Origin of the sequence: Brevibacillus sp. AY1 (assembly GCF_029870785.1) — a bacterium.
Classification (GTDB): Bacteria; Bacillota; Bacilli; order Brevibacillales; family Brevibacillaceae; genus Brevibacillus; species Brevibacillus invocatus.
Map to the genome: position 1 here is coordinate 1 of NZ_JAFLPN010000007.1, position 57,671 is coordinate 57,671.

Genomic DNA, 57,671 nt, shown 5'->3' on the forward strand with positions numbered 1-57,671 from the left:
AAAGATTAGCGGAAGATAGTATAAGTGCAACTAAGGCTCCGCCAAAAGCTTGGCGTAGCCAAGTTTTCTAATCGCTTGTATCCGGTCGAGTGTTAGTCCGTTCCGGTCAAGCGCTCCCACAATCCTGCTTTTGGGCGGATTTGCACAAGACGTATGGAAGAGAAGGGAACATAATCAATCGATCCGTCATTTTTCTCCAACAATACCCCATTGCTGCTGTAATCATACAGCTTGCCTTCCTCATAGGGGGATAAACCGGCACCGATCATGTCGGGGGCAAAATGTATGCGCACTTTACGATTCAGGTAATCCTCCAGCAGCGCATCATCCATCCAGATCACTCCTTTCGTCATTATCGTCTAGTATCGCCTGCTTTACGATTATTCAGACAAGGCGCTCAATAGTAGAGATAGATAAAGCCACTTTCTCATGAAGAAAAAGTGGCTTAGTCGAGTTTGCTGTTTATTCAATGGAATTACCCGATTGTTTGGAATGTAAGCTTTTTCTGGCGAATACGAGCATCAGAATGATCCCCAGCGCGATCAACAGCAAGCTGATCAATTGTGCTACGCGCAGTGTGTCCGCAATCAAGAGACTGTCTGTGCGCATTCCCTCGATGAAGAAGCGTCCAATGGAGTACAGGATCATATAGCTGAACAGGACTTGACCATTGAATTTCTTCCAGTAATAGAGGGTCAGCAGGAGAATGGCGAAAACAACCAGATTCCATAAGGATTCATACAAGAATGTAGGGTGATAATATTGTCCCTGAATGTACATCTGATCACGGATAAAAGCTGGGAAGTATTGCATGAACTGTTCGCTGGCTACATCTCCATGCGCCTCCCGGTTGATGAAGTTGCCCCAACGCCCTATCGCTTGACCAAGGATTACACTCGGTATCAAGACATCCCCAACAAGAAGGAAGGATAGTTTATGCTTGCGAACGTACCAAGCTCCTGCGAGAACGCCGCCGATCAGTCCGCCGTGAATGGCCAATCCGCCCTCCCAGACAGCAAAGATGCTGAGCAGATTGTCTTTGTACTGACTCCACTCAAAAATGACGTAATAAGCACGTGCACAAATAATAGCTGCGGGAATGATCAGTACCACCATATTCATAACATGGTCCGCATCAATCCCCGACTTTTTGGCGTTGTATCGTGCTAGATACGTACCTAGTAAAAAAGCAAGCCCCATTATAATCCCGTACCAGTGGATCTTGATGGGCCCGAGCGCAATAGCTACCGGATCGATCATGAAATTTCCTCCTTGACCTGTAAACGATCTCTGCACAGTATAGCACAGAATGAAGGCTGGATTCCAACAGATTGACCGGGCGGATTGACACTTTCACGACTGTAAAAAAGAGAGAATCGGGTCCAGGGACGCCTGTGTGCGAGGAGCGGATACAGAGGCGAATAGATCCCCGTTTTTCAAAAGGCGCGCTGGTACTGTATCGACTGTAAAGTCAGTCGGATGAATGCTGCTGACCTCTTCCCAGCGAAGAGGGGTAGAGACAGTTGCCTGTTCCCTAGCACGTGTAGAGTATGGAGCAGGCAAGGTCTTTCCTCGCCAATGCTGCAAGTAATCGATATACAGCTTGGTTCCCCGGTTTTTGACCAGGCGTTCGATTGTCACGAGTGTCGGATGCTTTTCTACCAGGTAATTGGCGATGAACTGTCCGACAACGCGCGTTTGTTCAAATGTGTAGCGGCGTTCAATGGGAATGTAAATCTGCAGTCCACTTGCCCCGGAGGTTTTGGGAATGGAGGGTAATCCTAATTCGTCCAGCAACTCTTTTAAGAGCAAGGCAGCCTCGATGACGACAGAAAAGTCAGGGGTTGAAGGGTCGAGATCAAACACGAGCTCTGTCGGGATCTCATCCGTAGCGAGATGAAATGAAACATGATACTCCAATGCCGCTTGATTGGCCATCCAGATCAAAGTGGCCTCATCGTCGCACAATGTGTAGCGGGTGTTTTCCCACTCGTGGGTATGGATCCAGTCAGGGGCGTAGTCAGGCGTATTTTTTTGATAAAAGCTTTTGTCCTCTACGCCATGGGGATAGCGGATGACAGTCAATAGGCGCCGCTTGCTATAGGCTAATAGGGCTGGTGCGACTTGCAGCAAATAGCGTATGTAATCCAGCTTGGTGACATGGGCTTTTGGCCAAAGCGGTTTGTCGGGATTGGTGATGGCTAAGGTATGGCCATTCAAAGTCAGCTCGTATTGCGGGATGACCAGGCTCATTTCCGCACCTGCTTTCCAAGTGACGCGTTTTTCCTACTTTGCCCCTCATGTCAAAAACCATATACGGATCCTGCAAAATGCATATTATCCCAGCCGAAGAACCATAATATCGGTAGATTTCTATTGGTTGGTGAAAAAATGGACTTTAAAAAGTTTCTGAATAAAGGACGGGAAGAAGAACAGAATGATCTGCACCTTGAAGCGTGCAGCCTGAGTGAGTTGGAAGGGGTCCCGATTTCGCCCGTGCTCGATGACAACATCGGGATATTGGAGCGCATGTTTTCCGACTGCTCGGATTTTGTCATCCGTAAATTTCAGCTCAAAAACAGCGTTCACGCCATTGCCGTTTTCGTAGACGGACTTATCAATACACAAGAGGTAAATGAGGCATTGAAAAGCCTGATGATCCTCGAAGACGGCAGTGCAGATGTCTCGTACATCGAAGAGCAATGGCTGCCAGTGTCCCAGATTGACAAGGTGAAGGATTACAAAGGATTATTGCAAGCCGTCTTGTCGGGTGATACAGGGATTCTTGTAGAAGGCAACGACGAGGGACTTGCATTGGGGATACGGGGAGCGGAAAAGCGATCTGTAAACGAGCCAGAGGGAGAATCCGTCGTTCGCGGGCCGAGAGAAGGATTTATCGAAAATATTCGGACCAACACCTCGATGCTGCGACGAAAGCTGAAGACGCCGCGCTTGAAAATGAAGTCTCTCGTTGTCGGCCGGGAGTCTAATACAAACGTGGTCGTCGCTTTTTTGGAAGGTATCGTAGATCCAAAGCTCGTCAATGAAGTGACCCATCGAATCAGTCGGATCGAGATAGATGCTATTCTGGAGAGCGGCTATCTGGAAGCACTGATTCAGGACAATGAGTACTCTCCGTTTCCACAGCTGATGTATTCGGAAAGACCGGATACGGTAGCGGCTGCCCTCCTGGAGGGGCGAGTCGCCATTTTTGTAGACGGAACGCCGATGGTGCTGCTTGCTCCGACAACTTTTTGGATGATGATGCAAGCGAGCGAGGACCATTATGAACGTTTTCAAATGTCTACGTTCCTGCGTTGGCTTCGATACCTCTTTCTGGCTATCTCGCTAGTAACCCCTGCTCTGTATGTAGCGGTCACGACCTACCATCAGCAGATGCTCCCGACCTCGCTATTGCTCAGTATTGCAGCAGCGCGTGAAGCTATCCCGTTTCCTGCGATCGTCGAGGTTTTTATTATGGAAATTGCCTTTGAAGCTCTGCGAGAAGCCGGTATCCGTTTACCCAAAACCGTAGGACAAGCGGTCAGTATTTTAGGTGCCTTGGTCGTCGGGCAAGGAGCAGTTCAGGCCGGGATTGTTTCTGCACCGATGGTCATCGTGGTTTCGATTACGGGAATTGCCTCGTTTACCATTCCTCATTTTAACGCGGCTATCGCCATACGACTGCTTCGCTTTCCGCTGATGGTTGCCGCTGCAGTACTAGGGATTTACGGGGTTCTTGTGGGGCTTCTGGTCATTGTGGGACACATGGCAAGTCTGCGATCCTTTGGTATCCCCTATCTTTCTCCCATTGCCCCAGTGTCTGTCGGTGATTTGAAAGATGTACTGGTACGCGCTCCTTGGTCAAAGCTGGTGTTTCGACCTGGATTTCTAGGCATCCAAAACGCCAGGAGGATAGGGGGAGATTTTATTGCAAAAGCACGTCGCTCAGAAGAAGATGCCGAAAAACGGGAGAGCAATGATGATTGAGCCAGGGGGGCATCAACCCTGCCCCCGCTCTATCGCGTTCTGTCTCTCCATCATGTTGTTTTGTAGTGTGCTGTTGACGGGTTGCTGGGACAGGCGAGAAGTAAACGATATTGGGTTTGTGATTGCGATGTCCATCGACAAAGAAGGGGACGGCAAATACCGACTGGCGGTACAGGTGCCACTCGTGAGCAGCTTGGGAGGTCCTTCTGGTGAAGGGGGCGGGACTAGCGGAGACAAAAGCTTTTATGTGGATTCAGCAGTTGGCAAAACGATCCGCGAAGCCTATGGAATCTTACAGTCGCGGATGTCGAGACTTCTCTACTTCGCGCATTATCGAGTCGTCATTTTGGGGGAAGAACTGGCTAGAAACGGCTTGAGCGATCCATTGGACATTGTCACCCGCTTCCCGGAGAATCGAATGACTTCTTTCGTGGTGATTACCCAAGGAAAGGGAATGGATTTATTGAGCGCACAGCCTCAATTTGAGCGTTTTTCAGGGGAGGCGCTGCGCGAATTGGTTAAGTCGGTGACCATTCCAGTCTCGATGAAGGACCTGGCGCAAATGGCAAATCATAAAGGCTTGGATCCGTTCTTGCCCGTGTTTGAACCCGTTCAATCCCATCCCAAGGGAAAGAGCAAAGAGGTTGAAGCAATGGGGGTAGCGGTGTTTCGCAAGGACAAGCTGATCAAAATACTCAGCCGTTCTGATTCCGTGGGTTTGCGTTGGTTTCAGCGCTATTTCAATCCTTTTTCCATGAATGTCAAACTCAATAGTAACGAGTGGATCAATACCGAAGTCCTGAGGGGAGAAACCAAGATACGACCTGTCATCAAGCAAGGACGCGTACACTACGATATTCATCTGAAGTCGTCGATTGTAATCACCGAAAACATGACGACACTGAATTTTGACAATGAGAACAGCATTGACCTGATGGAAAAAAGAGTATCTGAGGAGATTGAAAATAAAATCAAGATAATCCTGGAGCATTCAAAAGCAACGAAATCGGACCCGATCGGACTGGGCATGGTATTGGCCCGTCATCACCCGAAAACCTGGAAAACCACATATCGTGATAAATGGCGGGATGAGCTGCCTGATATAACCTACACGATTCATAGTAAAGTACAGGCGACCAATATTGGCCAAACGACGAACAATATTATGAAGGAAGATCCGCGTGAATAATATCTTTCAGTTCGTTTTTATTTGCTTGGTGATCATCATGCTCCTTCAATTCCTCAGGAAACGCAAATACATGACTTCAAGGCAGCGAGGAATTGTCGTCTTTCTCTATATTCTCGCCATCCTGGGTTTTGTTGCTTTGTACTTCCCAAACCTGCAGCTGATGCCAAGTCAATATTTAAAAGAATGGATATCACCATACGTGAAAAAGTGGGCGACATATAGATAAGAGGAGATGGTAGGCATGCTTCAAAAGCAAGTCGTAAGCCATCGGCAGGTAGCATGGTTGGTGGGCAGCGTTTTATTGACAGGAAGCATGATCACTTTTTATCAGTCACTGGTACAAGTCGCAAAGATGGACGCCTGGTTTTCCCAATTGCTTCCCATGATATACGCGATCTTTATCTGTTACGTCTTGATGGAATTAGTACACATATACCCAGGGAAGAACATTTTCGAAATCATGTTCCTGATCTGCGGGAAGTGGTTCGGTGGCTTCATCAATCTCATCCTGGTCCTGTACATCTTGACTATTTTAACGGTAGATGTAAAAGGATTATCATTTTTTATTCAAGCGAGCTTGCTGCCGCAAACGCCACTTGAGATCATCTTGCTTGTCTTTGTTCTCCTGCTGATGTCCTATCGCACCTTGGAAGTAGCAGCACGTGTGAATGAAATCTACTTTCCCACCCACATCATCGTAAACTTCCTGCTCTTTTTATTTCTAGCTAATGAGTTTAGTCCGGAGAGATTCGAACCGATGCTGAGCAGCGGAGTGAAACAAATACTCATAAGCAATTACATGTCTATGGGAGTGTACGGAGATATCATTCTGTTTGGAGCGTTCCTGCCGGTTTTTATCCAGCCACAGCTATTTTTTGCTGCATTCAAGCATGGCGTTATCATTGTCGGTTTCATGTCCAGCCTGATCCTTCTTGTTCTGCTGGGTGTACTGGGGTATACGATCGCCAGTCGGTTAAATTATCCGGTGCTTTCCCTCGTCCAACAGATCCATGTGACCGATTTTCTCGATCGGGTCGAAATATTTATGTTAAGCTTGTGGTTTCCTGCCTTTACGATCAAGGTGATTATTGCGTATCTCGCTTTGCTCACGGGCATCGGTACTTTTGGTGGCGAGAGTCAGCACAAGCCGTACAATTCACCTGTAGGCTTCCTGCTCGTGGTTACTTCGCTTCTCTCCTTTCAACATGTAGAAGAGATGGAGGTTTTTGTGGGCTATGCCTACTCGACGATGGTATTGATCATCCAGGTTCCATTGCTGCTGTTTCTCTTTTTTCGATCCAGAATCCAAGGATCAAAGCGTCCTCACGAGAAGACAGGAATTCCTCCGGATAACCGCTATTCCCGGTTTTACCGAGCGATGAGCTGGACGTCCAATCTATCCATTGTCGGCTGTCTCATAGCAGTATCTATCGGCAAGTGGTTTTTTGAGATGGATAAGTCGATTGGTCAAATTGTCGTGATTGTCATTATCTGTTTGTTGTTCATTGCCATGGTTGCGAGTTACTGTCAGATGCAAGTGGTTAACCATTATTTGCATCGAACCAGGACAACCATTGCATCTACTGGCAATAAGCATTGAGCTTTCAAAAGGCATCTGATGAAGAGCATCTTCCAAGGAGATGCTCTTTGTTGTGGGATGGCATGATTGGGGCACAATAGCGAAAAAGCAAGTGAGGGAGGTCATGTGGTGTTAAAGCCTATCATTCCCTTTGAGCCGATCACGGTGAACCATATCCCGACCGGTGAAAACTGGGTCGCTCAAATCAAGTGGGATGGCGTGAGAATATTATCGTACTGCGAGGGAGCAGAAGTGCGTCTCATCAACAGGAGGCAAAATGATCGAACCATGCAGTATCCTGAGCTGCAAGATGCCAAAGCTTACTGTTCGGCTTCGTCCTTTATTTTGGATGGGGAAATGATTGCTTTGGACAGCAGCAGGCCATCCTTTCATGAAATTATGAAAAGGGACAGTGTGCGAAGGGAGCAAAGTGTCCGGTTGGCAACCAAGCAAACGCCAGTCACCTACATGGTTTTTGATGTATTGTATGTCGATGGCGAATGGGTGCATGAAAGAACGCTTGCCCAAAGACAGCAGCTCCTGCGAGACATCATTATCCCGCAAGCGTATATACAGATTGTACAAAATTTTGCGGATGGACAGGCTCTGTTCGATGTCATGCTGAAGCATGAAATGGAAGGGATCGTTTGTAAAGATCTGAATAGTACATATGTAAGTGATGGAAAAGACAAGCGCTGGCAAAAAAAGAAGATCTTTCGAGACCTTTATGCCGTGATTGGTGGTGTTACCCTTCAAGACGGGGTAGCAAACGCACTGTTGCTTGGATTGTACAATGACACGGGTGCCTTGCTGTACATCGGACATGCAGGAACCGGTACATTCAGCCGCAAAGGTTGGGAGGAGCTGACAGAGCGCTTGAGGCCCTTGATCATCGAGCGTTCTCCCTTTAGCAACGAACCGAAGAGAAGTCGTGATGCCCTGTGGGTGAAGCCGGAGATTGTTGTGAAAGTCGAATATATGGAATGGACCCCAGGCCACACGATGAGACATCCCACCCTTCAAGGGATCGTCGAAATGTCCAAAGAGGAGTGCACGTTGATGCAGATCCAATAGACCAGATACTACGAAAAGAAAGGTCCGTTCTACACTTTTTCTTACTTTTTGGTTGATTATGTATAAATAGGGAGGGTATACTACAAGTAGAAAGTGTGATCTGCCAACATGTTTCCTTTTTGAACGGGCTATAGCAGGCTGAGTGAACGCTGACATTCGTGGTACGTCCACCACACCTTCGTATTGTCGGATATCATTCTCTGCTATAGCCCCTAGATCTGTTTTGCCCAAACGTTTTTGTTGATAGATAATATTTTTCATGCGTATAATGGCGGTAGTTGTCAAATCTCTATCATACGCTCGGGAAAGAAGGAATTGTCTTGCCTTTTATTCGATTTAAAGGGTTTGAATCTGATTTTTTGCATGCCATCTCGCCTGAGATTGTAGAGAGCTTTGCTCATCATGCCGAGGTTGCGCTAGAAAAAGTAAAGCTTGAGTCGCTGCAGGTCGAAGCGATTACCAATAGCCCGCTGTCCGTGGAAATCTTCATGTTTCCCAGAGCTCAGGAAAAGCATGATGCGATTGCTCAATCGATTCATCAGATTTTGGCAGAGCGCGGCTTTCCGCAGGTTCACATTTTTTTTGTTCTGTTATCCCCTTCTCTTTATTATAAAGAAGGACTTCCCATACAAAGTACAACCACATCCATAAGTCGATAATATTGGATCTCTCCTGCACGTTTGGAGGAATTCCTTTTTTTTGACCGAGCGTAATGTATACATAGGAATGTCAAAAAATCGCTTTAACAAGCGCGTTCGTGACGAAGATAAAAATGGAACGATCGAAGAAATGGAACGGTGAAGAGTCAGCAAAAAGGGGTATCCTAATCAGGTACCTAACAAGAAGTGATCCTCGTGCCAAAAGATTGCCACCGCGCAACACATTTTCCTGCTCCCTATACTCGTGAATCGGACTAAAACTGTTTCTGTAGACCCACATGAATGCTGTCTGATACGATGAAGTTCGCTACGAAAACTGCAGCGATGAGGGTGGACGCATGGAGCGTCCGAATCCCTTCCCAAAAGGTTGGAGTTCAGTTAGAGGTGATCGTGTGTGGATGTGTATTCGAATTTAAAGCAAGGGGAACGCGGGGCGTGGGTAAGCATTATCGCCTATATATTTTGTTCCGTATTAAAAATTGGCGTAGCGATCATAGCGGGCTCAGAGGCTTTGATGGCGGATGGCTTAAACAATACAACCGATGTCATCGCATCTGTAGCTGTGCTGATCGGATTGCGTATTTCAAGAAAGCCTCCTGATCAAGATCATCCATATGGACACTTTCGGGCTGAGACGATCGCAGCTCTCGTCGCATCGTTCATCATGCTCTTTGTGGGGATCGATGTCATTTCCGGTGCAATCCCGTCGATGTTTGCACCTAATCAGACTGCTCCCGGTATGATTGCCGGCTATACTGCACTCGTAACTTCGATTATTATGTTTGGCGTTTACCGCTATAATCGGGAGCTTGCCAAGAAAACCAACAGCCAAGCGTTGATGGCCGCAGCAGCGGATAATCGTTCGGATGCTCTTGTCAGTATTGGAACCTTTGTAGGGATTGCCGGAGCACAGTTCCAACTCCTCTGGCTCGATCCACTCGCGGCACTGGTAGTCGGTATTTTGATCATCAAGACAGGGTGGGGGATCTTCCGTGAGACCGTGCACCGTTTGACGGATGGTTTTGATCAAGCCAAGCTGGAAGACTTGCGCACCTCCATCGCGGACATTCCTGGAGTCGTAAGCATCAGTGACATCAAGGCACGCTATCATGGAAGCAGTGTGCTGGTGGATGTCGTCGTTCTTGTCGACCCGGACCTGAGTGTAGTCGAGAGTCACACGATTACGGAGGTGATCGAGGAACGGATGAGACTGGAGCATAAGATACACGATGTTCACATCCATATCGAGCCTTGTGAAGAAAAGCTATTGGAAAAAGCCCGGGATTAGCTCCGGGCTTTTTTGTACGATCGGAAAGTTTAAGTGCGCTAAAGCGCTAAAAAGATTAGCGGAAGATAGTATAAGTGCAACTAAGGCTCCGCCAAAAGCTTGGCCGTAGCCAAGTTTTCTAATAGATCGGTAAGTTACGTGCGCTAAAGCGCAAAAGCAAAAAAATCTTGGTGCAGCCAAGTTTTCTCAAGCAATCACAGCAGTCTCTTACGGCGTTGCCGATTCTTTTTTACGACGCAGCGTTTTGGTCGTTGTGGTCAAGGCTGCACCAGAGGCAGTAGCTTTTTTCGGTTTTTGTGACTCGTCAGCTGCGGTACCCATAGTGCGCTTCCGCTCCTTCTTTGGCTTGGCAGCTGGTTTTTCCGGCGTTGGTTCTGTCGCCATTTTCACAGGGACTTGCGCCTCGGCTCCTCCTGTCGCAGCCAGGCTTTCCTTCAGTGCTTGCATCAAATCAATGACATTGGCACGAGGTGCTGCCGGAGATGTAGCAATCTCCTTGCCCTCCAGCTTTTTCTCAATCATGGCTTGCAGTTGAGTACGGTACTCGTCTGTATATTTGGCAGGATCAAAAGGAGTGGTCATATTGCTGATCAGCTCGCTGGCCATTTTCAGTTCGTTTTCTGCCAGTTGCATGTCGGCTTCGGGCAAGGCGGGAACCTTTTGTACAGAACGAACCTCATCGGGATAGAAAATCGTCTCCAGCATGATGCAATGCTCGTACAAGCGGACGACCGCGAGGCTTTGCCGGTTGCGCATTGTCACCTGTGCTACAGCGATTTTGCCGGTTTGTTCCATCGCTGCACGCAGCAGGGCGTACGCTTTTTCTCCTGTATCCTGTGGCGCGAGAAAATAGCTTTTGTCAAAGTACACCGGATCGATTTCCTTCAGGTCCACGAAGTCAAGAATTTCGATGGCTCTGCGGGTATCAGGTGTGATTGCTTCCAGATCCGCATCATCGATAATCACGAAATGGCCCTTTTCGTATTCAAAGCCACGAACAATATCGCTAGCTTCCACTTCGCGATCGCAGTGCGGACACATCTTTGTGTATTTGATCGGCGTGTGACATTCCTTATGCAGCTGGCGAAATCGAATGTCACGTTCCTCTGTAGCTGTAAACATCCGGATCGGGATATTGACCAATCCGAAGCTGATGGAACCTTTCCAGACCGTGTGCATCTTATCCCTCCTGTTCGACCGTGCATAGGTCTAGTATCCACCAATGCGCTGCATTTTTCAGAAGGGAAATGAAGGTGGGAACAGGACCAGTCGAGAAGAGTATTGGTAGTAAATGGAAGGGCTCAGGAGGAGATCATATGGATGAAAGATATCCAATCGGAAAATTCCAGCACGAAGAGGAAATCACACAGGATGTGATTGCTGGCTGGATTCAGGACATAGCTAATTTGCCTGGAGAAGTACGAAAAGCGGTGTCAGAACTGCATGAAGACCAGCTGGAGACGCCGTATCGCTCGGGCGGATGGACTGCTCGTCAGGTTATGCATCATCTGGCAGATAGTCATCTAAATGCCTTTGTCCGCTTCAAGCTAGCGCTTACGGAAGATAAGCCTGTCATCAAACCCTATGACGAGGCGAGCTGGGCAGAGCTGGCTGATTACACCATGTCAGTCGAAATATCCCTCCAGCTGCTCGAAGCCTTGCATGCCCGCTGGGTGGTTCTATTGCGGAGCCTCAGTGATACAGAGCTGCAGCGGACATTTATCCATCCTGACTCAGGGGTCATTACCGTATGGCAAAACATCGGGGTATACGCCTGGCATGGACGCCACCATGTAGCTCATCTAAAAATGGTGCGTTAACAGTCGAAGGTGGATTGAAAAGCTCAGGAAGCCAGCCCTTTACGCTACGGGCTGGCTTCTTTCTTCATTTACAGTATTGGTGAGAGCAACACGTCCTGATACTGCAAGGATAACCTGCCTCTGAAACGCAATTCCACGATACAGGTTTTCTTATTGTCCGTGCTTCACAATATCTGATTGGTCAGCCTCTGATTGCATTTTTCTTGCTTGTTCCACGCCTTCGCCTGTTTGATCGGCAATGGATTGTGCTTTTGAGGCTTCGAGTTTTTGCTTGGACGGCTGTTTTTCTGCCATGAATGGAACCTCCTTTACGACAAAGGTGAAGGTAGTATGCCGTATCTGGACAAAAAAATACCTCATCGCCAAAAACGATGAGGTAGCCGTTCAACTTCTCCCAACACGGGAAGAGGTGGCACGGAATGCTCCTATCAGACACACCGTGCGCGCAAGTGAACAGCCTTTCAATTATGGGAGAGGAGAAACCGGAGGAAGAGCTTATGGGGAAACGTAAGTCTTCTCCGCGGTTGTCAGCGACAACAATGCGTCGCTATCCAACATCCTTTCCATTTCTTTCATCAGCTATACATTCGACGGCAAGGATTTATGTATATGAAAAATTTTACTGGCCTGGGACGGATGTGATAGTATGAAATCAATCTTTACTGGTCTTTTTGAAGACCCAATACATATGAGGTGACAGGTGGGAAATATGCGCGTTATCGCTGGCGAACACAGAGGACGAAGACTGACGGCTGTTCCAGGAAAAGGAACGCGCCCGACGACTGATAAGGTAAAAGAATCGATTTTCAACATGATTGGCCCCTATTTTGACGGTGGATGGGCATTGGATTTGTATGCCGGTACAGGTGGCCTTGGCATCGAAGCCTTGAGCAGGGGAGCAGAACGAGCTGTCTTTGTCGAGAGGGATGCCAGGGCGTTTTCCATTGTGCAACAAAACGTTTCTGCGTGTCGCTTGGACAACCAGGCGGAGCTGTACAAGAATGATGCGAGCCGAGCGCTCCGCGTGCTCGCTAAGCGAGGCATGGCGTTTGATCTGGTATTTTTGGACCCGCCGTATGCTCAGCAAAACATTACGGGTGAGATAGAGCTTATGCAGGAATTGAAGCTGCTCTCAGATGGAGCCTGGATCGTGGCCGAGCATGACGTAGATATTACGCTGCCGGAAGTCGTGGGCCATTGCATCCAGTATCGTGCAGCTATCTACGGAGATACAGCAGTAACCTTGTATTATTTTGAAGAAGAAAGAGATGAGCCTGCCGAAGAGGCGGCTACATAAGGGAGGATCGATTTGTCATGACCATCGCAGTATGTTCCGGAAGCTTTGACCCCGTTACCTATGGACATCTTGACATTATTTCCCGCAGTTCCAAGATCTTTGACAAGGTGATCGTGGCTGTCCTCGTCAATTCCAAGAAAAAATCCCTGTTTTCCGTCGAAGAGAGAGTAGAGCTTTTGCGTCAGGCGACAGCAGGCATGGACAATGTAGAAATCGACTCCTTTGAGGGCTTGCTGATCGATTACATGAAAAAACGGGGAGCACGAGTGATCATCCGTGGCTTGCGCGCTGTATCTGATTTTGAATATGAGATGCAGGTTGCATCTATTAATAAAAAGCTGGATGAAGAGGTGGAAACCTTTTTCATGATGACCAATAACCAGTATTCCTACCTCAGCTCCAGCATCGTGAAAGAAGTAGCCAGTTACAAGGCGAGCGTGAGCGATCTGGTTCCGCCAGTTGTTGAAAAAGCGTTGAAGGAAAAGCTGGGTGGCTGATCCGGAAGTCGTCAACGTATTTTATGGCTGTGCAAAAATCGAACAAGCATACTGCCCAGAAGCAGTAGAGAAGTACCAATAACGGCTATGACCCCGGAGTACAGAAAGGCATCCCACCAGTGAGAGACTGTCAACCCCGTGGTGCTTGGCAGAAAGACAGGAACGCTTTTTTCTTTCAGCCATGCCAAGGAAGTGAGCGGTCCCCAGAGGATGAACGTCAAAACGGCAGCCAGTAACGCATGGATGGAGCGGCCTATCAAATAAGGCATGACGCGGATATCCGTTGCGCTGAGAATGCTTGCCACTTGAGCGTGAACACTTAAGCCGCCCCAGGAGAGTACAGCGCTCGCAATTGCCGCTTTCCAAACGATGGGAACAGCTGCAGGTGCTTCGCTCGCTGCTTGTGCGCCAAGTGTGACCTCAAACAATCCGGAAACGATGGATTGCGATAGAGCGGGTGGAACGCCAAATGGACCAAGTACAAACGCGAGCACCTGGATGATGAACGCAGTGAGATGAATGGCTTGAAACAATTGGATGATGACCGAGAAGACGATGATGAATCCTCCGATCATAAACAGCGTGGTCAAGGCTGATTGTACCGCGTCCCCCATCAGCTTGCCGAAAGGGCGGCGATCAGCGAGTCTCGCACGGTGCATCGCTTGCAAGGCCCGTATTGGCAAGGCCATCTTAGTTTTTTCCAATGGCTTGCTGATTGTCGCGGACGGAGCGTGCAGCCTGAACAAAATGCCTAGCAGGACAGCCGAAAGGTAATGGGTTAGCGAGAGTATAATGCCCATCTGCTCACTGTGAAAAAAGCCAATGGCTACGGCGCCCATCACGAAAAGGGGATCGCCGGTGGTCGTAAACGCGACGAGACGCTCTCCTTCCGCTTTCGTAACATTTCCTTGCTCCCGCAGTCGGGTTGTCAGCTTTGCTGCGACGGGGTAACCGGATGAAAAGCCCATCGCAATGACAAAGCCACCCGTGCCCGGGACATTAAACAAGGGGCGCATCAAAGGCTCCAGCAGCACTCCGAAGAAATGAACTACACCAAGACCCATTAATACCTCGGAAAGCACGATAAACGGCAAAGTGGATGGGAAAACCACTTCCCACCAGATTTTCAGGCCGCGAACCGCAGCTTCAAATGAGATTTGTGAATGTGCCACCAACATAAAAACAAGGGCAATCGTCGAGACGGCGAGCAACATTGTGAGAATGGGAGAGTGACGTGACATGGGCTCCTCCTGTACAAGCAACAGTAGTACATGTCTACGTGATGGACAGGGAAACTATGCGCAGGCTTGCATCTTCTGACACGAAAGATCGGCGGTTCCCCACATATGTTTGCTTAGAGGGGGGATGGTGCGTGGCAACGAAACGAAAACCGCTGGTAGGCTTGGCATTGGGGTCGGGAGGCGCTCGTGGCTTTGCACATATTGGAGTGCTGAAGGTTCTCGAGGCGCACGGGATCAAAATTGACCTGCTCGCCGGCAGCAGCATGGGCAGCTTGATCGCGGCTGTTTACGCCAATGGAATAGACCCCTACATGATGGGCAAGCTGGCAATGAATCTGAGACGAAAGCATTTGGTCGATCTGACCGTTCCCAGTATGGGATTTGTTACAGGGGATAAAATCAAACAGCTGATTCAATTGTTGACGCACGGAAAGCGAATTGAAGAGCTGAAAATACCGCTTGCGATCGTGGCCACCGATATTGAAATAGGGGAGAGGGTCGTTTTTCGTGAAGGACCTGTCGATCAGGCCGTGCGAGCGAGTATCTCTATACCGGGTATCTTTGTACCGGAACGGGTGGATGGCAGACTGTTGGTTGACGGCGGTGTTATCGATCGGGTCCCTGTTACCGTTCTCCGTGATATGGGAGCGGATATTGTGATTGCCGTAGATGTCGCCCAGCTGGACACATCGATGAAAATCAGTTCTATTTTTGATGTGATCGTTCAGACGATAGACGTGATGGAGCGGGAAATCTTTCGCAGCCGAATCCTCACGGCTGATCTCGTAATCCGTCCTGATGTTGGACACTATAGTAGTATTGCTTATTCCGGTGTCGAGGAAATCATTGACCGGGGGGAAAGTGCTGCTACAGAGCATATCGAACGGATATTGGAAATGATCGCAAACTGGGAGGCAAACGATAATGAGTGAAGATCATCGAATCGCCCGCACATCCCATCCTAGAAAGGCCAGAGGCATACGATGGTTTTTCACGATAGTCGTGATTTTGCTAGGAATCTCGCTTTTTGTTCCAACCAATTACTACGTCACGAGACCTGGCTCCGCGATTGCGCTGGGTCCCATGATCGATGTCGAGGATGGAAAAAAAGATGAGACAGGATCTTTCATGCTGACTACTGTCCGCATGGGCGAAGCCAATCTGGGATGGTATGTGTACGCCAATATCTCCGATGAAGCGGATCTGATGCAGAAGCAGCTGGTCGTGAGCGAGGGCGAGAACAACGAGGATTTTGTGAAGAGAGAGCAAGCCGTCATGGATAATTCCCAAAAAATTGCTGAAGCTGTTGCATTTCGCTTGGCTGGGTACGATGTTCAGGTTGAAAATCAGGGTGTCTGGATCATGGGCACGATCGAAGGGTTTGCAGCCAAAGGAGTTTTGAAGATCGGAGATGTCATTACGGCCGTAGATGGAGTCCGGACACCCCAGGCGACAGATCTGTTGCAGCAGCTTTCAGGAAAAAAAGCCGGAGATCAGGTCGAAATCACTTACACCCGTGATGGACAAGAAGCCAAAACGATGTTAACCTTGAAACCACTACCCAACTCGCAGAATGTGGGCATAGGTGTACGGCCGGACAACAAGCAGAGCATCGTCATTCCAAAAAAGGTGACGATCGCCTCCCAAGGTATCGGGGGTCCATCTGCAGGCCTGATGATGGCTTTGGAGATCTACGATCAGTTGAATACGGATCTAGACTTAACCAAAGGGTATAAAATTGCCGGTACAGGTACGATTGCTTTAGATGGTGCGGTAGGGAAAATCGGAGGCATCAGCCACAAAATTATGGCAGCTGACAAGGCCGGTGCAGAGTTCTTTTTTGCACCTGAGGACGAGGCTGATCCCAACTCCAATTACAAGGAAGCCGTTCAAACGGCAGAACGGATTGGTACCTCGATGCAAGTGGTTCCGGTCAAGAACATTGACGATGCCCTTGCCTTTTTACAGGATCAAAAACAGAAACCGAAACAATCCTAGCTCACTTGCATGCTGTCAAGGGAAAATGGTTGACAAAGCAATGGGGCAAGGTCTATAATCATCCTTGTTGTGCTTGAGGTGAAGGGCTATGAACATTAAGTTGACAGAGTTGGATCATCGAAAGGGAGAGCCACTTTCGTTTCAGGTGACCCTTGATGCGGTTGATTTGAAAAATCGACATCACGAGATTCGCAGTTTGACTCCTGTAGAGGTTGAAGGAGATGCTGTAAAGCTGGGCAATCTCTACTATGTAAAAGGTGATATGAAAGCGGACATCGATTTTGTCTGTGCCCGCTGCTTGAATCCTTTTACGCAGCATGCATCGATTCCTTTTTCCGAGACGTTTGCCTTAGCAGATGATCCGGTACTGGAAGATGATGAAGATAGCGATATCCATCCGTTGGAGGGTGACCAGATTGAACTGGACACGCTGTTGCAGGAAGACTTCTTGCTCGCGATGCCTACCTTCCCGCTCTGTGAGGAGGACTGCAAAGGTCTTTGTCCAACTTGCGGTGTGAATCGCAATGACTCTCCTTGTACGTGTTCAAACGAGCGGATCGACCCGCGCTTGGCTGGGTTGGCTGACTTGTTCAAGGACAACAAGTAAGACCATATTCGTTTTCAAGATGGGATGCCTTTCACTTGAATGGATTTTCTCATTTTTGAAGGATGGTATAAGCAAGCGTTTTGCCTATACGATCCACCCAATAGAGCATCTTAGCATTTGTCAGTTGAAGGAGGTGTAAGGAAGATGGCAGTACCTCAACGGAGAACTTCCAAAACCCGTAAAAGAATGCGTCGTACGCACTTCAAATTAGAGATTCCAGGCATGATCAAATGCGATAATTGTAGCGAATACAAGCTTGCGCATCGCGTTTGCCCAAGCTGCGGTCACTACAAAGGCGTGAAAGTAGCGAAGTAAGATTCGCTGCAAAAAGTGAGGTGAGCAATCACCTTGCTTTTTTTGTGGGAAAATAGGGTTTACATTCTACCTATGCATCGGTCAGCCCTACTTTTTGCTGTAATTTATGCACCTGTCTTCATAGATTTGCCCCATTCAAGCGTAATGGTTTGTTCATATACTGAACGGAATCACCATTCCTGTCCAATTGATCTGAAAGAAGTTTTGTCGAGGCTCAGGCGTAACCTCCCGTTGTCCGAACTGCGATGAGCTTAAAGAGTGTGGGAGTAGATGCATCAGGCAATACCCTTCAAATCTACGACACCCCCAATCCCGCCGACGAGAACTTCTTCTTCGCCATGAATCTTGATCCAGACGGAACATCATTCTGGACTGCCGGATTATCCACGTTCAATGTTTATAAATTTGATATTGCTTCCGGAAATATTCTTACCCAATTTAAAGCAAATGGTTTCTTTTCCGTTGCAGGATTGGCCATCTTTGGTGAAAGGATGCCACCACCGCAACAGGTGTGTCCTGTAGTGAATATACAATCCTGCTGTCAGGTTGTGATCGAAAGGAAGACGCAGCTTGTGCCGCCTGCTAGAGTAGGAACAGCATCCGAGGAAAAGGTGGTAGTGGCAGGAATTGAAAAGGTATGCCCTGAAAAAGTAGTGATCTGCGGCGTAGTTCGCAAGACGATCCGTTACGTTGACGCAAAAGGAAACAATCAGACAAGAGAAGATGACGTTCCGTTCCAATGTGTGATTGATCGCGAAGACGCCAATGAAGGTGACACCTTCCATATCGTGGGAGCGGATATCCTCTGTACCGTATTTGCAGAAGAAGCGAACTTCAACGTGGACCGGTCGCTTGCCTTCAAATGGGTAGAAAAAGAGATCGTCAAGGTTTGCATCAGAAAAGGCCCCCCGCCAGCTGATACACTTTAGCATGAGACACCCGCACAACACTGCCCCATACACTTGTCTCTTCCTCCACTATCTTCTGTTAAGCCCTGTGCATTGTACCCTGCAAAAGATGGCGGGATCATCCGGGAACCTGGGCTCGTCATTTTCCCAAGGACAATCTTGATTCACTGCTAGTAAAACGGCCGTCTTATGGGAGGTCTTGTTCGAGACTGCCATAGACGGCTATTGTTTTTTCCGAACACCGCAAAAAACCAACGTATCAACAATTTCTGACGTGAGCGAATTCGGTCCTGCGTGTTTTATTTCTTGTCAATCCACTTCTTCTCCCTTATACTGACTTAGTACCAGGTATTAAAAACTGCTCGTAACCATAGCTGAGCGCTTAAGTATAGATGGGGGGGTGTCGAGCATCGCCCGCTTGCCGAAGAAAGATCGACAGACGCGATTAGTCCAGTATTTACAAGAAAATCCTTTTGCTACGGACGAGGATTTGGCAGAGTTATTTCACGTCAGTATTCAAACAATACGGTTAGATCGTTTGGAATTGGGGATTCCAGAGCTGAGAGAGCGCATCAAGTCAGTAGCTGAACAGCATCTGGACCCGGTCAAATCTCTGGGGATCGATGAAGTGATTGGTGAAGTCATCGACCTGCAGTTGGATGCCCAGGCAATCTCAGTACTGGAGATCAAGGAAGAGCATGTCTTTTCGCGTACACAGATCGCGCGTGGACACTACATATTTGCCCAAGCCAATTCATTGGCGGTTGCGGTGATCAATGCCGATGTTGCTTTGACAGCGACAGCGAGAATTCGTTTTGTGCGTCCGGCGCGTTTAGGTGAAAAGCTGGTAGCCAAGGCAATTGTGCGAAGTCGTGAAGGCGATGAAAGCAAAGTCAGGGTGGAGACTAAGGTACAAGGGGAACTGGTGTTTACAGCCACGTTCCGCGTAGTAGGGATGTCAGGTGTCACAACGTCAGGGTAGAGGCAGAAGAAGGAGGAGACACGGTTGCGAATTGCACTAGATGCGATGGGCGGAGACCTAGCACCGCGCAGTACAGTATGTGGAGCGCTTGCAGCAGCGAAGGAAAATTCGGCGATTACGGTCGTCCTCGTTGGCGATGAGCAAGCCATTCGCAGTCATATGCCAGGCGAAATGCCGGCAAACATAGAAATCGTTCACACGACTGAAATCATTGAAGCAGACGATGAACCGGTACGTGCTGTTCGCAGGAAAAAAGATTCGTCATTGGTTGTAGCCGTCAGCATGTCGGGTGATAAAAAAGTCGATGCTGCCATCTCTGCGGGAAACACAGGCGCATTGATGACAGCAGGTCTTCTGTACGCCAAAAGAATGGAAGGCATCGAACGCCCGGCCTTGGCGGCATACATTCCCAATCGCAAGGGAAGAGTGACCCTCACCTTGGACGTGGGCGCCAATATGGATGCCAAACCGGCCCATTTGGTGCAATACGCCGTGATGGGCAGCTTGTATGCCGAAAAGGTACTGGGCTTTGAACGACCGACTGTCGGTTTGCTAAACGTGGGTACGGAAGAGGCAAAAGGCAATGACTTGACGAAAACGGTTTTTCCGCTGTTGAAAGAGGCAGATCTGAACTTCGTGGGCAACGTGGAAGCCAGGGACGTCATGGAAGGAGCTTGTGATGTGCTGGTTTGCGATGGGTTTGTGGGCAATGTCTTGCTCAAATCGATCGAAGGCGCAGCCTCCACAATCTTTTCCGTACTCAAGCAGGAGTTTACTTCCAGCCTGATTAATAAGGTAGGAGCAGCGATTTTGAAGCCTGCTCTTGTTCGTTTTAAGAAGAATATGGATTATGCGGAATACGGCGGCGCTCCTCTATTGGGACTGGGGAGCCCTGTGATCAAGGCGCACGGCTCTTCTGGAGAAAAAGCGATCAAAAACGCGATTTTAAGTGCGGCGCGATTTGTGAATCACGACGTGAATACCGTGATTCAACAAGCTCTATTAACGAGTATGAAGGAAAGCGAGTGAGGACGGATGAAGGGATTACGCTCTGTTGGCATATTGGGAACAGGCTCTTATACACCTGAGAGAGTACTGTCTAACTTTGATTTGGAAAAAATGGTGGACACCACAGACGAATGGATCGTCTCCCGTACGGGAATTCGCGAGCGACGTATTTGCTCGGAGGAGCAGGCCTCCTCGGATTTGGCTTTTGAAGCAGCAAAACGAGCGTTGAAAAAGGCGAATATCAGCGCGGAACAACTAGACATGATTATTGTGGCGACCGTCACTCCTGACATGAGTTTTCCTTCTACAGCGTGCCTGCTTCAAGATAAGCTGGGTGCAACCAAGGCAGCAGCGATGGATCTGTCAGCAGCATGTACCGGATTTCTGTATGGAATTACGACCGCGACCCAGTTTATCGCAAACGGCATGTACAAGTATGTGCTCGTTGTTGGGGTAGAAACCCTCTCCAAAATCACCAACTACAAAGACCGCAATACCTGCGTCTTGTTTGGAGACGGATCTGGTGCAGCTGTCCTTGGACAAGTAAAAGATGGATACGGATTCCAATCGTTCGAATTGGGAGCGGATGGCTCGGGCGGTTCGCTTCTGTGCCAGCCTGCCGGTGGTTCTAGAATTCCGGCATCCGTTGAATCGATTGAAAACAATTTGCATTACCTTTCTATGGCGGGTGGAGAAGTCTTCAAGTTTGCGGTACGAGTGATGAATTCTGCGACAGAAGCTGTCCTATCCAAAGCCGGTGTAGCACGCGATGAGATTGATCTGCTGGTACCACATCAGGCCAATAAACGGATTATCGACTCTGCTGTCCAACGTTTTGGATTGTCTGAGGAAAAAGTCGTGATCAACCTGGATCGTTACGGCAATATGTCTTCCGCGTCCATCCCAGTTGCATTGGACGAAGCCATCGAAGCAGGACGTGTAAAAGAAGGAGACAACGTCATCCTCGTCGGATTTGGTGGCGGTTTGACATGGGGAGCTACCCTGTTGAAATGGTGCACGACACCAGCAGAAGGGAGCGACGAGTAAATGGGTAAAATAGCTTTTGTTTTTCCAGGTCAAGGCTCGCAGTTTGTGGGGATGGGGCAGGCTCTGTCAGAACAGTCAGAAGCGGCTCGCCAGATCTTTTTGCAAGCCGACGACGCGCTTGGCTTTCCACTCTCGCAGCTTTGCTTTGCAGGCCCGGAAGAAGAGCTGAAGCTGACTGCGAACACCCAGCCTGCCATTTTGACGGCTAGCGTTGCTGTACTGGCTGCGCTTCGGGAAAAACGTCCTGACTTCACTCCCGATTATGTGGCAGGACACAGTCTTGGAGAATATTCGGCACTGGTGGCAGCAGAAGCGATTTCTTTTGCGGACGCAGTAAAAACCGTTCGCGCACGTGGACAATTCATGGAGGAAGCAGTCCCTGCCGGTGAAGGTGCGATGGCAGCGGTACTCAACCTCGATCGTACAGCTTTGCACGCTGTTTGTGAGGAAGTGACGGCTTTCGGTCATCCTGTTCAATTGGCCAACCTCAACAGTCCAGGTCAAATCGTGATCTCCGGGTCTGCTGAAGGTGTCAAGCTGGCTGGTGAAAAAGCAAAAGAGGCAGGAGCGAAAAGAGTTCTGCCGCTCAATGTCAGCGGACCTTTCCACTCCAGTCTGATGAGCCCGGCAGCAGACAAACTGCACGGTGTTCTGGCAAACGTATCGGTCAACGATGCAAAGGTGCCAGTCGTAGCCAACGTGACTGCTCGTCCTGTAGCTGAGTCACAAGTCATCGTCAATAGCCTCATTGAACAAGTATCCGCCCCCGTGCTTTGGGAGGATTCCGTGCAATGGATGGTCGAGCAAGGCGTTACGACTTTTATCGAGATTGGTCCTGGCAAGGTACTGTCTGGTTTGATCAAAAAAATAGCGCCAGCTGAAACAACCATTATCTCGGTTCAAGATATGGAATCACTAACTGAGCTGTTGAACGGAGGGAATCTATGCTAACAGGGAAAACGGCACTGGTTACAGGAGCATCACGTGGAATAGGTCGCGCAATCGCTTTGAAGCTCGCACAGGCGGGTGCCAACATCGTGGTCAACTACGCTGGCAGTGAAGCGGCTGCGAGTGAAACCGTAGAACAGGTGAAAGCGCTGGGACGTGAAGCGATTATGGTACGCGCTAATGTGTCCGACAGCGAAGACGTGAATGAAATGTTTAAAACCGCGCTGGAGCATTTCGGGAATATCGATATTCTCGTGAACAATGCTGGGATCACCCGCGACAATTTGCTGATGCGCATGAAGGAAGAAGAATGGGATGCTGTCATTGATACCAATCTGAAGGGTGTTTTCAACTGCGTCAAGGCAGCTACCCGTCCGATGATGAAGCAGCGTTCCGGCAAGATCATCAACATCACCTCGGTTGTCGGTGTGCTCGGCAATGCAGGGCAGGCAAACTACGTGGCAGCAAAGGCTGGTGTAATCGGTTTGACCAAAACCGCTGCAAGAGAGCTGGCAACACGTGGTATTACGGTGAACGCTGTAGCGCCTGGTTTTATTGATACTGAAATGACAGCCGTGCTGCCAGAGGATGTAAAGGCGAATCTCGTTGGTCAGATTCCGCTTGGACGATTGGGACAAACCGATGATATCGCTTCTGTGGTTCTGTTCCTGGCTTCTGATTCAGCCAACTACATGACGGGTCAGACCTTGCATGTAGACGGCGGTATGTACATGTAATCATCCTTCGAGCTGCTGCAGGAAATTGAAGTGACATCATGTCAATTTCCTGCCCGCTCCGAACTGGTTTTTTAGAAGCTCATCCACTATAATACGGGAGAGGGGGTGAAGGTGAATGGCAGATACATTGGAGCGTGTGAAGAAAATCATCGTCGATCGTCTGGGTGTAGATGAGTCCAAAATCGTTTTGGAAGCTTCTTTCAAAGAAGATCTGGGCGCTGACTCCCTGGATGTAGTGGAACTCGTGATGGAACTGGAAGACGAGTTCGATTTGGAGATTTCTGACGAAGATGCTGAAAAGATTACTACTGTTGGTGAGGTTGTTAAATACATAGAATCTCACAAGTAGATCCATCAGTTGGAAGTCCCGTTTTTATGCGGGACTTCTCCTTCATTGACGCTTATTATGAGGAATTGGCATTTTGCCCGAACAGGCAGATGTGTTGATTATAAATACGAAACAGAGTCTTAGAACTGACTTTATTATAGAGGTGATCGTAATGAAACGTAGAGTGGTTATTACCGGCGTTGGCGTCATCTCACCGGTGGGCAATGATAAGGAAACCTTTTGGAACAGTCTGCTTGAAGGAAAGTCCGGCATCAAGCCTGTGACAGCCTTTGATGCAACGGACTACCCAACCAAAATAGCGGCTGAAGTGACGGATTTTGATCCGGAGCAATACATGGATAAAAAAGAGATCCGACGTACAGACCGATTCGTTCAGTTTGGACTTGCCGCTGCCAAGATGGCTGTGGAAGATGCCAAGCTGGAAATCACGGCAGAAAATGCGGAACGAGTGGGTGTATACATCGGATCGGGTATTGGTGGATTGTCCACTTGGGAAGACCAACACAGCGTACTCCTGGAAAAAGGACCGCGCCGCGTAAGTCCGTTTTTCATTCCGATGCTGATTGCAAACATGGCTTCTGGCGCTGTTTCGATTCAATTCGGGGCTAAAGGACCAACCTCCAGTGCCATTACCGCTTGTGCGACTGGTACCAATGCAATTGGTGACGCGCTGAGACTGATTCAGTTTGATCATGCGGACGCAATGATCGCAGGTGGGGCAGAAGCAACAATCCGCCCGATGGCATTCGCAGGATTCTGCTCAGCCAAAGCGATGTCTACTCGTAACGACGAACCGGAAAAAGCAAGCCGCCCGTTTGATCAAGGCCGTGACGGCTTTGTCATGGGTGAAGGTGCAGGCGTTGTCATTCTGGAAGAGCTTGAATTCGCGAAAAAACGTGGTGCCAACATTCTCGCGGAAGTGATCGGCTATGGCATGAGCGCAGATGCTTTTCACATCACGTCGCCAGCTCCTGAAGGCGATGGCGCTGCCCGCTGCATGAGAAATGCATTGAAAGATGCAGGGATAGCACCAGAAGAAGTAGATTATATTAATGCACACGGAACCTCCACGGATCTTGGAGATATCGCAGAGACCCAGGCGATCAAAGCGGTATTTGGGGAGCATGCATACAAGCTGGCAGTCAGCTCGACCAAGTCGATGACTGGCCACTTGCTGGGTGCTACGGGCGGAATTGAAGCGATTGCTTCTGCATACGCCTTGCGCGATCAGATTCTGCCGCCTACGATCAACCTGGAGAACCCGGATCCGGAGTGTGATCTGGATTACGTGCCGAACAAAGCACGTAAAGCGGATGTCAATATCGTCTTGTCCAATACCTTTGGATTTGGCGGACACAATGCAACCATAATCTTAAAACGATACGAGGCATAAATGAGTCCTACTGAGCGAAAAAGGTGGGAGTCTCCTGAATTGGTGGTGAGGGTGATGAATTTTGCACGGCTGCAAGAAAAAATCGGCGTTCGCTTTCATGACGAAAGCGTATTGCGGCAGGCATTCACCCATTCTTCCTACGTGAACGAGCAACGTGGCAAACGGATACAGGATAATGAGCGGCTGGAGTTTTTAGGCGATGCCGTGCTTGAATTGACTGTTTCCCAGTTTCTTTACAAAACATTTCCCAAGATGAGCGAAGGGGAAATGACGAAACTTCGCGCAGCGATTGTCTGTGAACCGTCTCTGGTCAAGTTTGCCGAACTGCTTCAGTTTGGCGATCTCGTTCTGCTGGGAAAAGGGGAAGAGCTGACAGGAGGAAGACAGCGACCTGCCTTGTTGGCAGACGTGTTTGAAGCATTTGTCGGGGCCCTGTACCTGGATCAAGGATTGGATGCTGTTTTTGCCTTCATGGAAAAATACGTCTATCCTCGGGTAGATAAAGGGGAGTTTGCCCAGGTTACAGACTTCAAGAGCCAATTGCAGGAATTTGTACAACAAGATAATCTGGGAGACATCCAATATCGGATCGTAGAGGAAAAAGGACCGGCACATAACCGTGAATTTGTCTCTGAAGTCCTGCTGAATAGCCGTGCGCTGGGAGTTGGAACAGGTCGTTCCAAAAAGGAAGCCGAACAACAAGCTGCAGCTCGAGCATTGATCAGGCTGGGCGCAAAATAGAAAAACGAAGCAGGCAGTAAAACGAAAAGTCGTACGATTCCTTGATGGGGACGTACGGCTTTTTTGTATTGATTTTTGACCAAAGAAATGGGAAAATACTGCGTGATATCGCCCACTATGATAAACTGATAGAGAATGCTTTCTTCGTGACAGAAGCTCCTGTTCATACAGGGGCTTTCTTTTGGGGGAGCCACTCTTTGCCGATAAAGAAACGATCGGTGAAACATTTCGTATAGTAAGATGGAACAGAAATCTATGAACCCTTCTGAAACAGCATCAAATAAGAAGGGCCAGCTTTTTCGAGATTTTAAGGAGGACCGTCAGTATGTATTTGAAACGCCTGGAACTGGCAGGGTTCAAATCCTTTGCCGATCGGACAGAGCTGGAATTCGTTCCTGGGGTGACGGCTGTCGTCGGCCCAAACGGGAGCGGGAAAAGTAACGTGTCTGATTCGATTCGCTGGGTGCTTGGCGAGCAGAGTGCCAAATCCCTGCGCGGGGCGAAGATGGAAGATATTATTTTTGCCGGTAGTGATACCCGTAAGCCGGTTAATTTTGCTGAAGTTACCTTAACGCTGGACAATACAGATCGTTCACTCGATGTCGAGTATTCGGAGGTGTCCGTGACACGTCGGGTCTACCGTTCGGGTGATAGTGAATACTACATAAACAATCGCTCCTGTCGGTTGAAGGATATCATGGAGCTTTTCATGGATACCGGGTTGGGAAAAGAAGCGTACTCGATCATTGGGCAAGGGAAGATCGAGGAAATTCTCAGCACCAAATCCGAAGACCGCAGAGGGATCTTTGAAGAAGCCGCAGGAATTGTAAAATATAAGACCCGCAAGCGTGAGGCTGAGAAAAAGCTGGCGGATACCGAACAAAATCTCGTTCGCATTCACGATATCGTCGGTGAGATTTCGGAGCAGATCGGCCCGTTGCAGGAGCAGGCACAGACAGCTCGGACCTATAAGGAATTGCATCGCAATCTGGTCGAGCACGAAGTAGCACTCTATGTGCAGCAGATTGAAGCTGCTCATCAAAAATGGGAAGAAGCGTCTTCGCGTGTACAACAGCTGCAGGAGCTGCTGGTCGTCCAAAGCACCGATGCGTCCAAGCAGGAAGCAGATTTGGAGCAGGCTCGTTTTCACGTTTCCCAGATAGATCAATCGATCGAAGAGCTTCAGCAAGTTTTGTTGACTGTCAGTGAGGAAGCCGAGAAGGTCGAGGGACAGCGAGAGGTGCTTCGTGAGCGCATGCGCAACCTGAGTGCCAACCGCCAGCAGACGATGGAACACATGCATCGAATCACGGAAAAACAGCATACACTGGAGACCGAGCTGGCCGAAGAGCAGCAGCGTGCAGATGAAGCCAAACGTAAAATGAGCGATGCCCAGACTGCACTGAAAGAGGCAGAGGACCAATTCTATGCGATGGTTCAATCGCTGACAGATGATGTGGAACGCCTCAAGGGCGATTATTTTGAAAAGCTAAACGAGATGGCCAACCTGCGTAATGATATTCGTCACCAGCAGCAGCTCGTGCAGACCAGCCAGGCACGTATAGATCGCCAGCACACCGAGAAGGATCGGCTGGAGCTAGAAGAAGCACAGCGACAGGAAAAGCGAAGTGCACTGGAAGCGCAGCTGCGCGATATTGATCAGGCGATTCAGGATACGCTCGCTAGATACAAAGAACTGATGGAGCAGGTACGAGAGGCACAGGAACGGTCCGAACAAGCTCGCAGGGAGCTTCGCCAGCTGGAGCAGAAGCGCGAATCCGCGAAGTCGCGTTTTGACCTGTTGAAAGAGATGCAGACTGAGTTTGCTGGCTTCCAGCAGGGTGTCAAGGAGATCCTGAAAGCACGCGAGCGCGGATTTTCCGGTATTCATGGAGCGGTGGCCGAGCTTGTCGTTGTGCCGCAGCAGGTGGAGACGGCATTGGAAGTGGCTCTTGGCGGTGCTCTGCAAAACGTCGTCGTGGAAAATGAAGCGGCAGGACGAGCTGCGATCGCTTATTTGAAGCAGCACAATGCAGGCCGCGCAACCTTTTTGCCTCTCGATGTCATTCGTTCGCGAAGCGTCCAGGCAGAGGACAAGCGTCGTCTGGAAAAAGAAGCGGGCGTAGTCGGTATTGCTAGTGAATTGGTCACTTTCGAAGAGACCTACCGACCGGTTTTTGAGTCTCTGCTGGGTAATGTCATCGTGACGAAAACGCTGGAACAGGCCAACCAGGTCGCTCGCTCACTTGGCTATCGCTACCGTGTCGTCACCCTGGAAGGGGATATCGTCAACGCTGGCGGTTCCATGACAGGTGGCGCACTGAAGAAGAATACGACCAATCTCTTGGGCCGAAACCGTCAGGCAGAAGAGCTGGAAGCCCAGATGCAACAGATTGATCAGGAAATTTCTGGGCATACTACCTTGATGGAGCAACTGGCGCAGGCGCTGCGCCAAAAGGAGCAGGAGCAGGAAGAGCTTCGAACGCAAGGCGAGTCGCTGCGATTAAAGGAGCAGGAAGTAAAGGGTCATCTCCAGCAGACAGATTCCGAGGGAAGATCGATTGGAGAGCGAGCCAAGCTTGTTGAGCAGGAGATCGATGGGTATCAGCGTGAGCGTGAAGAGGCGCACCAGAAACAGCAAGAGACGGAGGCCAAGCTGGTCAAGCTGACAGAGGAAGAAAAGGTTTTGACGGAGCAGATTGCCAATGCGGAAGCCAAGCGTCAGGAACAGCTCGAATCCAAGGAAGAGATGAATCAAAAGATCACCAGCCTGAAAGTATTGGACGCCCAGGTCAAACAGGAATTCCAGTCTCGTCTCGAGCAGACAGAACGCCTCCAGGAACAAAAGGAGTCCTTGCAAAAAGAATGGGACGAACAGAACGCCACACTCGCCTCTTTGGATGAGCTGGAGCAGACCAACGAATCTTCTGGCTCGAAGCTGGATGAGACGATTGCCGAGCTGCGTCAGGACAAGGATCGTGTTGCTGGCTTGATTCAGGAGCGTCGAAATGAGCGAGCGACACTGTTCCATCGTCAGGAACAGCTGGAACAAGAAGTAAAGGAAATTCGCAAAGAAGTGAAAACCATAGAAGAGAAGCTGCATCAGGAAGAGGTCAAAGTAAATCGCAGTGAGGTTGAGCTAGACCACCTGTTGAATAAACTCTCCGAAGAATACGAAATGAGCTACGATCTGGCGAAACAGAAATACCCGCCGCGTGGTGAGATCGCAGATGAGATCCAAATTGTCAACCGCCTGAAAAAGCAGATTGCCGCACTCGGTACGGTGAATCTGGGCGCCATCGAGGAATATGAGCGCTTGCATGAACGCCAACAGTTCCTAAGTACGCAGGAAGCCGATCTGAACGAGGCCAAAGATATGCTTTACCAGGTTATTTTGGAAATGGATACCGAGATGTCCAGAAGATTTAAGGAGACCTTTGACGCCATTCAGGAGCAGTTCCGAGACGTTTTTGTTCAATTATTCGGTGGAGGACGGGCTGATCTTCTGCTCTCCAACCCTGAAAATCTCTTGGAAACAGGGATCGATATCGTCGCCCAGCCACCTGGTAAAAAGCTGCAAAACTTGGCTCTCTTGTCCGGTGGAGAACGTGCTCTGACAGCGATGGCGCTGCTATTCGCGATATTGCGCGTCAAGCCGGTTCCTTTCTGTGTATTGGACGAAGTGGAAGCGGCATTGGACGAGGCCAACGTCAATCGCTTTGCCGAATACATGCACCATTTCAGCAATCAGACACAGTTCATCTGTGTCACCCACCGCAAAGGAACCATGGAGAGTGCAGATGTCCTGTACGGCATTACGATGCAGGAGGGTGGCGTCTCCAAGCTGGTTTCCGTTAAACTAGAAGAGAGCAGCAAGTTCATCGAATCCGCTTCGTAAGACGTGCTTCACTCGAAACTATCATTCAAAGGAAGATGAAGATGAGCTTTTTCAAACGCCTTCGCGACGCGATTGTACAAAAGTCGGAAGAAGTCACCCAGAAATTTACCGATGGACTTTCCAAGACCAGAGATTTACTGGTTGAACAGGTAGAGAATCTCGTCCGTCGCTATAAAAAGATTGACGATGACTTTTTTGACGAACTTGAAGAAATCCTGATTACCTCCGATGTGGGTGTCAATACCGTCATGGAGTTGATCGACGACCTGCGTACAGAGGTGCGCAAGCATAAAATCGAAAACGCAATCGACCTGCAGCCCATTCTCTCCGAAAAGCTGGTTGCCCTACTGAAAAACGACGAGGTAGCCGACACCTCTTTAAATGTGGAAGCAGGCAGACTGAACGTCATTTTGTTCGTCGGGGTAAACGGCGTAGGAAAGACGACCACGATCGGAAAAATGGCGCACATGTTCAAACAGCAGGATAAAAAAGTGCTGCTTGCGGCAGGGGATACATTCCGTGCAGCAGCCATCGAACAGCTCGAGGTATGGGGAGATCGCGTAGGCGTGGAAGTGATCAAGCAACAGCAGGGCTCTGATCCTGCAGCGGTGATTTACGATGCGATTCAGGCTGCCAAGTCCCGCAATGTCGATGTTCTGCTCTGCGATACAGCAGGCCGCTTGCAAAACAAAGTGAACCTGATGGAGGAGCTGGCAAAAGTCCACCGCGTCCTCGCCCGCGAGCTGCCAGGTGCCCCGCATGAAGTTTTGCTGGTGCTCGATGCCACCACAGGACAGAATGCGCTGTCACAGGCGAAGACGTTCGGCCAATCCGCAGGGGTTACGGGAATCGTCTTGACGAAGCTGGATGGCACAGCAAAAGGCGGAATTGTCATCGCGATTCGCAACGAGCTGAACATCCCGGTGAAGTATGTAGGATTGGGTGAAAAAATGGATGACCTGCAGCCATTTGATCCGGAGCAATTCGTCCATGCCTTGTTCGCTGGACTAATTCAGCAGGAAGCGGATGAGCAGAAGGAAAACGACTAATCGGCAGATGCAGACTACGTAAAAATGAATGTCAACAAAAAAGCTTGACACTAGGTGTGGAATTGGGTACTATAATCTACGTGCTGTAAAGAAAAAATCTTTACAGTTTTGGAGTCGAGTACCTCATAGCAAAGGATTGGTTCGATGCTGGAAAAAACCAATCAAGTCAATCTCTTGTTTGACTTTTACGCTCCCTTACTCAAAGGAAAGCAGCGCGAATATCTGGAGCTGTATTATCTGGATGATTTGTCGCTCGGCGAGATCGCTGAAATGCACGAGGTGAGTCGGCAAGCCGTTTATGATCATATCAAGCGGGCTGAGAAGCAGCTCTTCGAATACGATGAGAAGCTGAAGCTCGCATGGAAGCATGAACAGCGCATGATCGTGCTGAACCGAATGCAGGAGCTTGCCCAGGAGTTGCCGAACAGTACGACAAGAGAAGAACTGCACACTTTGCTCCACCAACTGTCAGAGATGGATTAGGAGGGCTCGCATGGCGTTTGAGAGCTTGGCCAATCGGCTGCAGAACGCGTTTGACAAGCTGCGAGGCAGAGGCAAGATTGACGAGACAATCGTCAATGAAGCGATGCGTGAAGTTCGCCTGGCCCTGCTGGAAGCAGATGTGAATTTTAAAGTAGTAAAAGAGTTCGTTGCTCGCGTCAAAGAACGCGCAGTTGGACAGGAAGTCATGAAGAGTCTGACCCCTGGACAGATGGTCATCAAGATCGTCAACGAAGAGCTGGTTGAGCTGATGGGCGGCAATGTAGCCCAACTGACCATGTCTCACCGACCTCCGACTGTCATTATGATGGCAGGCTTGCAAGGGGCTGGTAAGACGACTACGACAGGAAAACTCGCCAAATATTTGACCAAACAAAACCGCAAGCCGTTGATGGTAGCAGGCGATATTTACCGTCCGGCAGCGATCAAGCAGCTGCAGGTTTTGGGCGAACAGCTAAACATCCCCGTTTTCGCACTCGGTGATCAGGTAAGCCCTGTAGAGATTGCACGGCAGGCTATCGAGCATGCCAAAGCCAATCACCTCGATGTGGTTTTGATCGATACGGCAGGTCGTCTGCATATTGACGAGGCGTTGATGGAAGAGCTGAAGCAGGTTCGAGAGGTAGCCAAGCCCGATGAGATCTTGCTCGTCGTCGATGCTATGACCGGTCAAGATGCGGTCAATGTGGCAGAGAGCTTCAACAGCCAGTTGGAGCTGACGGGTGTAGTTCTGACCAAGCTGGATGGCGATACTCGCGGTGGAGCGGCACTTTCCGTCAAGGCAGTCACTGGCAAGCCGATCAAATTCGCGGCAATGGGCGAAAAAATGGATGCGCTCGAGGCCTTCCATCCAGACCGCATGGCATCCCGCATTCTCGGAATGGGCGACGTGTTGAGCCTGATTGAAAAGGCACAAGCTAACGTCGATGAAGAAAAGGCGCGAGACATGGAACGTCAGATGCGTCAAGGGGAATTTACCTTTGACATGTTCCTCGACTCCATGCAGCAGCTGCGCAATATGGGACCTTTTGAGGACATTCTCGGCATGCTGCCAGGAATGAACAAAATGAAGGGCAAAATGAATGTGGACGAAAAGCAGATTGCCCGTGTTGAAGCGATCGCCAAATCCATGACCAAAGCAGAGCGAGCCAACCCTGACATGCTGAACGCCAGTCGTCGCAAGCGCATTGCGGCAGGCAGTGGCACGAGCATTCAAGAAGTGAACCGGTTCATCAAACAATTCGAGGATATGAAGAAGATGATGAAGCAATTCTCCGGCACCGCTGATAAAATGATGAAGAAGTCCAAGAAAAAAGGCGGCATGGGACTTCCATTCATGGGCAAAGGCAAGGGTGGCAATCAGGGCGGCATGAACTTCCCGTTCAATTTCAAACCCCCGTTCAAGTAAAATCGCATGATCTCTTCGCGCCCCTGGCTTGGGCCACTGGCGCGATGGTTCAGATATAGCAGCACCAACGTGATTGTGTAATTGCGTTGATCCATACAGGAGGTGAAACAACATGGCAGTAAAAATCCGTCTGAAACGCATGGGTTCTAAGAAAGCTCCTTTCTACCGTGTAGTAGTAGCTGATTCCCGTTCCCCTCGCGATGGCCGTTTCATTGAAGAGATTGGTTACTACAACCCGGTTGCTCAACCGGCAGTAGTGAACATTGATACCGAAAAAGCGGTACAATGGATCCTGAACGGTGCAGCTCCGACTGACACAGTTCGCAACCTGCTCTCCAAAGAAGGCGTCATGCAAAAAGTACACGAAACCAAATACGGCAAATAAGCCGATCATCTGGAGGTCTGATGATGAAAGCACTGGTCGAAACGATCGCAAAGGCTCTCGTCGATCATCCGCATGAGGTTCGTGTGAATGCAGTGGACAAGGAGCGTACTCTCGTATTTGAATTGTCGGTACATCCTGATGATATGGGGAAAATTATCGGCAAACAGGGACGTATCGCCAAAGCCCTGCGCACCGTCGTGATGGCAGCATCCGTAGATACGGACAAGCGCGTCACGGTTGAGATTGTCTGAGAAAAGGCTGGGAGTTTCCCAGTCTTTTTTTACGTGAATCATGTTTTATGAGTCAACCAACAGATTCAGTCCAAGAACGTGACTTGCCAGGTAGATTTCTTGCGTCGAGAGGAGTGTCGAGCGTGCTCACGATTTATCGTCCCATACAGGTGAAAATCCTGATGACAGAAGCAGCGAGAGCCATATTGATCGATCAGTACCAAAGACAGATTCAACAGCAGAAGGATGAATGGCAGCGCTGGCAGTTTCAAGCGAAAAAAATTCTCGCAGATGCTAAGAGGAAGTCGGCGGAGCGCTATTCTCTGGCGCAAGAAAAAATTGCTCGCGAGGAACGGCAACGCCAGGAAAAACTGGAGAATCTGCAGTATCAGCTGTTACGGGCAGAAAAACTGCCAATCGGGAGTGAACTGGAATATCAGACCGTGCAAAGTCCTGTGACCATACAAATTGGAGATGTCTGGGATGAAATCATGGCTGGAACGGAAATCCTGTTAAAAGATGGTCGGGTGCACGAAATTCGGAAAGGAACACAAGAGGCACCTAGGCTTGATGAGGAGGAGTGAATGGATTGGATCAAGAGCGTTATTTTACAGTAGGCAAGCTGGTGAACACGCATGGATTGCGCGGAGAAGTACGCGTGATTTCTACCAGTGATTTTCCGGATGAGCGTTTTCGCAAAGGGAACGAGCTGTTTTTGTTTCATCCGAGCATGGAGCGACCGTTAAAGCTGAAGATATCTACTCGTCGTACACACAAAGAATTTGAGATTCTGAGCTTTCAAGGGTACACCAACATCAATGACATCGAGAAATACAAGGGTGGCGAGCTGAAGATTCCCGAGTCTGATCTGATGGAGCTGGAAGAGGATGAATTTTACATCCATGAGCTGATCGGGTGTGAGGTCATCACGGATGAGGGCGAGGAGCTGGGCAAGATCACGGATGTGCTTCAGACAGGAGCCAACGATGTCTGGGTGGTCAAAGGAATGCGTGGCGAAGTATTGCTGCCGTACATAGATGATTGCATCAAAGAAGTCGATGTTGCGAACAAGCGAGTGGTCTGTCATTTGATGGAAGGCTTGTTGTGAGGAGGGCCCTTCATGCAGATTAACATTCTTACGCTTTTTCCAGAGATGTTTTCTGGTGTGCTTTCCAGCAGCATTCTGGGCAAAGCGCAGGAAAAAGGGATTGTTCAGTTTGAAGTGAACAATTTTCGCGATTTCTCAGAAAGCAAGCATGGAACCGTGGATGATACGCCTTATGGCGGAGGAGGCGGCATGGTGCTAAAGCCTGAGCCGCTGTTTCGTGCAGTTGAAGCGGTGGCAGGAGAGAAGAAGCCTCGTGTCATTCTCATGTGTCCACAAGGGGTGCCGTACAACCAAAAGCTGGCGGAAGAGCTGTCTATGGAAGAGCATCTCGTCTTTATTTGCGGGCATTATGAAGGATATGATGAGCGCATCCGTGAACACCTTGTTACGGACGAGATTTCGATCGGGGACTACGTCCTGACTGGCGGAGAGCTTGCCGCCATGGTCGTGATCGACAGCGTCGTGCGCCTGCAGCCCGGAGCTCTCGGAAACCAGACATCAGCTGTTGAGGATTCCTTCTCTACAGGCCTACTGGAATATCCGCATTACACGAGGCCAGCAGAATTTCGCGGCTGGAAGGTACCCGATATTCTATTGTCCGGTCATCATGCCAATATCGTCAATTGGCGTCTGAAGGAGTCGCTGCGGCGTACCTACGAGCGCAGACCAGATTTACTTGAGAAGCTGGAATTGACGACAGAGATGAAAAAGTGGCTGAAGGAAATCGAGGAAGAGAAAAAAATGCAGGACAAACTCTAGAATTTACCTTGTGAATTGCCAGCCCATATGGTACTATATTTCTTGTGGCAATTTTGCCCGCTGACTAAGGCGGTCCGCTACTCGTTCCTCAGTCCCATGAGACTGAATCACTATTATAGGCGAGTAAGAACGTCTGATCGGAAGGAGGGAATTTAAATGAACCAAGTGATCCGTGAATTGGAAAAAGAGCAATTGAAACAGGACATTCCTGCGTTCCGACCTGGTGACACTGTACGTGTACACGTTAAGGTTATCGAGGGTCAGCGTGAGCGTATCCAGTTGTTCGAAGGCGTAGTTATTCGTCGTCGTGGTACTGGTATTAGCGAAACCTTTACTGCTCGTAAGATTTCTTACGGCGTAGGTGTTGAGCGTACGTTCCCGGTGCACACGCCTAAGATCGACAAGATCGAGATCGTGCGTCATGGTAAAGTGCGTCGCGCGAAACTGTACTATCTGCGTGACCGTGTGGGTAAAGCAGCTCGCATTAAGGAAATTCGCCGATAAGCGTTTGTTCACCCATAGAAAAGGCACTGGCCTGCAAGCCAGGCCTTTTTTTCAATATCGGATAAGAACACTCCTCCGAGTGATTTCCCCGATTCGGCAAGAGTAGCCTGCCTCTACAAGCGGCTGCCTCCGGGTGAGGCGGTCACGATAGAGGTTTTTTAACAGTATCGGAAAGTGTAAACTTCTGTGAGTAAAACGTCCCGATACTGCAAGAATAACCTACCTCTAAAACGCGGTCGCACGTCATTGAAATGGCCTCGATAGAGGTTTTCTTACCGTTTCAAGGGTAGACAAGCTTGCTTGAGGAGGATCATAGATGAGTGAAGAAGTAACCTCCAGCCGCGCTAAGAAAAACGAGTCATGGGAATGGATCAAGGCGCTTGTCATTGCGATACTCTTAGCCCTTCTCATTCGTACGTTCCTGTTTGCCCCGTTTATCGTTCAGGGCGCTTCGATGGAAACCACCTTACATAACAATGAAAAACTCGTTGTCAATAAAGCCATTTATTTGATTCAAGACCCTAAGCCAGGGGAGATCATCGTCTTTCATGCGGATGAAACGCGTGATTACATCAAACGGGTCATTGCTGTAGCAGGCGATCGTGTAGAAGTAAAGGATGATCAGCTACTGGTGAATGGTAAAATAGTAGAAGAACCTTATCTAGAGCGAAAAGAAGAACGGGCAAAGGAACAGGGGGAGCTTCATTTTACCCATGATTTCCCGCCTGTAGAGGTTCCAGAGGGACACTTGTTCGTCATGGGTGACAACCGATTGAACAGTGAGGATAGCCGCGTGATCGGTCCTATCGCGACCAGCACAGTGGTTGGCCGTGCCGAATTCACATTTTGGCCGATCGGACAAATTCGGATGACACGTTGAAAAAAGTCAATTTCAAGGCAGGTGAGACATCATGACCATTCAATGGTTTCCCGGACATATGGCAAAAGCACGACGACAGGTAACAGAAAAGCTGGCCTTGATTGACGTGGTTATCGAGCTGTTGGATGCACGTCTTCCTTTATCGAGTCGAAATCCGATGATTGATGAGATTGTCAGTGATAAACCAAGGCTCATCTTGTTGAATAAAGCGGATTTGGCGGACGAAAAGGCGACAGAAGAGTGGATTTCCTATTTTCGTGGACTTGGGGTTCGGACCTTGCCGATTGACGCTTTGAGTGGAAAAGGCGTGAACAAGCTGCCTGAGCTATGCCGAGAGCAGGCTAGTGAAATGCTAGCGAAACGGGCGGAGAAGGGCATGCAAGCACGAGCGATCCGGATCATGATCTTGGGTATCCCAAATGTAGGAAAATCCTCGCTGATCAATCGTTTGTCAAAACGGGCCGTTGCCCAGACTGGCGATCGTCCCGCCGTTACCAAGGCTCAGCAATGGGTGAAGATGGGAGATACGCTAGAGCTGCTGGACACGCCGGGTATTTTATGGCCCAAGTTTGAAGATCAAATGGTTGGTCTTCGATTGGCAGCCAGTGGAGCGATCAAAGACGAGCTGATCGATTTTACGGAAGTAGCTCTCTTCGTGATCGCGTATATGATGCATTACTATCCAGAACGACTCATAGAACGCTTTAAGCTAAAGGAGCTGCCAGAGGATAAAGTCACCATGCTGGAGGAAATCGGCAAAAAACGCGGTTGTCTCGTGTCTGGAGGACAAATTGACTACGATAAAGCCGCTGAGCTGTTTTTGCGTGAGCTGCGTTCTGGAAAGCTGGGACGCGTAACACTGGAGCGTCCGATCGATTGGGAGATGGAAGAGCCGATTGGCAAGCCGGTATCCTTTCCCGAGTAGGCGATGCCATTGTCGGAAAACTGTCTATCTGTTGGATAGACGGTTTTTTTCTGTATCAAGTAGGAGAATCGGACCGTACATAAGGAGAAATGAGTGAATGGAACTAGCGGAACTGTCGATAAAGGAAATACGGGAAAAAATCGAAAAATTGGACGAGGTACCTAAAGATTTTCTAGAATGGATGAAAGCAGATCAGCGTAAAGGCGTGCAGGACCTGGTCCGGCAAATCGAGGCTGCTGCCGCTCGCCGGGAAAAGCTGGCCAGGATGTGGACGGAGATGACGCAGTATGAGCGTATGCTGCGTGAAAAAGGGCATGTCCATCTTTTTGGAGTAGACGAAGTAGGGCGCGGTCCTCTTGCTGGGCCAGTAGTAGCAAGTGCTGTTTGCCTGCCGCCTGATTTCTATTTGCCTGGATTGAATGATTCCAAAAAAGTGCCAGCAGCGACGAGGGAAGCCTTCTATGAAGTGATCATGCGAGATGCCTGGGCTGTCGGCATTGGCATTGTGGATGCACCACGCATTGACGAGATCAACATTCTCGCAGCGACGAAGGAAGCCATGCATCTCGCCATTGAGGATGCTGGGATCAAACCGGACGCTTGTTTGTTGGACGCTGTACAGTTAGCTGGACTGGACTGTGAGCAGTTGCCGATCATCGGTGGTGACGCCAAAAGCGTCTCGATTGCAGCTGCATCGATCGTAGCCAAAGTCACACGAGACAAAATGATGGCCGAGTATGGGCGACAATACCCGGAATACGGTTTTGAAAAACACGCTGGATACGGAACAGCAGAGCACCTAGCTGCAATTTTGCGTCATGGCCCTACTCCCATTCACCGGTTGACCTTTACGGGAGTAACCGCGCAGGCGTGAAGAAGTCCTTGTTCCCTGTCATAAAGGAGGAGATTCATCATGTTTTCCCCATCGCAATTGATCCAATCGATGACCCAGAGAGCAAACGTTGCTGCTCCCAAGCCGATTGAGCTTACTCCGGGACAGGTATTCAAAGGCACCGTAATCAAGCACTATCCGAATCAAATGGCCTTGGTACAGATCGGCCCCATTCAGGTTCAGGCCAAACTGGAAGCCAATCTGGAGCCTGGTCAAAAGGCATGGCTGCAGGTTCAGCCTTCATCTGATGTCGTCACGTTAAAGGTTCTGGACACCCCTGCGGAGGGAAAAGGCAAGGGCGGGGCGACGTTGGAAGGACTGATGCGTTCACTCGGGTTGCCTGAAACAAAAGAAAGTCGAGCCATCGTGCAGGCTTTGATGAACGGGAATCTGCCTGTCACCAAGGAGACGGTCCAGGCTTTTACCGGGGTGGCACAAAAGCTGGGCTTGGACAATGCGACGATTCAAGCCTTCATGACAGCTATGAAGCGAAATTTGCCGCTGACACCTGATACGGTAGCGGGGCTCAAGGCTTTTTTTTCCGAGCGTCCGATGAGCACATTGATGCAAAACTTTCTGCAGCAAGCCGCACTTTTTTTGGAGGCAAATGAGAATCTGTCCCCTGCACAAACCGGACAAGTCGGTTCAGGCGCTACGAATTCGGCCGGACAGGGACAAGTGCAGCCTCAGCCACAAGCACAAGGTCAGGTTCAAGGCCAGACTCAAGCGGTGCAGGCAACTGTCGGGGATCTACGCCAGCTCGTCACCCAATTGAAAGAGAAAATAGCGGGTCTGCCTGTACAGATCCTAGATAACGGAAAAGTGGAACAACAGGCCAGACCGGCGCAATCTTCCGGCATTCGTGGCAATGAAGTCAAACAACCGCAGCAGCTAGGCAACCAGCAGCCAACAAATGTGCCAGCTTCTGCTAATCAGGCAGCATCCCAGCAGGCGGGATCGCCTCAAACGATGAATGGTGTAATGATGCAGCAGCCGCCTGTTCAGACGATGGGAAGTCAGCCAAGCGTCGTCAGCTCCCTCAGCAATCCATTGCAAAGCCAGAGTCCACCAGGACAAACCCCGGTTCAGACTGGTTTTAATCCTACTGCATCGACAGGTTCCAACAGCGCTTTTTCCGGAGAAGGTACGGGAACCCCCACTCAAGGACAGCAAACCACTCAGCCTGCACAAGGGAGCGTTGTCGGATCTACTCTGCAACCTGTGACGGATAATGTTAGTCGTCCAATCGAAGCAAACCTTCATACAGCGCAAACTGCGGGCCGTTCAAATCCGATCCAGCAGCTGTTTCAGCAACTGGGATTCGCACATGAACGAGAATTGATGGGACAAGCTTTAGCTGGGTCAATCTCTTGGGACGCTGGTGTCCAAAAGCAGATGGAGAGCGTGAAAGCGATGCTGCTCCAGCTGACGCAAAGCAATTCGAACATACCAGTCGCATTGCGTGAAGCTGCAGACCAGCTTTTGCAGCAGGTGACAGGACAACAACTCATGCTGACGCAGCCAGCTAATCAATCCTTGTCTCAAATCGTGATGCAAATTCCTCTGCGAACCGAGCAAGGCGAAGAAACCGCGTACGTACAAATCGAATCCAAGAAAAAAGGCTCAGGCCAGTTGGATGCAGAGAACTGCCGACTCTTTTTCCATCTCAATCTGCAAGCATTAGGTACGACCATGATCGATGTGAACATTGTCAAAAAAATCGTCAATCTGCAAATTTTTAATGACACCCCTGGCATAGAAGCATTGGCCCATGCCATCAAGGGAGGATTCACCGATCAGCTTCAAGAGATTGGCTACTCGTTATCCTCGATGCGCGTACAACCCATTCCTGAGCAGCAGGGTAAATCGACCACAGTGTCTGCCGCAAAGGCTACCCTGATGACCGATTACAAAGGGGTGGACCTGCGAGTATGAATCAGGAGACTGCTCCAGACAAGCATATGCGCAAACAGGCGGTAGCGCTCAAATATCAGGCCGGAACGATGGAAGCGCCCCGAGTGGTGGCCAAGGGAACTGGCTACATCGCCGAGAATATTTTGAAAGCTGCCAAGGACAACAACGTTCCTGTTCAGGAGGATCCTTCGCTGGTTGAAGTACTGGGCAAGCTGGACTTGAACCAACAAATTCCTCCGGAGTTGTATCAGGTTGTAGCGGAAGTCCTTGCTTTTGTATACCGCTTGGATAAGGGAGGAAAAAAGAAATAGATGAGGGACAAAAGGCGAATCCTGGGACAAAAAGGTGAAGAGCTTGCAGGTCTTTTTTTACAGGAAAAGGGCTATCACATTCTGGACAGAAATGTGCGTTCCCGACAAGGCGAGATCGACATCATTGCACTTGATGGGCATACGCTGGTCTTCGTCGAGGTTCGGACGAGAACGCAACCTACATATGGTACGGCAGGAGAATCTGTCACCTGGAGAAAAAGAAACAAACTGCGGGAGCTAGCCCTTTCGTACTTGCAGAGCCACTCACACTCATTTCCAGCCTTCCGCATGGATGTTATCGCGATCCATTGCCCAACCGGAGATCTAAAGGACAAGACTACGCAGATCCAGCACATCGAATATGCTTTTTAAAAGAAATAAAGATGTGCTGGAATGGAAAAACGGGCGCTTGAGACCGTAGTGATTGGGGATTCGTCTACAGCAACACTCCGCACCTTGACGTATGATGTACTGTACTCGACGCGATGAAACTCCTCCAAGCAACAATCTTTGCCCTCCAGCCAGGCTGGAAGGCTTTTTTTTTTGAAAAATTCGAAGACGGACAAGTTTTTCAAAAAAAATTCAAAGAAACAGTGTTATTATTTTCTTTTATGCGTTACATTTTCCAGTGACAAACGTCTAATCAAGTAGCAGGAATATTTAGGAGGTTTATCATGCAACGAAAAACCAGAAATATATTGTCCAAATGGATCTTGGCGGCGGTCCTAGCAAGCAGCATTCATTTATCTATACCCGTAATGTCTCAAGCACAAGAAATCGCGCCTGCTTCATCTGAAATTCAGGCGTCGTCGGTACAGAGCGCAAACACCTTGAAAGCGAACATCAACAAAGTCACCTTGGATAAAGGAGACACGAAGAAAGTTACGCTGACCTACGGTGGTTCTTCACTGAATTCCACTAAAGCAACCTGGACTACCTCGAAATCTACTGTGGCAACAGTGAGCAACACCGGCACGATTACAGCAAAAGGCAAAGGCACGGCAACCATTACAGCGAAATACAGCGGCAAATCCGTTACGATCAGCGTAACAGTCAATGAAGATGCAGGTCTTGTCGCAAAACAAAGCAAAGTGACGATCAAAAAAGGAAAAACCAGCACGATTGGGTTGACCTACAACGGAAAAGCATTGACTGGCTCCAATGCAACTTGGACGACCTCGAACTCCTCGATCGCAACGGTGAAAAATGGTGTGGTCACTGCAAAAGCTAAAGGGACAGCGACGATCACTGCAAAATATAAGAATGAATCCGTAAAAGTCACCGTCACCGTAGAAGATACGGCGAAGCTGGAAGCGACGCAAAAGCAAGTGTCTTTGAAAAAGGGAGAAACGAAAACGATTCAGTTGAAGTACGATGGGACAAATGTAACGGGTTCGAGCGCTGGATGGGCTACTTCTAATTCAGCAGTAGCTACAGTCAACAACGGAGTAGTAACGGCAAAGGCAAAAGGAAAAGCAACGATTACTGCGGTATATAAAGGTGAGTTTGCCGATGTTGAGATAACCGTACAGGACGATAAAGCCCTGCTGGAAGCGACACAAACCAAGGTTACGCTGAAGAAGGGTGACACTCAGACGCTTCGACTGAAATACGATGGAGCCAACGTTACAGGCTCGAAAGCGGCTTGGAGTTCTTCTAAATCATCCGTTGCGACTGTAAAAGACGGCGTAGTAACTGCAAAAGGAGTAGGTACCGCAACCATAAATGCCGTCTATAAGGGCGAGAGCGTCGATATCGAAGTGAAGGTTGAAAACAGCAAAGCAAAACTAGAAGCGACAGAATCGAAAATAACGCTCAAAGCGGATGAAAAGCAAACCATCCGTTTGAAATATGATGGCGCAACCGTTACGGGTTCAAAAGCAGTCTGGAGTTCTTCAAAATCATCGATCGCATCTGTTAATGATGGTGTGGTCACAGCCAAAGCCAAAGGTACCGCGACAATTACCGCATTCTATAAAGATGAGTTCGTTGATATTCAAGTCACCGTAGAAGAAAGCAAATCAAAGCTGGAAGCCACTCAAACCAAAATCACCCTGAAAAAAGGTGACACCAAGAAAGTAAAACTGAAGTACGATGGGGACACACTGAACAATTCAAAAGCAGAATGGGGAACCTCGAAATCCTCAGTCGCTTCGGTAGATAAAGGTACGATCAAAGCAAAGGCAAAAGGTACGGCTACCATTACTGCGACCTATAAAGGCGCAAAAACAACCATCGAAGTGACGGTGGAAGACGCTGATAGCCTCGAGGTGGATGACGATAGAATTTCCGTCAAGGTCAGGAAAACAGAAACCATCCGAGTAACCTACAATGGTAAAAAAGTATCCGGCTCTGATGTTAAATGGAGTACGTCGAAATCCTCTGTTGCTACAGTAAAAGATGGTGTAGTGACTGGGAAAAAGAAAGGCTCTGCTGTCATCACTGCAGAATATAAGGGTGAAGAAGTAGAGATTAAAGTGAAGGTGAAATAAGAAACGAAGAGACCTACTGAATGATTGGAAGTTCAGTAGGTCTTGTTTTTTATATTTCAATATAGTGAACGTGCCCCATACGGCTTGCATGCTAAATCTTCTGTATGGTAGTGATTGTTTAGTCACTTTCATATTACCAAACAGAGTGGTGTTTTTCTATTTTTCAAGGAGCATTCTAAAATCGGCTTTAAACTTGTTGTACCAAGGAAATACGCTCATTTTCGCTCTGCGAAAGTTGAGTTAGTAACACTCCCCAAAACCTCTCAAATAATCTTGCCATCCCTCCCTTTCTTTTTCTATCCTAAAAGCAGGAGGGGAAACGTATGTACGCTTGCAGCTATTCCGGAGCCATTCTTGGAATTGATGGCATGATGGTTTCAGTCGAAACAGATATCGCCAATGGACTACCGCAGTTCGACCTGGTCGGATTAGGCGGTTCGGCCGTTAAAGAAGCACGGGACCGTGTCCGGGCAGCAATTCGAAATGCTGGTTATGACTACCCGATGCAGCGCATTACGGTAAATCTGGCCCCGGCTGATCAGCGTAAAGAAGGCTCCGGTTTTGATCTGGCTATCGCGATCGGCATCCTGCTTGCCTCCAAACAAATTCCACCCCGTGAAGGGAAGATTCTGATCCTTGGAGAATTGGCGTTGGACGGTTCGCTGCGTCCTGTAACAGGTGTATTACCGATACTGCTGGAAGCGAAAAGAAACGGCTTTACTCATGTCATCCTACCTGCCCAAAACGAAGCAGAAGCCCACCTGGTGGATATGGCCGTCTTGCCTGCCCAACATTTACGCGAGGCAACTCGATTTTGGATTGAGGAATGGGAAAATAACACTACCTACGAGAAAAACACGAAAAAAGCGATCCGGTTGCGCGGTGAAAACGGCTGTCCAGACTTCAGCCATGTCTATGGACAGCAATTCGTGAAACGCGGTTTGGAAATCGCTGCAGCAGGCTTTCATAATGTCATTCTTGTCGGGCCACCTGGCTCGGGTAAGACTTTATTGGCGAATTGCCTTCCTGGGATTATGCCGCAAATGACCATGGACGAGTCATATGAAGTGACCAAAATATACAGTATCGCAGGGCAATTGACACGTACGAGCGGTTTGATTAGTGAACGACCTTTTCGTTCACCACATCATACGATTACAGCAACAGCTCTGATTGGGGGAGGAGCGCAAATCCCTCGTCCCGGTGAATGCAGCCTTTCCCATGGAGGAATCCTTTTTCTCGATGAAATGCCTGAGTTTTCACGCCACGTCTTAGAAGTATTACGTCAACCTTTGGAAGCGGGAGTAGTCACGATTGGCCGCTCCAAACAGGTATTTACATTCCCCGCTCGATTTTTGCTCATTGGGTCGTGCAACCCTTGTCCGTGTGGATTCTTCGGGACTCGTGACCAACAAGCCTGTTCCTGCTCACCACTGCAAATTCAGAAATACCGCTCCAAATTATCTGGACCTCTGCTCGACCGCATCGATTTACATTTGGAAGTTCCACGAGTGCCCGTTCAGTTATTGCACGAACGAGTAGAAGAAGAATCCACTCTCGATATCCAAAAACGAGTAGAACAGGCGCGCCTCATCCAATTGGAACGATATTCCCATCGGCCGGGCAGTCCCTTTAACAGTACGATGAATGGCGGAGAAATACGTCGGTATGCTAGTCTAAATAAAGAAGGTCAAGAATTGCTGCAGCTTGCATTTGATAGGTTGGGTCTGAGTGCGCGAGCCTACGACCGGATCGTCAAAGTGGCGAGAACCATTGCGGATTTGGATGGCACTGCAAAAATTGAAGCGGCCCATGTAGCAGAGGCGATTCGATATCGGGCTTTGGATCGCGGCATCGCAAATTGACCCCAAATGGCCGAGTTTGGTTTGTATAAAGATTTAGAAAATCTCAACCGTATAAAAAGCAAAAGCTGCACAATCACCGGTGTCCCAAGGTCGGCAATACTTGAGCGCAATGGAAGTCATCCCTGTATGCAAGGATTGAAAACGGAAAACCTGATGACCACTCTGGCCAACTCGTGCTGATCGTTCATTTGGAACATACTGATTGGAAAGCAAAACAAGAAAACGGGGATCTACAGGAGTGGAAAGCTCCCACTGATAGCCGGTCGATGGATTGGCAGCCAGCAAGAGCGGAAAAGTGTGACCAACAGGTACACGAAGGGAAGACATGGTTGAGGAAGTCATCTGGATTCATCCTTTCCCATTCTATATTCAGACTATCTACAATCTTTTTCTTATACGTTATTCCACTTCTTTGTTCGGGTTAACTGCCCGAATCCCATTTGACTAGATTACCGTCAGGCCACAATTGGTGACCATATATTTCTCGACTACCTTCCACTGAGATCCCGATATCCCCATTAAAAAACAACGAGCAACCTTACTTTTCATCCACAGGAAAAAGACGCCCACTAAACGATCTAATAAGAAATCCTTGATGAAGCATGTAATGGTGCCATAATGAAAAAAGTGACATTTTTGTAACGTACAGGTTACTTGGAGGTAAATAGTACTTTTTGGAGAGGATTTTGCAAAAATTTGGCGAATAAAGATAGGGATAAAGGCTTATAATGTCGAATTGCAATTCGACAATGATCCTTTTTTTGTTAGGAATAATTGACAGTACACGAATTCGGACTGTTCATCCGTTTGTACATATTGGTTGGTTATTCAATCACTCGGAACCATTTGAGTGGCTCCTTCATGGATGTAGTAGCTCTTCTTTTGCCCATCACATCATTTACTTGGAAAGAGAAAGGACATTTGATGGATCGTGTTGCGGAAAAGTTTAAGAAACAAGAATACTATCACGAGTTCCAGCCTATATGTGATTTTTTAGGGAAATCGAGATTGGGTTATGAAGCATTGTTTCGCAATGCGGCGGGCATTCATCCGGAAGCGTTTTTTCAGGAAGCGGTAGAGAAACATAAGCTGGCAGAATTGGATATGCAATCTTTGTATTATGCTATTTCTGCCTTTTTCCAATTACCGGCAAATCATAAAAATGGGCTACTCTTTGTAAATGTGTTTCCATCGACAATTATGGAAACTTCATTTCTTCCTTTTGTGGAGGAAATCTCCGCTGCTTACTTGCCCTTCCTCAATCGTACCGTGTTGGAAATCAATGAATCCATTATGAAAAGCGAACTGCGTCATGATTCGGTCTTTATCCAAAGAGTATCAGACTTGCGGAGACGAGGTTTTTTAATCGCACTTGATGATGTTGGGGATGGAACGGATACGTTTCGCAATATTCATGATCTGGCGCCAGATTATATTAAGGTTGATCGTTATTATTCCAAGCTGCTCTCCGTCTCGAAGGAAAAGCAGCAAGTGGTACGATTGTTTGTAGAGTTTTGCCAAAATGACATTCAACTCATTCTGGAAGGCGTAGAGAATAATAAAGGATTTCGACTGTGCTGCACGACTAGGGGTGAAAAACGGCCAGGGCTATTTGTTTGGGAAACCCGGAAGGTTGAAAGGGACCTTAGGATGAATGTGGAGGATAGTGAAATGAGTGATAGGAACGTATATTCCAGGAAAGCGACGCTTTCCCTTAAAATATCGGAATTCGAAGTACCACCGATGCAGGATTTATTAATTATCGGGAGGAAAGCCCCCATTGGACCTGAGGCAGTGAGAAGAATGGCGGAGGCACTCTCACCAGAGCAGTTTACACTATTGAAAATGGATCATCCCAAAATTGAAGCCATTTTGTTGCGCAATACGCTATTGCAAATGATTGATGAAAAACGACTCATGAACATTATCCTAGAGGAAGCTGAGCGAATGATCAGCGATTCGATGGTGTTGCGGTCTGAATTAAAAATAGCCGTGACGGTTCAACGCGAGGTGGAGCTGTCATGATCGTATCCGATATCATGACGACCGATCTTCATACCATAACCTCTGAAAAAAGTGTTGCCCATGCGGCAGAGCGAATGAACGAGCATCATGTCAGCTCTTTGATCGTAGTCGAACATGACGATGTTATCGGAATTATGACTTCAAGAGATGTTCGTTCTTCCCATCCCAATCGAATTGTTGCAGATGCCATGACTTCCGAGACAATCAACATGTCGGTGGATCAGAGCATTTGGGATGCTGATCGGCTTATCAGAAATTCCGGAATCGAAGAAATATTGATTTTGGACGAGGAAAGATTGGTTGGAAGAGTAACGAGAGAAGCTGTATTGATGAGAATTGCGGAATATACAGATCCATTGACTGGCTTATTCCGCGCTCCCTACATTCAGTCCATTGGGGAACGCTTATTGAAAGAAGGGACCCCGTTTCATCTGTTGTTTATTGATTTAAACAACTTTGGTCAAATCAACAAGCTTTACGGTCATCCTTTTGGAAATGATGTAATCCGTGAGTATTCGAATGTTCTATCCGATTTGATGGATGATCGGTATGACTTTTTAAGCAGATATGCGGGAGATGAGTTTGTTGTGATATCTACGGCTGATGACAATCATGTTTTTTCCTACTTGGAAATCATGGAAAAGCCAATCGATATCCGCCACGTCCAAATATCTGCAGCTGTAGGACATGTAAATGGCTACCTAGATTCCGATTTTTTCTCTCTTTCGCTTCGTGAATTGATGGAGAGGGCGAGTCTGTTATCGACGTCTGCCAAAAACCGGAGTGTGAGCAGACCTTATTAACCCAGCCCCTGTGGAAATCGGGGTATAGGGGTTCTCGACAATACATACACTTTCTGATGATGAGGTAGTAGGCCCTGCAGAAAAGTGCAACTCTGCTTTCCTTGAATCGTACTACTCAGTGAAATGGATAATATGGATATTAGGAGGCTGTCAGAAATGATCGTAACAACTACCAGTACCTTGCAAGGGAAAGAAATTGAAGCCTATCTTGACATCGTGAGTGGCGAAGTGATCATGGGGGCCAACGTTGTCCGAGATTTTCTCGCGGGAATTACGGACATTATCGGTGGAAGAAGTGGTACGTATGAGAGCAAACTGGCAGAAGGACGCGAGATGGCGATCCGGGAGATGACGGAAAAAGCACGTACACTAGGAGCGAATGCTGTCATTGGTGTTGACCTGGACTTTGAAACACTGCGTGAAGGTATGATGATGGTGATTGCAACAGGTACTGCAGTTCGAGTGAAATAAGCCGGAATGTACCGGCTTATTTCTTTATTGTGTAGGGACTTTTGCTTAATCAGAATATCATTCCACCCAAACGCGGTCGTCGCTGCACATATCTTGGAATAAGCCATGGTAGATTTATTTGGGGAAAAATGCTAAAAATATACAAAATAGACGAGGGAGGGTGACATATGTCCGTCGAGAAAACCATCACGGATTTGTTGGATAAAATCAATGCGGATCCAAAAGGGATTCAAGGGATGTCGGTTGTCTACCACTTTCAGCTAAGTGGTGAAGAAGCTGGAACGTATCAGGTGAAAATTGGGAATAATCAGGCTACATACTCGAAGGAAGCGTTGGAGGAGGCTAGATGTACCCTGGAATTATCCGATGAAAATTTTATCAAGCTGGTTCAGGGGAACATGAATCCTACAGCGGCATTTATGATGGGGAAGCTGAAGATTAAAGGAGAGATGGGTTTGTCCTTCAAACTTCAAACCATCCTACAAACTTATCAAGCGTAGATGCATCATGACTTTTCCGTGCAGCAAATAAGGCGAGTGACACTCTTTTTGCCGAGTGTTCCTCGCCTTTAGTAGTTCTGTAGACATAGGTCTAAAGGAGACAATAGTGAGAAATGACTAGTCAATTAACAGATGATTGCGTTAAAATATGACCAACAAACGAGAGATGACAAATAACATAAAACGAGGGAATTTCATGCGCCATCTGTATTCGTTTTTAGCCGTTGTCCTTTCCCTGGATGATGTAGAAGTTCATTTTGACTTCTATCACCTGACAGCACGAGCCACACCTGAACGGGAATTGTTAAAGCATAGGGCGAAATTGCCTCGTCATTATTTTGATATGCTGCTGTACGCAGGGGTCCTTCAAGTAGAAAGCGATCCTCCTTATCAACCTTCTCTGAAGAGACCTGCTTCCATCGGAATGAACATCCGTTCGTTAGGGAGCAGAGTATTGTTTGACATGTGCTTTTCACCCCGGACCTACAAGCTGTGGCAAAACACAGATGCAGTCCTGGAAGATATCACTTTGCCGTCAGATATTTTTGAGGAGTACGTCTATCGTTTGGGTGCCATCAGCCGTTTCCGCTATTTGGGCCGAGTCGAAGACCCGCAGGTTGCGATCCAATTGGGTGAGAACGACATGATCGAATTCAAACGCGATTTCTTGTTATCCAAAAGTGGAATTATAAAAAGTGTAGTGGCCTTTGCCAATTCAAACAACGGAAATCTGTTTTTGGGGATCACAGACGAAGGGAGTATTGTTGGAGTCAATCATGAAGTAGAGCAATACGGAGACCCGGATAAATACGTGCTTGCCATAACACAGTACATCCAGGATAAAACGACACCATTTCTCACTCCTTTCCCTAAAATTTCCTTGAAAAAGGTAATGGATAAGTATGTTGTCATCATCTTTGTAGAGGTTTCCTCTGAACTGATTTGCGGACTTGATAAAAATGGGGAAAAGTACGTAGTCATTCGGACCAACAATCGCTCGGTGGTTGTAAAAGATCCGCATCAAATCGGCGAAATATATGTGAAGCGAAAACTTGGCAGTGAGATCAGCCGTCGATTGGGACTTCTGTAGCTTCAGTAGACAGAACACACGCGAGGGAGGCTAGATTGCATGAAATCGTCTTTTCGTGCTTACCTATTTCCACTACTTGTAGCCGGCTTAGTACTGACGGGATGTTCCCAGGATAATCAAGGGATCAAAACCGACATGAGAGGGAGCATTGAAACGGAATTGGGGGCGGTTGAAAAGGTGACCGTCATGTCAACGGATGGACAGGAAGTTGCACTGGAACTGCCTGTTTTTATGAAGGAACTCACGGAGCAAGGTCAAGATCTAGAGGTATCTACTGAACCGCTCGACCAGGGAGAAGTTCGCTTTACATTAGTACTGTACAGGAAGGATTTGGCACCCTTGGTTGTCCCTATCGGTGAAAAAGCCAGTCAGTATGGAGATCGTACATTTCGAGGAAATGGTGCAAAGACCTTTTACCAATGGGTACATAAGCAAGTAGGTACTGGTATTCTAGCCCAAGAGATGAACAACATCTACTTGTCGGCAGAGGACCTTTCATCGACCAAATTGTTGCAGGATTCAGAAAGAGATGCAGTCAAACAACTGCTGCGTTCTGCTGATCCCGAATTGGAACAGGGGGTAAAACAGTATCCGTTGCACCCGTATTACAGGATGCGTATTCACTCCAACGAAAAACCTTTGGAGGTTACGGTTCTAACGCCTACCTTGATCTCGATTCCATTTGGCAGGGAGACGCTCACTTTTCATGTAGAAGGTGCCCTTTTTTCCCAATTGACCTCCTGGCTTCCACCAAAAGAAAAAACGGACGATATCTACGAAAAGCTATTCAAGGCGAACAAGCTGCGCATTGAAAAAGCAGGAAGGACCGATGTTGAAGATCATGAGTACGATGTGACAACCACAACCAAGGAACAGGGGAAGGCACATCAGATCGTTCGCCTAATCAAAAGCGCTACTCCACTTCCTGATGCACCGAGTCAACCAGGAGAAAAACAGTACGTCCTTCATTTTGTTTCCAGCGATACGAAGCGCACGATCGAAATGTATCCTCTCACTTTTAAACTTGATCAATCATGGTTTTCTCACAATAATTTAGACCATAATATTCTGAAACTCCTTGATTCTTCTAGAAAATAACGAATGAACTCATGAAGATGAGTGTGAATGGTCAGGATATATGAGAAACATATTACTACCACTTTTGAAAGTTTTATCGTAGAATAGAAACTGTTGCACTGATAGTGGAGGAATTGACTGGGACAGGATGTTTTTTTACCAGTCAAATAGCCTGCCGATCTTTATCTGCCATAGGAGGATGGAGAATGAACATTCATGAGTATCAAGGTAAAGAGATACTTAAACAGTACGGTGTGAAGGTTCCGGAAGGACGCGTTGCCTTCACAGTGGACGAGGCAGTAGAAGCTGCCATAGCACTCGGAACACAGATCAATGTAGTAAAGGCTCAGATTCATGCAGGTGGCCGCGGTAAAGCGGGTGGCGTAAAAGTTGCGAAAAACCTCGATGAGGTTCGTACATACGCCGGGGAAATTCTGGGTAAAGTCCTGGTGACTCACCAAACTGGCCCAGAAGGAAAAGAAGTAAAGCGCCTTTTGATCGAGCAAGGTTGCGACATCAAAAAAGAATACTACGTTGGTGTAGTCGTTGACCGTGCAACAGGCAGCGTAGTGATGATGGCGTCTGAAGAAGGCGGTACGGAGATCGAGGAAGTGGCAGAACACTCCCCAGAAAAAATCTTCAAGGAAGTCATTGACCCGGTAACTGGTCTGAACGCTTTCCAAGCTCGCCGACTGGCTTATGCCATTAACATTCCAAAAGAACTGATCAACAAAGCTGCGAAGTTCATGATGAGCCTCTATCAAGCATTTGTTGACAAAGATTGCTCGATTGCAGAAATCAACCCACTGGTTGTTACTGGCGATGGTGAAGTAATGGCTCTCGATGCCAAACTGAACTTTGACAGTAACGCTCTCTATCGTCATGCTGACATCGTGGCTCTTCGCGACCTGGATGAAGAAGATGAGAAGGAAATTGAAGCTTCCAAATATGACCTCGCGTACATCGCACTCGATGGTAACATCGGATGCATGGTAAACGGTGCAGGTCTGGCGATGGCTACAATGGACATCGTGAAATTCTACGGTGGAGATCCTGCCAACTTCCTTGATGTAGGTGGCGGAGCTACTGAAGAAAAAGTTACGGAAGCGTTCAAAATCATCCTTCGTGACGAAAAAGTAAAAGGTATTTTTGTCAACATCTTCGGCGGCATCATGAAATGCGACGTCATCGCAAACGGCGTTGTAAATGCAGCGAAACAAATCAAATTGGACAAACCACTCGTTGTTCGCCTGGAAGGTACCAACGTGGAGCTCGGGAAGAAAATCCTGAATGAATCCGGTTTGAATATCGTAGCTGCTGAATCCATGGCGGATGGCGCAGAGAAAATCGTATCTTTGGTGAAGTAAATTAAGCGATCAGATACGTATAAAAAGGTGGGAAAAATACGCGATGAGTATTCTCGTAAATAAAAATACAAAAGTCATTACACAAGGGATTACAGGTGCAACCGGTTTGTTCCACACTCGCGGTGCAGTTGAATACGGTACACAAATGGTTGGCGGTGTAACACCGGGTAAAGGTGGCACTGAAGTTGACGGTATTCCAATTTTCAACACGGTGGCGGAAGCTGTCGAAAAAACGGGTGCAAATGCATCTGTAATCTACGTAGCTCCTCCTTTCGCTGCTGACGCGATCATGGAAGCAGTAGACGCTGAACTGGATCTCGTAATCTGCATTACAGAAGGTATCCCAGTTCTCGACATGGTAAAAGTAAAACGTTACATGGAAGGCAAAAAGACCAAGCTGATTGGTCCTAACTGCCCAGGCGTCATCACTCCAGGCGAGTGCAAAATCGGCATCATGCCAGGATATATCCATACACCAGGTAAAGTGGGAATCGTATCCCGCTCTGGCACGTTGACCTATGAAGCGGTACATCAAACCTCTACTCGTGGAATCGGTCAATCTACTGCTGTAGGTATCGGTGGTGACCCTGTAAAAGGTATGGAGTTCATCGACGTCCTGAAAATGTTCAATGAAGACCCTGATACAGAAGCGGTTATCATGATCGGTGAGATCGGTGGTACTGCGGAAGAGGAAGCAGCTGACTGGATCGCTGCTAACATGAAGAAGCCAGTAGTGGGCTTCATCGGTGGCCAAACAGCTCCTCCAGGAAAACGCATGGGTCATGCTGGCGCAATTATTTCCGGTGGTAAAGGTACGGCTGCTGAGAAAATTGCCAAGCTGGAATCTTGCGGTGTTCGCGTAGCGAAAACCCCTGCAGCTATTGGTGAAACATTGGTAGAAGTACTGACCGAGCGTGGCATGTTGGACAAAGTTTTGTCTAAATAAGCCATATATGTCGCAATTCAAAACGGACTGGCTCAGGCTAGTCCGTTTTGTTATGGCGTAAAATGCAGTCTGTTGTCGAGTCGTACGTCATCGATTTCGACGGATAGAAATATTTTTGAGCAGCTCGCTGTTATTCGTTACAATTGGAAAACAATCCAAAGGTACGAGCGGGGAGCGTGTAATCATGCAGTGGAATAGCGTGAACGAACGGGATATCTTGTACTTTTTGTTGAAAATTCCGGGTCTGGGCAGAAAAAGAATTTGGGCTATTTATGAGGCGTACGGATCTTTTGCAGCGGCGATGGACGAATGGGATTACCTGATTGATCAACTGAAGCTGAAGGAAGCAATGACTAAATCGTTGGGGAAAAGCTCGCCAATAGAATGGATCTTACGGCTTTCATGGGAGCGGATGACGGATGAAATTCAGTACCTTTGCTTTCTGGATCAAGCCTTTCCTCGTCAGGTTTCTCAGATTCCAGACCCTCCGCTCGCCTTTTTTTATCGTGGGGATCTTTCCTTGTTGCATGAATATCCTGCTGTGGGTGTCGTAGGATCGAGAAAACCAACACCATACGGCCGTGCAGCCTGTGCTCATTTCGCAAAGGATTTGGCGCAGAGGGGATTCGTCATTGTCTCCGGGTTAGCCTACGGAATTGATGGAGAGGCGCATGTAGCAGCGTTAAAAGCAGGAGGTAAAACGATTGGTGTGATGGGCTGTGGCATCGATCAGATCTATCCCACAGGTCATAGAAAGCTGTATGAGCAGATGGAATCATTCGGGCTCATTCTCTCTGAATATGCGCCAGGTACACCTTCTGTCCCTGGATTGTTTGCGGATCGAAATCGCATCATTAGCGGCCTTAGTCTCGGGGTTCTTGTTGTAGAAGCAGCAGAACGAAGCGGCTCATTGATCACTGCCGATTGTGCTTTGGAGCAGGGAAAGGACGTTTTTGTGGTACCAGGGCCCATTTTCTCAGAAATGAGCACTGGTACGAATAATTTGATCAAGCAAGGTGCAAAGCTAGTGACAACGAGCAAGGATATTTGGGAGGAGTGGCCGCACTTATTCATGGACAGCAAAACATCTATTAATATAGAAAGAACACGAAAAGTGTCGATGGATGATAGGGAGCAAGCCGTCTACGATCTGCTGACAGAAGAGGGTGTGCATGCCGATCAGCTTCTGGAGCGCGTTTCGATTTCCGAGCGCAAAATGCTGCATCAAACACTTCTTGTACTTGAAAGCAAAGGGATTGTGATTAGTTTGCCGGGTGGTTATTTCGCTCGTAGGTAATGACCAAAGTACAATCCTCATGCTGCCAGACGCGTTCAGATGTTTGACAAATCGGATAGGCATCATTAATAATAGGGGAGATTCCTTACTAAAAGGGGAGGAAAAAAATGGCTGACACGCTCGTAATCGTAGAATCCCCTGCGAAAGCGAAAACTATTGGGAAATACCTGGGTAGCAAATATATTGTAAAAGCATCTATGGGCCATGTGCGCGATCTTCCGAAGAGTCAAACGGCAGTTGACGTTACACGTGGCTTTGAACCGAAATACATAACGATTCGCGGCAAGGGAGACGTATTAAAAGCTCTGAAGGACGCAGCGAAAAAAGTAAAAAAAGTCTATCTCGCAGCTGACCCGGATCGCGAAGGGGAAGCAATCGCTTGGCATTTGGCACAATACTTGGGCCTCGATCTGGATCAGCCTCTTCGGGTTGTTTTCAACGAGATCACCAAGGATGCGATTAAGGAAGCATTCAAGCATCCTCGGCATATCAATATGGACCTGGTGAATGCACAGCAGGCAAGACGCATACTGGACCGTCTAGTCGGCTACAACATCAGTCCAATTCTCTGGAAAAAGGTTCGAAAGGGCTTGAGCGCTGGACGCGTTCAGTCTGTTACGGTAAAGCTCATCATGGATCGCGAACGAGAAATTCAACAGTTCGTACCTGAAGAGTATTGGACCATTGCAAGCAAGCTGTTGAGCATGGGCAAGGAATTTGAAGCAAAGTTTTATGGCTATGGCGAAGAAAAAGTAGAGCTTTCCTCTGAAGAAGATGTAAAACAAGTTTTTGATCGAATCAAAGACCAGAAGTATGTTGTGCAGAAAGTGACCAAGCGGGAGCGTAGACGCAACCCTGCTGCTCCTTTCATCACCAGTTCACTTCAGCAGGAAGCGGCAAGAAAGCTCAATTTCCGTACGGCCAAGACGATGAGGATTGCGCAAGAGCTGTATGAGGGGATCGATGTAGGAAACAAGGAAGGCGCTGTAGGTTTGATTACTTATATGCGTACAGACTCTACCCGTATCTCTACGACTGCACAAAACGAAGCAAAAGAGTACATACTAGAAAAATACGGACCTGATTATGTGTTGGCAGAGCCCCGTGCACAAACCAAGAATGAAAATGCTCAGGATGCCCATGAAGCGATTCGCCCAACTGCAGTCATGCGTACTCCGGATGAAATCAAACAGTTTTTGTCGCGGGACCAACTGCGCTTGTATCGATTGATCTGGGAGCGTTTCCTAGCTAGCCAGATGTCATCTGCAGTGCTGGATACCATGAGTGTGGACATCGAAGCAGGCGGCGTTGTTTTCAGGGCGACAGGCTCCAAAGTGAAATTTCCTGGGTTCATGAAGGTCTACATAGAAGGAAATGATGATGGCAACGAAGAGGAAAGCTTCTTGCCACCGATTGAAGAAGGTCAGGTTTTGGAGCTGCTGGATTTGGAGTCGAATCAACATTTCACTCAACCACCACCACGCTACTCTGAAGCCCGCCTTGTCAAGACGCTGGAGGAAAAAGGCATTGGACGTCCCTCCACGTATGCCCCTACTATGGAAACCATACAAAAACGCGGGTATGTTGCTCTAGAGGAGAAGCGCTTTGTCCCCACGGAGCTTGGTGAAATCGTCATTACTTTAATGGAAGAGTTTTTTCCTGAAATCCTTGACGTGGAATTCACGGCTAATATGGAGTCGGGTTTGGACAGCATCGAGGAAGGCGTTACCGAGTGGGTAAAAGTTCTGGATTCGTTCTATGGCGATTTTGCCAAGCGTGTTGCTTTTGCAGAAGAAGAGATGAAAGAAATTGAGATTAAAGATGAAGAATCCGATGAAATGTGCGAGCTGTGCGGAAGAGTCATGGTTTACAAGCTGGGGCGATTCGGCAAGTTTCTGGCATGCTCGGGATTCCCGGATTGCAGAAACACGAAAGCAATCGTCAAAGAAATCGGCGTGAAGTGCCCGCAATGTGAAACCGGATCGATCATCGAACGTAAATCTAAGAAGAGCCGGATTTTCTATGGTTGCAATCGCTATCCTGAATGTGATTTTGTATCATGGGACAAACCGATTGCACGCCCGTGTCCGAAATGCTCGCATTTGCTCGTGGAAAAGAAACGCAAAAAGCAGGGTGTCAGTATCGTATGTACCAACTGTGACTATCAGGAAGAAGCAGATTCTTGATCAGATTTTTTAAAGGCTTGGAGGATTAACAGCATGACACAAGCACCAATAACCGTCGTGGGCGCTGGCCTGGCAGGAAGTGAAGCCGCCTGGCAAATTGCCCAGGCCGGAGTCCCGGTTCGATTATATGAAATGAGACCAAAGACACAGACGCCAGCCCACCATACGGACAAATTTGCAGAACTGGTTTGCAGCAATTCCCTCCGCGCAAATGCACTGACAAACGCTGTCGGTGTATTAAAAGAAGAAATGCGTCGGTTCAGCTCCGTCATTATTGGAGCAGCCGACCGCTGTGCCGTTCCAGCTGGTGGAGCTCTCGCGGTGGATCGCCATGAATTCGCTGAATACGTGACCAATGCCGTCAGCACTCATCCATTGATTGAAGTCGTGAAGGAAGAAATTACGGAGATTCCTGAAGGGATTGTCGTAATTGCAACGGGACCACTCACTTCACCATCCCTTTCGCAGCAACTGAAGAATCTGACAGGTGAAGAGTATCTGTACTTCTACGATGCAGCAGCGCCGATCATTGAAAAAGACTCGATCGATATGAACAAAGTGTTCATGGCTTCTCGCTATGACAAAGGTGAAGCAGCCTATCTGAATTGCCCGATGACGGAAGAAGAGTTTAATCGTTTCTACGACGAGTTGATTGCCGCTGAGGCCGTACCATTGAAGGACTTTGAGAAAGAGATCTTCTTTGAAGGCTGCATGCCGATTGAAGTCATGGCCAAACGCGGTCGTAAAACCATGGTGTTTGGACCGTTGAAGCCTGTAGGGCTGACAGACCCGCACACAGGAAGAAAGCCGTATGCAGTGGTTCAGCTTCGTCAGGATAATGGTGCAGCTACACTTTACAACATCGTTGGTTTTCAAACCCATCTGAAATGGCCGGAACAAAAACGCGTATTCTCCTTGATTCCGGGTCTGGAAAACTGCGAGATCGTTCGATATGGCGTGATGCATCGCAATACGTTCATCAACTCGCCAAAGCTGCTGAAACCGACCTATCAATACAAGGATCGTGACACGCTGTTTTTTGCAGGTCAAATGACAGGCGTCGAAGGATATGTAGAGTCAGCTGCTTCGGGCCTTCTGGCTGGGATTAACGCAGCACGCCT

58 protein-coding genes (1 of these 58 running past the window's edge) are annotated in these 57,671 nt (G+C 48.3%); 51 read left to right on the forward strand and 7 right to left on the reverse strand.

Features of this window, described 5'->3' with window-relative positions:
• Positions 1-92: 92 nt before the first annotated feature.
• The 3 genes from JZI27_RS08520 to ligD (JZI27_RS08530) form a co-directional block, all read right to left on the reverse strand.
• Positions 93-332 carry a hypothetical protein gene (locus tag JZI27_RS08520; RefSeq protein WP_251244032.1) on the reverse strand — a complete coding sequence of 80 codons (240 nt, stop codon included), beginning with the start codon at positions 330-332 and terminating at the stop codon, positions 93-95.
• Between the two features lie 130 nt (positions 333-462).
• Positions 463-1,260, reverse strand: coding sequence for a prolipoprotein diacylglyceryl transferase (lgt, locus tag JZI27_RS08525; protein ID WP_280207298.1), 798 nt, complete (start codon positions 1,258-1,260; stop codon positions 463-465).
• Positions 1,261-1,353: 93 nt separating this feature from the next.
• Positions 1,354-2,253, reverse strand: coding sequence for a non-homologous end-joining DNA ligase (gene ligD, locus JZI27_RS08530; RefSeq protein ID WP_280207299.1), 900 nt, complete (start codon positions 2,251-2,253; stop codon positions 1,354-1,356).
• Between the two features lie 138 nt (positions 2,254-2,391).
• Here ligD (JZI27_RS08530) and JZI27_RS08535 point away from each other — a divergent pair, with 138 nt between their 5' ends.
• The 6 genes from JZI27_RS08535 to JZI27_RS08560 all read left to right on the forward strand — a co-directional run bounded on the left by JZI27_RS08535 (position 2,392) and on the right by JZI27_RS08560 (position 9,779).
• Positions 2,392-3,990 carry a spore germination protein gene (locus JZI27_RS08535; protein WP_280207300.1) on the forward strand — a complete coding sequence of 533 codons (1,599 nt, stop codon included), beginning with the start codon at positions 2,392-2,394 and terminating at the stop codon, positions 3,988-3,990.
• Entirely contained in the window at positions 3,932-5,179 is a 1,248-nt protein-coding gene (locus tag JZI27_RS08540) for a Ger(x)C family spore germination protein (protein ID WP_251244029.1), read from the forward strand. The genes JZI27_RS08535 and JZI27_RS08540 overlap by 59 nt, the downstream gene beginning before the upstream one ends.
• Before the next feature lie 241 nt (positions 5,180-5,420).
• A complete protein-coding gene (locus JZI27_RS08545; RefSeq protein WP_280207301.1) occupies positions 5,421-6,779 on the forward strand; it encodes a GerAB/ArcD/ProY family transporter in 1,359 nt (452 codons plus the stop codon).
• A gap of 108 nt (positions 6,780-6,887) precedes the next feature.
• Positions 6,888-7,832, forward strand: coding sequence for a non-homologous end-joining DNA ligase (gene ligD / locus JZI27_RS08550; RefSeq protein ID WP_348521358.1), 945 nt, complete (start codon positions 6,888-6,890; stop codon positions 7,830-7,832).
• A 320-nt stretch (positions 7,833-8,152) separates the two neighbouring features.
• Complete coding sequence (locus JZI27_RS08555) at positions 8,153-8,491, forward strand: DUF1904 family protein (RefSeq protein WP_122907614.1); 339 nt, start codon at positions 8,153-8,155, stop codon at positions 8,489-8,491.
• A gap of 394 nt (positions 8,492-8,885) precedes the next feature.
• On the forward strand, positions 8,886-9,779 hold the full coding sequence (locus JZI27_RS08560) for a cation diffusion facilitator family transporter (RefSeq protein WP_122907613.1): 894 nt from the start codon (positions 8,886-8,888) through the stop codon (positions 9,777-9,779).
• Positions 9,780-9,986: 207 nt separating this feature from the next.
• On the opposite strand, the gene ku is transcribed toward JZI27_RS08560, so the two are convergent.
• Entirely contained in the window at positions 9,987-10,958 is a 972-nt protein-coding gene (ku, locus tag JZI27_RS08565; RefSeq protein WP_122907612.1) for a non-homologous end joining protein Ku, read from the reverse strand.
• 137 nt (positions 10,959-11,095) lie between these two features.
• On the opposite strand from ku, the gene JZI27_RS08570 reads away from it, so the two are divergent.
• The gene (locus JZI27_RS08570) at positions 11,096-11,599 is read left to right on the forward strand and encodes a YfiT family bacillithiol transferase (protein ID WP_280207303.1); all 504 of its coding nucleotides are present in this window, start codon (positions 11,096-11,098) and stop codon (positions 11,597-11,599) included.
• 150 nt (positions 11,600-11,749) lie between these two features.
• Here the strand turns inward: JZI27_RS08570 and JZI27_RS08575 are convergent, their stop codons facing one another.
• Positions 11,750-11,893, reverse strand: coding sequence for a hypothetical protein (locus tag JZI27_RS08575; protein ID WP_183184809.1), 144 nt, complete (start codon positions 11,891-11,893; stop codon positions 11,750-11,752).
• A 415-nt stretch (positions 11,894-12,308) separates the two neighbouring features.
• Between JZI27_RS08575 and rsmD the strand changes: the two genes are divergently transcribed.
• Positions 12,309-12,896, forward strand: a complete 588-nt coding sequence (rsmD, locus tag JZI27_RS08580; protein WP_280207304.1) for a 16S rRNA (guanine(966)-N(2))-methyltransferase RsmD — start codon at positions 12,309-12,311, stop codon at positions 12,894-12,896.
• Between the two features lie 17 nt (positions 12,897-12,913).
• A complete protein-coding gene (coaD, locus tag JZI27_RS08585) occupies positions 12,914-13,393 on the forward strand; it encodes a pantetheine-phosphate adenylyltransferase (RefSeq protein ID WP_122907608.1) in 480 nt (159 codons plus the stop codon).
• An 11-nt stretch (positions 13,394-13,404) separates the two neighbouring features.
• Here coaD and ylbJ read toward each other — a convergent pair whose 3' ends face one another.
• Complete coding sequence (gene ylbJ / locus JZI27_RS08590; protein ID WP_280207305.1) at positions 13,405-14,634, reverse strand: sporulation integral membrane protein YlbJ; 1,230 nt, start codon at positions 14,632-14,634, stop codon at positions 13,405-13,407.
• A 131-nt stretch (positions 14,635-14,765) separates the two neighbouring features.
• On the opposite strand from ylbJ, the gene JZI27_RS08595 reads away from it, so the two are divergent.
• From JZI27_RS08595 to JZI27_RS08745, 31 genes are all read left to right on the forward strand, one after another.
• The gene (locus tag JZI27_RS08595) at positions 14,766-15,566 is read left to right on the forward strand and encodes a patatin-like phospholipase family protein (RefSeq protein ID WP_122907606.1); all 801 of its coding nucleotides are present in this window, start codon (positions 14,766-14,768) and stop codon (positions 15,564-15,566) included.
• Entirely contained in the window at positions 15,559-16,632 is a 1,074-nt protein-coding gene (locus tag JZI27_RS08600; RefSeq protein ID WP_122907605.1) for a SepM family pheromone-processing serine protease, read from the forward strand. The genes JZI27_RS08595 and JZI27_RS08600 overlap by 8 nt, the downstream gene beginning before the upstream one ends.
• Positions 16,633-16,720: 88 nt before the next feature.
• On the forward strand, positions 16,721-17,239 hold the full coding sequence (locus tag JZI27_RS08605; RefSeq protein WP_251243413.1) for a YceD family protein: 519 nt from the start codon (positions 16,721-16,723) through the stop codon (positions 17,237-17,239).
• Positions 17,240-17,383: 144 nt separating this feature from the next.
• On the forward strand, positions 17,384-17,554 hold the full coding sequence (gene rpmF, locus JZI27_RS08610) for a 50S ribosomal protein L32 (protein WP_005834357.1): 171 nt from the start codon (positions 17,384-17,386) through the stop codon (positions 17,552-17,554).
• Between the two features lie 260 nt (positions 17,555-17,814).
• Entirely contained in the window at positions 17,815-18,483 is a 669-nt protein-coding gene (locus JZI27_RS08615) for a hypothetical protein (protein WP_280207306.1), read from the forward strand.
• A gap of 379 nt (positions 18,484-18,862) precedes the next feature.
• Entirely contained in the window at positions 18,863-19,444 is a 582-nt protein-coding gene (gene fapR / locus JZI27_RS08620) for a transcription factor FapR (protein WP_122907602.1), read from the forward strand.
• A gap of 24 nt (positions 19,445-19,468) precedes the next feature.
• Entirely contained in the window at positions 19,469-20,473 is a 1,005-nt protein-coding gene (plsX, locus tag JZI27_RS08625; RefSeq protein ID WP_122907601.1) for a phosphate acyltransferase PlsX, read from the forward strand.
• 6 nt (positions 20,474-20,479) lie between these two features.
• Positions 20,480-21,499: a beta-ketoacyl-ACP synthase III gene (locus tag JZI27_RS08630; RefSeq protein WP_122907600.1), complete on the forward strand. Its 1,020-nt coding sequence runs from the start codon at positions 20,480-20,482 to the stop codon at positions 21,497-21,499.
• Positions 21,500-22,450: an ACP S-malonyltransferase gene (fabD, locus tag JZI27_RS08635; protein ID WP_280207307.1), complete on the forward strand. Its 951-nt coding sequence runs from the start codon at positions 21,500-21,502 to the stop codon at positions 22,448-22,450.
• The gene (gene fabG, locus JZI27_RS08640) at positions 22,444-23,184 is read left to right on the forward strand and encodes a 3-oxoacyl-[acyl-carrier-protein] reductase (protein WP_251243417.1); all 741 of its coding nucleotides are present in this window, start codon (positions 22,444-22,446) and stop codon (positions 23,182-23,184) included. The genes fabD and fabG overlap by 7 nt, the downstream gene beginning before the upstream one ends.
• 115 nt (positions 23,185-23,299) lie before the next feature.
• Positions 23,300-23,533, forward strand: coding sequence for an acyl carrier protein (gene acpP, locus JZI27_RS08645; protein ID WP_122907597.1), 234 nt, complete (start codon positions 23,300-23,302; stop codon positions 23,531-23,533).
• A 151-nt stretch (positions 23,534-23,684) separates the two neighbouring features.
• Entirely contained in the window at positions 23,685-24,926 is a 1,242-nt protein-coding gene (fabF, locus tag JZI27_RS08650; protein ID WP_280207308.1) for a beta-ketoacyl-ACP synthase II, read from the forward strand.
• 54 nt (positions 24,927-24,980) lie between these two features.
• Positions 24,981-25,667, forward strand: a complete 687-nt coding sequence (gene rnc, locus JZI27_RS08655) for a ribonuclease III (RefSeq protein ID WP_245996499.1) — start codon at positions 24,981-24,983, stop codon at positions 25,665-25,667.
• Between the two features lie 325 nt (positions 25,668-25,992).
• On the forward strand, positions 25,993-29,565 hold the full coding sequence (smc, locus tag JZI27_RS08660; protein ID WP_280207309.1) for a chromosome segregation protein SMC: 3,573 nt from the start codon (positions 25,993-25,995) through the stop codon (positions 29,563-29,565).
• 41 nt (positions 29,566-29,606) lie between these two features.
• Entirely contained in the window at positions 29,607-30,614 is a 1,008-nt protein-coding gene (gene ftsY, locus JZI27_RS08665) for a signal recognition particle-docking protein FtsY (protein ID WP_251243420.1), read from the forward strand.
• Positions 30,615-30,758: 144 nt separating this feature from the next.
• Positions 30,759-31,097 carry a putative DNA-binding protein gene (locus JZI27_RS08670; protein WP_280207310.1) on the forward strand — a complete coding sequence of 113 codons (339 nt, stop codon included), beginning with the start codon at positions 30,759-30,761 and terminating at the stop codon, positions 31,095-31,097.
• Positions 31,098-31,107: 10 nt separating this feature from the next.
• Entirely contained in the window at positions 31,108-32,523 is a 1,416-nt protein-coding gene (gene ffh, locus JZI27_RS08675; protein ID WP_280207311.1) for a signal recognition particle protein, read from the forward strand.
• Between the two features lie 112 nt (positions 32,524-32,635).
• Positions 32,636-32,908, forward strand: coding sequence for a 30S ribosomal protein S16 (gene rpsP / locus JZI27_RS08680; RefSeq protein ID WP_251243422.1), 273 nt, complete (start codon positions 32,636-32,638; stop codon positions 32,906-32,908).
• A 23-nt stretch (positions 32,909-32,931) separates the two neighbouring features.
• Positions 32,932-33,159, forward strand: coding sequence for a KH domain-containing protein (locus JZI27_RS08685; protein ID WP_122907589.1), 228 nt, complete (start codon positions 32,932-32,934; stop codon positions 33,157-33,159).
• 122 nt (positions 33,160-33,281) lie between these two features.
• Positions 33,282-33,722, forward strand: coding sequence for a YlqD family protein (locus JZI27_RS08690; RefSeq protein WP_122907588.1), 441 nt, complete (start codon positions 33,282-33,284; stop codon positions 33,720-33,722).
• 5 nt (positions 33,723-33,727) lie between these two features.
• Positions 33,728-34,246: a ribosome maturation factor RimM gene (rimM, locus tag JZI27_RS08695; RefSeq protein WP_280207312.1), complete on the forward strand. Its 519-nt coding sequence runs from the start codon at positions 33,728-33,730 to the stop codon at positions 34,244-34,246.
• Positions 34,247-34,258: 12 nt separating this feature from the next.
• Entirely contained in the window at positions 34,259-35,005 is a 747-nt protein-coding gene (gene trmD / locus JZI27_RS08700; RefSeq protein ID WP_122907586.1) for a tRNA (guanosine(37)-N1)-methyltransferase TrmD, read from the forward strand.
• A gap of 156 nt (positions 35,006-35,161) precedes the next feature.
• A complete protein-coding gene (rplS, locus tag JZI27_RS08705) occupies positions 35,162-35,509 on the forward strand; it encodes a 50S ribosomal protein L19 (RefSeq protein WP_122907585.1) in 348 nt (115 codons plus the stop codon).
• A 316-nt stretch (positions 35,510-35,825) separates the two neighbouring features.
• Positions 35,826-36,389: a signal peptidase I gene (gene lepB / locus JZI27_RS08710; protein WP_122907584.1), complete on the forward strand. Its 564-nt coding sequence runs from the start codon at positions 35,826-35,828 to the stop codon at positions 36,387-36,389.
• A 31-nt stretch (positions 36,390-36,420) separates the two neighbouring features.
• Positions 36,421-37,314, forward strand: a complete 894-nt coding sequence (gene ylqF, locus JZI27_RS08715; RefSeq protein WP_122907583.1) for a ribosome biogenesis GTPase YlqF — start codon at positions 36,421-36,423, stop codon at positions 37,312-37,314.
• Positions 37,315-37,411: 97 nt separating this feature from the next.
• Complete coding sequence (locus JZI27_RS08720; protein ID WP_122907582.1) at positions 37,412-38,188, forward strand: ribonuclease HII; 777 nt, start codon at positions 37,412-37,414, stop codon at positions 38,186-38,188.
• A gap of 39 nt (positions 38,189-38,227) precedes the next feature.
• Positions 38,228-40,141: a hypothetical protein gene (locus JZI27_RS08725; RefSeq protein WP_280207313.1), complete on the forward strand. Its 1,914-nt coding sequence runs from the start codon at positions 38,228-38,230 to the stop codon at positions 40,139-40,141.
• On the forward strand, positions 40,138-40,431 hold the full coding sequence (locus tag JZI27_RS08730; RefSeq protein WP_122907580.1) for an EscU/YscU/HrcU family type III secretion system export apparatus switch protein: 294 nt from the start codon (positions 40,138-40,140) through the stop codon (positions 40,429-40,431). The genes JZI27_RS08725 and JZI27_RS08730 overlap by 4 nt, the downstream gene beginning before the upstream one ends.
• Positions 40,432-40,803, forward strand: a complete 372-nt coding sequence (locus JZI27_RS08735; RefSeq protein WP_122907579.1) for a YraN family protein — start codon at positions 40,432-40,434, stop codon at positions 40,801-40,803.
• Between the two features lie 326 nt (positions 40,804-41,129).
• The gene (locus JZI27_RS08740; RefSeq protein ID WP_280207314.1) at positions 41,130-42,923 is read left to right on the forward strand and encodes an Ig-like domain-containing protein; all 1,794 of its coding nucleotides are present in this window, start codon (positions 41,130-41,132) and stop codon (positions 42,921-42,923) included.
• Between the two features lie 323 nt (positions 42,924-43,246).
• Positions 43,247-44,788, forward strand: a complete 1,542-nt coding sequence (locus JZI27_RS08745; RefSeq protein ID WP_122907577.1) for a YifB family Mg chelatase-like AAA ATPase — start codon at positions 43,247-43,249, stop codon at positions 44,786-44,788.
• Positions 44,789-44,821: 33 nt separating this feature from the next.
• Here JZI27_RS08745 and JZI27_RS08750 read toward each other — a convergent pair whose 3' ends face one another.
• Positions 44,822-45,130: a protease inhibitor I42 family protein gene (locus JZI27_RS08750; protein ID WP_122907576.1), complete on the reverse strand. Its 309-nt coding sequence runs from the start codon at positions 45,128-45,130 to the stop codon at positions 44,822-44,824.
• Between the two features lie 519 nt (positions 45,131-45,649).
• On the opposite strand from JZI27_RS08750, the gene JZI27_RS08755 reads away from it, so the two are divergent.
• From JZI27_RS08755 to trmFO, 11 genes are all read left to right on the forward strand, one after another.
• Positions 45,650-46,813: an EAL domain-containing protein gene (locus tag JZI27_RS08755; protein ID WP_280207315.1), complete on the forward strand. Its 1,164-nt coding sequence runs from the start codon at positions 45,650-45,652 to the stop codon at positions 46,811-46,813.
• Positions 46,810-47,616, forward strand: a complete 807-nt coding sequence (locus JZI27_RS08760; protein ID WP_280207316.1) for a GGDEF domain-containing protein — start codon at positions 46,810-46,812, stop codon at positions 47,614-47,616. Before JZI27_RS08755 ends, JZI27_RS08760 begins: the two co-directional genes overlap by 4 nt.
• Positions 47,617-47,772: 156 nt before the next feature.
• The gene (locus JZI27_RS08765) at positions 47,773-48,087 is read left to right on the forward strand and encodes a YbjQ family protein (RefSeq protein WP_122907572.1); all 315 of its coding nucleotides are present in this window, start codon (positions 47,773-47,775) and stop codon (positions 48,085-48,087) included.
• Positions 48,088-48,254: 167 nt separating this feature from the next.
• Entirely contained in the window at positions 48,255-48,587 is a 333-nt protein-coding gene (locus JZI27_RS08770) for an SCP2 sterol-binding domain-containing protein (protein ID WP_280207317.1), read from the forward strand.
• Positions 48,588-48,783: 196 nt separating this feature from the next.
• Positions 48,784-49,677 (forward strand): AlbA family DNA-binding domain-containing protein, encoded by an 894-nt coding sequence (locus tag JZI27_RS08775; RefSeq protein ID WP_280207318.1) that lies wholly within the window; start codon positions 48,784-48,786, stop codon positions 49,675-49,677.
• Between the two features lie 39 nt (positions 49,678-49,716).
• Positions 49,717-50,775, forward strand: a complete 1,059-nt coding sequence (locus JZI27_RS08780; protein ID WP_280207319.1) for a hypothetical protein — start codon at positions 49,717-49,719, stop codon at positions 50,773-50,775.
• A gap of 185 nt (positions 50,776-50,960) precedes the next feature.
• Entirely contained in the window at positions 50,961-52,121 is a 1,161-nt protein-coding gene (sucC, locus tag JZI27_RS08785; RefSeq protein WP_280207320.1) for an ADP-forming succinate--CoA ligase subunit beta, read from the forward strand.
• 43 nt (positions 52,122-52,164) lie between these two features.
• On the forward strand, positions 52,165-53,067 hold the full coding sequence (gene sucD / locus JZI27_RS08790; RefSeq protein ID WP_122907567.1) for a succinate--CoA ligase subunit alpha: 903 nt from the start codon (positions 52,165-52,167) through the stop codon (positions 53,065-53,067).
• A 184-nt stretch (positions 53,068-53,251) separates the two neighbouring features.
• On the forward strand, positions 53,252-54,364 hold the full coding sequence (dprA, locus tag JZI27_RS08795) for a DNA-processing protein DprA (protein WP_251243431.1): 1,113 nt from the start codon (positions 53,252-53,254) through the stop codon (positions 54,362-54,364).
• 107 nt (positions 54,365-54,471) lie between these two features.
• Positions 54,472-56,550 carry a type I DNA topoisomerase gene (topA, locus tag JZI27_RS08800; protein ID WP_251243432.1) on the forward strand — a complete coding sequence of 693 codons (2,079 nt, stop codon included), beginning with the start codon at positions 54,472-54,474 and terminating at the stop codon, positions 56,548-56,550.
• 33 nt (positions 56,551-56,583) lie between these two features.
• Positions 56,584-57,671, forward strand: the 5' portion of a protein-coding gene (gene trmFO, locus JZI27_RS08805; RefSeq protein ID WP_122907564.1) for an FADH(2)-oxidizing methylenetetrahydrofolate--tRNA-(uracil(54)-C(5))-methyltransferase TrmFO. 214 nt of this gene lie beyond the right edge of the window; the window shows 1,088 of its 1,302 coding nt (coding positions 1-1,088); its start codon is at positions 56,584-56,586; the stop codon falls past the right edge of the window.

Bases quoted from the DNA above. Each gene is read 5' to 3' on its own strand.
- ffh (WP_280207311.1), top strand. From the start codon at position 31,108: ATGGCGTTTGAGAGCTTGGCCAATCGGCTGCAGAACGCGTTTGACAAG.
- JZI27_RS08570 (WP_280207303.1), top strand. From the start codon at position 11,096: ATGGATGAAAGATATCCAATCGGAAAATTCCAGCACGAAGAGGAAATC.
- JZI27_RS08685 (WP_122907589.1), top strand. From the start codon at position 32,932: ATGAAAGCACTGGTCGAAACGATCGCAAAGGCTCTCGTCGATCATCCG.
- ku (WP_122907612.1), bottom strand. From the start codon at position 10,958: ATGCACACGGTCTGGAAAGGTTCCATCAGCTTCGGATTGGTCAATATC.
- ligD (WP_280207299.1), bottom strand. From the start codon at position 2,253: ATGAGCCTGGTCATCCCGCAATACGAGCTGACTTTGAATGGCCATACC.
- lgt (WP_280207298.1), bottom strand. From the start codon at position 1,260: ATGATCGATCCGGTAGCTATTGCGCTCGGGCCCATCAAGATCCACTGG.
- JZI27_RS08780 (WP_280207319.1), top strand. From the start codon at position 49,717: ATGAAATCGTCTTTTCGTGCTTACCTATTTCCACTACTTGTAGCCGGC.
- JZI27_RS08600 (WP_122907605.1), top strand. From the start codon at position 15,559: ATGAGTGAAGATCATCGAATCGCCCGCACATCCCATCCTAGAAAGGCC.
- JZI27_RS08750 (WP_122907576.1), bottom strand. From the start codon at position 45,130: ATGACTTCCTCAACCATGTCTTCCCTTCGTGTACCTGTTGGTCACACT.
- JZI27_RS08630 (WP_122907600.1), top strand. From the start codon at position 20,480: ATGAAGGGATTACGCTCTGTTGGCATATTGGGAACAGGCTCTTATACA.
- trmD (WP_122907586.1), top strand. From the start codon at position 34,259: ATGCAGATTAACATTCTTACGCTTTTTCCAGAGATGTTTTCTGGTGTG.
- fabF (WP_280207308.1), top strand. From the start codon at position 23,685: ATGAAACGTAGAGTGGTTATTACCGGCGTTGGCGTCATCTCACCGGTG.
- fabD (WP_280207307.1), top strand. From the start codon at position 21,500: ATGGGTAAAATAGCTTTTGTTTTTCCAGGTCAAGGCTCGCAGTTTGTG.
- rplS (WP_122907585.1), top strand. From the start codon at position 35,162: ATGAACCAAGTGATCCGTGAATTGGAAAAAGAGCAATTGAAACAGGAC.
- JZI27_RS08520 (WP_251244032.1), bottom strand. From the start codon at position 332: ATGGATGATGCGCTGCTGGAGGATTACCTGAATCGTAAAGTGCGCATA.
- rsmD (WP_280207304.1), top strand. From the start codon at position 12,309: ATGCGCGTTATCGCTGGCGAACACAGAGGACGAAGACTGACGGCTGTT.
- JZI27_RS08755 (WP_280207315.1), top strand. From the start codon at position 45,650: ATGGATGTAGTAGCTCTTCTTTTGCCCATCACATCATTTACTTGGAAA.
- smc (WP_280207309.1), top strand. From the start codon at position 25,993: ATGTATTTGAAACGCCTGGAACTGGCAGGGTTCAAATCCTTTGCCGAT.
- JZI27_RS08720 (WP_122907582.1), top strand. From the start codon at position 37,412: ATGGAACTAGCGGAACTGTCGATAAAGGAAATACGGGAAAAAATCGAA.
- JZI27_RS08545 (WP_280207301.1), top strand. From the start codon at position 5,421: ATGCTTCAAAAGCAAGTCGTAAGCCATCGGCAGGTAGCATGGTTGGTG.
- ftsY (WP_251243420.1), top strand. From the start codon at position 29,607: ATGAGCTTTTTCAAACGCCTTCGCGACGCGATTGTACAAAAGTCGGAA.
- rpmF (WP_005834357.1), top strand. From the start codon at position 17,384: ATGGCAGTACCTCAACGGAGAACTTCCAAAACCCGTAAAAGAATGCGT.
- lepB (WP_122907584.1), top strand. From the start codon at position 35,826: ATGAGTGAAGAAGTAACCTCCAGCCGCGCTAAGAAAAACGAGTCATGG.
- sucD (WP_122907567.1), top strand. From the start codon at position 52,165: ATGAGTATTCTCGTAAATAAAAATACAAAAGTCATTACACAAGGGATT.
- JZI27_RS08725 (WP_280207313.1), top strand. From the start codon at position 38,228: ATGTTTTCCCCATCGCAATTGATCCAATCGATGACCCAGAGAGCAAAC.
- ylbJ (WP_280207305.1), bottom strand. From the start codon at position 14,634: ATGTCACGTCACTCTCCCATTCTCACAATGTTGCTCGCCGTCTCGACG.
- JZI27_RS08765 (WP_122907572.1), top strand. From the start codon at position 47,773: ATGATCGTAACAACTACCAGTACCTTGCAAGGGAAAGAAATTGAAGCC.
- JZI27_RS08730 (WP_122907580.1), top strand. From the start codon at position 40,138: ATGAATCAGGAGACTGCTCCAGACAAGCATATGCGCAAACAGGCGGTA.
- JZI27_RS08775 (WP_280207318.1), top strand. From the start codon at position 48,784: ATGCGCCATCTGTATTCGTTTTTAGCCGTTGTCCTTTCCCTGGATGAT.
- JZI27_RS08760 (WP_280207316.1), top strand. From the start codon at position 46,810: ATGATCGTATCCGATATCATGACGACCGATCTTCATACCATAACCTCT.
- acpP (WP_122907597.1), top strand. From the start codon at position 23,300: ATGGCAGATACATTGGAGCGTGTGAAGAAAATCATCGTCGATCGTCTG.
- JZI27_RS08535 (WP_280207300.1), top strand. From the start codon at position 2,392: ATGGACTTTAAAAAGTTTCTGAATAAAGGACGGGAAGAAGAACAGAAT.
- JZI27_RS08605 (WP_251243413.1), top strand. From the start codon at position 16,721: ATGAACATTAAGTTGACAGAGTTGGATCATCGAAAGGGAGAGCCACTT.
- topA (WP_251243432.1), top strand. From the start codon at position 54,472: ATGGCTGACACGCTCGTAATCGTAGAATCCCCTGCGAAAGCGAAAACT.
- sucC (WP_280207320.1), top strand. From the start codon at position 50,961: ATGAACATTCATGAGTATCAAGGTAAAGAGATACTTAAACAGTACGGT.
- coaD (WP_122907608.1), top strand. From the start codon at position 12,914: ATGACCATCGCAGTATGTTCCGGAAGCTTTGACCCCGTTACCTATGGA.
- fabG (WP_251243417.1), top strand. From the start codon at position 22,444: ATGCTAACAGGGAAAACGGCACTGGTTACAGGAGCATCACGTGGAATA.
- rnc (WP_245996499.1), top strand. From the start codon at position 24,981: ATGAATTTTGCACGGCTGCAAGAAAAAATCGGCGTTCGCTTTCATGAC.
- JZI27_RS08575 (WP_183184809.1), bottom strand. From the start codon at position 11,893: ATGGCAGAAAAACAGCCGTCCAAGCAAAAACTCGAAGCCTCAAAAGCA.
- dprA (WP_251243431.1), top strand. From the start codon at position 53,252: ATGCAGTGGAATAGCGTGAACGAACGGGATATCTTGTACTTTTTGTTG.
- rpsP (WP_251243422.1), top strand. From the start codon at position 32,636: ATGGCAGTAAAAATCCGTCTGAAACGCATGGGTTCTAAGAAAGCTCCT.
- JZI27_RS08745 (WP_122907577.1), top strand. From the start codon at position 43,247: ATGTACGCTTGCAGCTATTCCGGAGCCATTCTTGGAATTGATGGCATG.
- JZI27_RS08670 (WP_280207310.1), top strand. From the start codon at position 30,759: ATGCTGGAAAAAACCAATCAAGTCAATCTCTTGTTTGACTTTTACGCT.
- ylqF (WP_122907583.1), top strand. From the start codon at position 36,421: ATGACCATTCAATGGTTTCCCGGACATATGGCAAAAGCACGACGACAG.
- JZI27_RS08735 (WP_122907579.1), top strand. From the start codon at position 40,432: ATGAGGGACAAAAGGCGAATCCTGGGACAAAAAGGTGAAGAGCTTGCA.
- JZI27_RS08770 (WP_280207317.1), top strand. From the start codon at position 48,255: ATGTCCGTCGAGAAAACCATCACGGATTTGTTGGATAAAATCAATGCG.